Genomic DNA, 57,671 nt, shown 5'->3' on the forward strand with positions numbered 1-57,671 from the left:
TCACCCTGTCTTACAAATTCCCACAAACAAATTCTACATCAATACTGATCACAATTACCTACACAAACATTGGCCACGGTTTCAACCGTGGTGCACATATAGAGAAAATCATAATTAGAAAAACAAAGAGGACAACACAATTTCCCGCACCTTAAGAGATGTTTTTCAGGAGCTTATTCCAGCTATCACCTTTAGTCCTCAGTAAAAAAGCCGGTTTTCCAAGCCCAAAAAGGAGCTTCTAAAGTCGCTCTTTTTGGGCAGGAAAACCAGGCTTTTTTACCTCCGGGCTACCGGCTCTATCTGGGCTAGGGGTTTTAGGAAATAGTCAACTTCAGTAGATTTCATTTCAATTAAAGTTGATATCAACCAGAATTAATACACTAACTTTTTAGATTTATAATCCATAGCAATAGTACCGCAACGCTGCCGAGAGAACTTCACGAACACAGAAATTTGTGCTGCATAAGTCGAGCGTATATTATTGGATTAATAATTTCAGTGAACTATAAACCATAACGCGGCTGCTAATTAAAATGTAAATAGTATTAGTTGCATCACACCATAAACCTCTAGTCATTTATAGGAAAAATGGTGTCAGCCACTAAATGAGTAATAGATCCCGATGTGTAATTCCTTCCTGCGAGTCGTTTGGAACAATTCCCGATGCGTAATTCCTTCCTGCGAGTCGTTTGGAACAATTCCCGATGCGTAATTCCTTCCTGCGAGTCAGTTGGAGCAATTCCCGATACGTAATTCCTTCCTACGAGTCGTTTGGAACAATTCCCGATGCGTAATTCCTTCCTGCGAGTCGGTTGGAACAATTACCGATGCGTAATTTCTTCCTGCGAGTCAGTTGGAACAATTCCCGATGCGTAATTCCTTCCTGCGAGTCGTTTGGAACAATTCCCGATGCGTAATTCCTTCCTGCGAGTCGGTTGGAACAATTACCGATGCGTAATTTCTTCCTGCGAGTCAGTTGGAACAATTCCCGATGCGTAATTCCTTCCTGCGAGTCAGTTGGAGCAATTCCCGATACGTAATTCCTTCCTACGAGTCGTTTGGAACAATTCCCGATGCGTAATGCCTTCCTACGAATCGTTTGGAACAATTCCCGATGCGTAATTTCTTCCTGCGAGTCGTTTAGAACAATTACCGATACGTAATTTCTTCCTGCGAGTCAGTTGGAGCAATTCCCGATGCGTAATTCCTTCCTGCGAGTCAGTTGGAACAATTTAAGCTTCTGAATAAATTCCTTCTCTGCAGGAGGCGAAATTTACTTACATTAAATATCTATAGGTGTTACGGATGTAGATTAAATAGAATTTGAAGTAAATTTGAATCTCTCTATTTTGTTTAAATCTTCTCTGAAATCCTGTAATGCAGTTTATTTTATGAAACAGCAGTACCGTCAATTAAGATACTTTCGTTAATTATAAATTAAAGTAAAAGTCCCTTTGGTAAAAATACCAATAGCGATTAATAGTATTACCAAAATCTCCATTAGTAATAAAAGTAGAAACAGGACTAATTTAAAAACAGTTCTTCCTGCTAAATATTCTTTACGGAATGTTCGGTAGTAGTTAGCAATAAAATAAATTAAGATAGTGAGAGGAGTCAAGATGTAAAACATGCTGCTCAAGCCATCAATATAATTTAAGAAATCCGTAAAGTAAAGCAGTTCAAAAAGAAAATTTATAAAGATTACACCTAAAAAAATCATACCGGCGATTATTAAGTGTTCACTAAAATTTAGTTTTTTTCTTTTAAAAAGCAAGAAGCTATTAAAAGCGAAAAGTGGTACAAAAGCATAGATTATGAGCTTTGCGTAATCGCCAAGAAACTTATCGATGTTTTTTCCTTGAACAGATGTAGCACCTTCGTTTTTTATGTTGAAATAGTCAAACTGCATCTTGTCATAAAGGTTATTTACTAAAAGAGTTAACCCGATGATAACAAGAATTAGGTAAAACACATTGTAATATTTTATTCTTTTTCCACTTATATATTCCAAAGCAGCCGTTCCAGGTCTGATTAATGCTTGCTTAATGGTAAATAGGATTCCTTTTTCAATGTGCCAAACGCCATGAAGCAAATCATGCATAAAGAAATGTTTAGCAGTAATTCGATGGGTATCGGTTTTTTGTCCACAGTTCGAACAGAATTTACCTTCAGCAACTGTATCGCAGTTTAAACACGCAAGACTTTCCATAATTTTTTAATTTGACAAAGCTAAAATAGAAAAAGACTTTCATTATCTGAAAGCCTTTTCTTAATTATTTAAAAAATAAATAGTCTTTCTTTTCCTCAATCCATTTTCTAACATTCACAAAAGCTTCTAACGAAGGTGAAACATCATTTTCTGCATTTGAAAAGTTGAACTTAACTTCACCATGCAAATCCAAACACCTAAAGTGGTTTCTTCCAAAGTCGATAACAGCATCTGTTGTGGTTTTTTAATGGACAAGTTATTGTCTTTTTTCATTACATTTGAAAAGCAATAATGCGAAACAAACTTTTGGATATGCATCTTAAAATAGGTATGAAGGTGAAGGTTTGTTTTGGTTATATGCAAATTAGCAGCAAGCTTGCCAAAATTGTAAAAAAAAGTGAAAATTTATGAAGAAAAATATTTATTTAATTGTAATTGTATTAATATTATTTTCAGCAGGGTTTGTAAACTTTGTTAATATTCAAAATTCTATATTAGAAAATTTAAAAAACTATTCATTTGCTTATAATGAAATGAATACTCAACTTTTTGATTCTTTAAAATTTGGAATTCTTTGTGGAATAACTCCAATAGTATTAAATGTTTTATGGAATAAAACTAAAACTGAAAAGCTAAGACTGAAATTATTGTCAATGTTTGTTTTTATAACAGTTATTGGTAGTTATATTGTTATAAAAATATCAATATTAAATTCAAAAAACGATATTGAAAAATTAGAGATTAAAAATACATTAAGTATAGAATCGCTAAATTTAACTTTGCATTTCTTTTTAGCACAAATAATTGGTTTCTTTATAATGTATTTAATTTTTAGGAATAAATCAAAAACAGAGTAAAAATCCTACTGCTAACAAGCTAAGGTTTAGTTGCTTCCGAAGAATGAACAATGAAACCTGTGTTGAATAGCCTGTCCCGTTTTCTCGAAAAAACCGATTAAATGCCGTCAACACTTAAGAAGTTTTTGCTACAAACACCTTCACCCAAATTTGTCACTCCGTAGGAGTCTATTAATTACTACAAACAAAAAATGCTCTTCCATCGAAGAGCATTTTTTATATAAATATATAAGGAGTTATTTCTTTTCAATCCATTTTCTAGTATTCACAAAAGCTTCTAACCAAGGCGAAACCTCGTCTTTCTGTCCACGTTCTGGATAATTTGCCCAGTTCCAAGGGAAAGTAGAACGCTCAATGTGTGGCATCGTTACCAAGTGACGACCTGTTATATCCGTCATCATCGCCGTGTTATAATCCGAACCATTTGGATTGGCAGGATAACCTTCATAAGCATATTTCGCTAATTATTTGGTTAATTATATCTTGTAAGTTCAAATACCAATTGTTTTGTAAATTTTTTAGGCATATTTTTAATAACTTTTCGACATTGCAATTTAAATATCTCATTTATGTTATAATATTAATAATAATTTATGTAAATTGGTGGTTTACTTTTAAAACTCAAAATTTATTTATGTGAAAAATCCAATAACTTTAATTTGTGTGTTAGTTTTCTTCTTCTCTTGTCAGCATGAGAATTATGTTGATGAAATAAAGATTAACAAGAATAATAGCAATTGTATATTTTTATTAAAAACTCAAAATTTTATTAATACTACCACTCTTGAGAGTAAGAATATAAATATTTATCCGAGAGAAAATAATTTTAGCTTAACCTATAGTGAAAGTAATACAAAAGGCATTAAGACAGTTACTGATAAGTTCAAAATTTATCCTAAAAACGATGTGTCTTCTGTTATACTGTATTTTGAGAAAAATACTGACAATGTAAATGCAATAAGTTTGTTCGTCTATAATCAGCGTGATATGATAATTTATCACGAATTATTTAAATTTAATGGTGTAGAGTTTATGAATATTACTTCGTGGAATTTGAGTACATGTAATTCAATTTTGCCTGGTTATATTGAACTCTTGGGTAATATAATAGATCCTACGATTAACAAATCATGTTTAATTTTTAATGTTGATTCTAAAAATTATTTATTGCGGAAACCCCATGGTAATAATTTTGAGAAATTAATTTTAGATAAATCCAAATTTGGATTTAGATCTTCTGGTTGTACTATTGGAATGTGTAAACTTGATTTGGAAACAAAAAATTGTGGGGTACATCCAGAAGGAGGGTTGGATTGTGGCGTGCCGGGTTCTGATTCTGAAGATTGTCCTAAAGATGAGTTAGAGGAAGGGTTAGAAGAGCAGGAGGAAGTAATAGTCGACACCAGACGTACTGATTATGTTAAAACTAATACACAACTAGCTTATAATATAAAAGAGTATCTTAATTCTTTTGATAAAGGCACTAAATACGTTAATTATTATTATTTTATAGGTAAAATATTAATTGAAAATAATGTTATTAAAGAGAACCGGTTGACTTTTTTCGAAGCATTTGTTAGAGTAATTAATATTGGTAACAAATTATTAACTCAAAATGATACTAGTGTTTTAATCACAAATTCTGATTTTATTTTTTTCAATGATTTAATTGATTCATTGTTAGTAGGGCAATCTAATAACGCAGAATACATTAATATTTTAACAATAGTTAAGGACGATTTGATACATTTCAGAAACAAACCAACTAATGTTGTAAAGAATGAAATTGTTAATTAACTTACTGTACTGTTTTTTAATTTTTATAGTTTTAAATAATTTGGTTAGTAATTGTATTTCTTTTTTCTTAGGTTATAACTATATATATATTAATGGTGTAGTTTGTAAATCAGAAATTAATTATAACGGATGGATTGTGATTGTCTTTTTTATTATCTTTAAAGGTTTGCTCTTACTATCTTACCTTTTTTATAATGTACGATGGATCCGTTTTTATCTAATTATTGAAGTATTGATTATTGGAGTTTTGCTTCTTGACTTCGTTTTTAATTCATATTTAATTCAATATTTCTACTCAAATAGACCCATATTTGTTTTAAGCTTGTACTTGTTTGATAATTATTTAATTCAGGTTTTGATTAGTATTATTTCACTTATACTTTTGCGAAAAACTTTTTTTGATAGAATTAAAACTGTATCGGATAAAAAAGTTAATTTTTGAGGAGGTATTCATAAATTTGATTTATGATTTAATACTGTACGAAACAAAAAATGCTCTTCCATCGAAGAGCATTTTTTATATAACTCAATTAGGAGTTATTTGTTTTCAATCCATTTTCTAGCATTCACAAAAGCTTCTAACCAAGGCGAAACTTCATCTTTTTGTCCGCGTTCTGGATAATTTGCCCAGTTCCAAGGGAACGTAGAACGCTCAATATGCGGCATCGTTACCAAGTGACGACCTGTTGTATCCGTTAGCATTGCCGTATTGTAATCCGAACCATTTGGATTGGCAGGATAACCTTCATACCCATATTTGGCTACAATATTATAGTCGCTTTCCGCATTAGGTAATTTAAATTTTCCTTCGCCATGCGAAATCCAAACGCCTAAAGTGGTTCCTTCTAAAGTCGATAACATCACCGAATTGTTTTTCTGAACCTTCACCGATGTAAAGCCACTTTCGTGTTTCTGCGAAGTATTGTACGTCATTTTTCCGTGTGTGTCGTGTTCTGGATTCATCAATTCCAATTCCATGAACAATTGACAACCGTTGCAAATTCCCACAGAAAGTGTGTCTTCTCTTTTAAAGAAGTTTTTCAATGCTGTGTTTGCTTTTTCATTGTACAAAAATGCACCAGCCCAACCTTTCGCTGAACCTAAAACATCAGAGTTGGAAAATCCACCAACCGCTCCAATGAACTGAATGTCTTCTAAAGTCTCACGACCGGAAATCAAATCCGTCATGTGAACGTCTTTCACATCAAAACCTGCCAAGAACATTGCATTCGCCATTTCACGCTCGGAATTACTTCCTTTCTCACGAATAATCGCTGCTTTTGGACGAGTAGTTGTCGGCAATTGCGGTAATTTTCCATCAAAATGAGTTGGAAAAGTAAAGTCTAACGCCTGATTTTTATAATTCTCGAAACGCGCTTTCGCCATTCCATTTTTTGATTGTTTCTGGTCTAACAAATACGAAGTTTTAAACCAAGTATCTCTTAATTCTGAAACATTGAAATTGAACTTGTCATTGTTATTTACAATTGAAATTGTATTTCCTTCTACAACAGTTCCAATGTTGAAAATTTCAATTCCGTTATTTGTAAACGTTTCTTCAACCGAAGCATCCGCTTGAAAAACCACAGCGATATTTTCGTTGAAAAGTGTTTTTACAGAATCATCTTCGCCTAAAACACTCAAATCATAAGCTGCACCTAAATTCACATCAGCAAAACTCATTTCTAACAAAGTAGTAATCAATCCACCACTTCCGATGTCGTGACCCGCTTTAATTTTGCGTTCCTTAATTAAATCTTGCAACGTGTTGAATGCTTTTTTGAAGAAAGAAGCGTCTTTAATCGTAGGGACTGCCGTTCCAATTTTATTCAGAATTTGAGCAAAAGAACTTCCGCCCAATTTGAAAGTATCTTGAGATAAATTAAGATAGTAAATGTTGCCACCGTTTCGTTGCAGAACAGGTTCCACCACTTTCGTGATATTACTACAGTTTCCAGCCGCCGAAATAATAACCGTTCCCGGAGCGATTACTTCATCGCCTGGGTATTTTTGTTTCATCGAAAGCGAATCTTTTCCTGTTGGAATATTGATGCCCAATTCGATGGCAAAAGCAGCACAACTTTCAACAGCTTCATACAATCTTGCGTCTTCACCGGCGTTTTTACAAGCCCACATCCAATTCGCAGAAAGCGAAACCGAATACATTCCTTCTTTTAAAGGAGCCCAAACTAGATTAGAAAGTGCTTCACCAATTGCCGTTCTCGAACCTGCAGCTGCGTCAATCAATGCAGCGATAGGCGAGTGGCCAATGGATGTTGCCAATCCTTCTTTTCCTTTGAAATCTAAAGCCATAACACCCACGTTGTTCAAAGGCAATTGCAACGGTCCAACACATTGTTGTTTCGCGACTTTTCCTCCCACACAACGGTCCACTTTATTCGTCAACCAGTCTTTAGAACCCACAGCTTCTAGCTGCAATAATTCGTTTAAGTAGGTTGGAATTTCAGCCGTATCATAATTCAATTCCGCATAATTAGCAGGAATTGTAGTATCATTCATAATTGTTTTTGGCGAACTACCAAAGAAATCTTCCAATGCATAATCCATTGGTTTTTCACCTGTCGATTTGGATTCAAAAGTAAAACGGTGGTCGTTCGTAACTTCACCCACTTCATACATCGGCGAACGTTCTCTGTCGGCAATTCGTTGTAGAATTCCCATATCTTTTTCACCAATTACTAATCCCATTCGTTCTTGCGACTCGTTACCAATGATTTCCTTTGCAGAAAGCGTTGGGTCTCCAACTGGCAATTTGTCTAAATCAATCAATCCACCGGTTTCTTCCACCAATTCCGAAAGACAATTTAAATGTCCACCAGCACCGTGGTCGTGAATGGAAACAATTGGGTTATTATCACTTTCCACTAAACCACGAATGGCATTTGCGGCACGTTTTTGCATTTCAGGATTGGAACGTTGGATAGCGTTTAGCTCAATTCCAGTTCCAAAAGCACCTGTATCGGCAGAGGAAACTGCAGCTCCACCCATACCAATTCTATAATTTTCACCACCGAGAATGACAATTTTGTCTCCGGCAGTTGGTTTTTTCTTAATTGCTTGGTCTAATTTTCCGTAACCAATTCCACCCGCTTGCATGATTACTTTGTCGTAACCAATTTTACGTGCTTTCTGTTCTCCTCCTTCGGGGGAGTTAGAGGGTGCTTCTTGGTGTTCAAAAGTCAAAACCGAACCTGTAATCAACGGTTGCCCAAATTTATTTCCAAAATCAGACGCTCCATTGGAAGCTTTTATCAAAATATCCATTGGCGTTTGATACAACCAAGGACGTTCTGGCATGGCTTGTTCCCAATTTCTTTTGTCTTCCAAACGAGAATACGAAGTCATGTAAACCGCAGTTCCCGCCAAAGGCAATGAACCTTGTCCACCTGCTAATCGGTCGCGAATTTCTCCACCTGAACCCGTTGCTGCACCATTAAAAGGTTCAACAGTAGTTGGGAAATTATGTGTTTCTGCTTTCAATGAAAGAACAGAGTCGAAGTTTTTTTCTTCGTAAAAATCAGGTTTATCCGCACTTTTTGGGGCAAATTGAACGACAGTTGGTCCTTTTACAAAAGCTACATTATCTTTATAAGCAGAAACAATTGCGTTTGGATTTTCAGCAGAAGTTTTCTTAATCATTTTGAATAAAGAAGTTTCTTTTTCTTTTCCGTCAATAATGAAAGTTCCGTTGAAAATTTTATGTCGACAGTGTTCTGAATTGGCTTGTGAGAAAGCGAATATTTCAGAGTCAGTTAGTTTCCGTTCTAATTTAACCGATAAATCAGCCAAGTAAGTCACTTCTTCTGGACTCAAAGCCAAACCTTCCGATTGATTGTATCCTTCGATATCTTCAATGTCCAAAATAGCTTCTGGAGCGATATTAACATCAAAAATAGATTGATGAAGCTCCGTATATTTTTGCGAAAGCATCGGGTCAAAATCGGTGAAATCAGGGTTGACTTTTTCAAATTCTTCAATTCGAATGATTCCCGAAATGGCCATGTTTTGCGTAATTTCGACGGCATTGGTACTCCAAGGTGTAATCATAGCCGCACGTGGTCCAACAAAAAAATCCGTCAATACGGATTTTTCTATTTTATTTACGTCGCCAAAAAGCCAGTTTAATTTGCTGATGTCTTCTGCTGATAATTCGTTTTGCATTTGAACTGCAAAAACCTTTTTCGCTGGGTTTCCGAAGAAATGAATCATTGTATGTAGTTATTGTGTTGTGTGTTGCAAAAATAGTTTAAAAAACGACAATTTCCAATGCAAAAAATGTAAAATCGGCTATTTTGTTTAACGTGAAATTTCAATATCATAAGGTTAGAGATTAGCCAAGTTAATGTTCTATTTCTTTTGAAACATATTGATTTTCCTGCATTTGTAAGGATTGTTATTCTTCGAATAATGTCCAATTATAAGCACCCATATCAGAAGGATTGCTTCGTGTTAAACCTAAAACATCTGTGGTTCCACTTGAAAAGCCAAAATCTGCAGCTCCTCTTGCCACTGATTCAGCACCGATTTGTAATTTGTTTTCCGAAGCTTTTAAAAAGTCCGGTTTGAAGTCGAAATTGTTTCTTGCAATAAGACAGTTCTGATACAACGTTGCATCTTCAAAATTATAGAGCGGATTTGCGCTGAAAATCGGGTCGGAATTATTAAACTTTAGCAAGGTATTCGTGAGCTTGTAATTAAAGGATTGCGACTCATTTTTCCGCAATGACAATTGTCGACTATTGGAGCCATAAATGATGCAATTGGTAAAATTGGCAGCTGTTAAATCCCGTGGAACCTGATTTTGATTAGAATCCAATATATAATTTGCAATAATTACTGCAAATTGCGTTGAGCTTGAACTCTGATTGTTAAACGTGCAATGTGTAAAATTATATGTTCCTCCCGCGCGAATTTCCAAAGCGCCAATTCCTCGCGTCAAAGAATTAATGACTAAATTAAAACCATCAACTTTAGCGTAAACGGCTAAAATTCCTACGACAGACGAGTTGTAAATTTGTGTGTTTTCGATTTTTAAAGGTGTGCCAAGATTTTCTTGAACATAAATACCAACGGTAGCATTTTTTAATGTTAGGTGGTTGATCGAGTGTTCTTTACTACCACTTCGTAAGAAAATTGCTCCCCATTGACCTGGTGTTTCAGAAAACCCATTCTCAAGGCGATCGCCTTCAAAAATCACTTCATTTTCTAAATTTTCTGTAATTGAGGATTGTCCTGCAATATTTAATGTAGCGCCATTTTGAACAATTATTCCCGAATCTTTATGAAAATGGATTCGAGCGCCTGGATTTACAGTTAACGTTTTTCCGTCAGGAACGCCTGCATAACCGTATACAACATAAGGTTTGTTGTTTTTCCAAACGTATTCATTACCGTTATCAGGATGATTTTCCTGTAAGTTTCGACCTTTGATTTGAGTTGTGTTTCCATCTGCATCAAAGCCAAAATCAATTTCTTCGTAAACGCCTTCAGTTCTATTAGGGAAAATAAAGTAGGCATCCTGAATTAAGGTAACCAATTCTACTTTTTGTTGATTGGTTCCAGTGCCAAAAAGGATTTGGTCGGTATATAAAAAATCAGTTGGATTAGCATCAGCAACATTTACGGTTGTTTCGATAAAAATATACATACTGTCTTTTGCCAATAATTCGACATTTGAAAATGATTTGGTTGCGTTTTCAGTCATGCCATCCATAGTCATCCTGTATTTTGACGCGGCGCCTTTTGCAAATCCAATCGTTGGAATACTGATGTTTGAATCGGTCTTATTATACACTTTTAGCGTGTACGTGCTTGAGCCAATATCGGTAAAAACAGTATCTAAATATACGGTGTCTCTCGAAAAACGAAGTTCGCCCGTGCTTTCGGCAAAATCAAAGTCGGTACGGCATGAGCTCACTCCAAAAAATAAACCAAGGAAAACCAGTAAAACAAAATAGCGCATGGAAATTGAATTTTTGTAAAAATAATAAAATTTGTCTTACTACCGTTAGATTTTTAGTATATCGCAAAAAGCAGTACTATTATTGTACTTTTTAGGTTTTTTTTAAATTTTGCCAAAGTCAAAAACCTTATTTTTGTGAAAAATAGATTGTATGAGTTTTGATAAAGAACAAATTTTAAAATTGTGTCGTGATTTCTCTAAAAACACGTTGATGGAAACATTAGAAATTGAGTACATTGATGCTGGTCCCGACTTTCTAAAGGCTAAAATGCCTGTAAATTCAAGAGTGCATCAGCCAATGGGTTTGCTTCACGGTGGCGCAACTGTTGCTCTAGCGGAAAGTGTGGGAAGTGCTGCATCAATGATCTTTATCAATCCTGAAAAACAAGAAGTTCGTGGAATTGAAATTTCTGCCAACCACGTGAAGAGTAAAAGAAACGGAATTGTTTACGCAACAGCAAAAATAGTTCATGAAGGTCGAAGTATTCATTTGTGGGAAATCAGAATTACGGACGAAAGTGATAATTTGATTTCCTTGTGCAAATTGACCAATATGATTTTACCCAAACGAGTTAAAAATGCCTAATATTTTTGAGCAATCATTGGAATCATTTCAGAAGAATTTGCCGTTTGTGCTTTATAGCAAACCAGATTCAGAGCATTTAATTGGCTTTTTTCAGCAAGATCGTGCATTGCATAAAGCCACTACTTTTGCAGAAAAAGGATTTGTGTTTGCTGATTTTGAAGGAAATCAATCTGTATTATTTCCGGAAATGGCGTGTGAGATTCAAACCGAAAAATACAAGTTTGATTGCGAAAAGTCGAAAGATACATTTGTTTCTTCTTCAACAGACGGGAAGGAGGCTTTTGAGGTTTTAGTGGAAGAAGGGATAAAAGCGATTGATAAAGGGACGTTTCAAAAAGTAGTTTTATCGCGAAGTGAAGCAATTCAAGTAAACGATTTTAACTTTTTACAGGTTTTTAAAAAGATGCTTTCTGCTTATCCTACCGCATTTCGATATGTTTGGTTCCATCCTGAAATAGGCATGTGGTTGGGAGCGAGTCCGGAACAACTATTGAAGGTCAAAAGTTCAAAATTTAAAACTGTTGCCTTAGCGGGAACTCAAAAATATGAATCAGATGTAGAGGCGATTTGGCACGAAAAAGAAAAGCAAGAACAGCAATTTGTCGCCGATTTTATTATAGCAAGCTTAGATTCGGAAGTAAGTGCGATGGAAATATCGCAACCGTATACTTTTCAGGCCGGGAGTTTGGTTCATTTGAAAACCGATATTGAAGGCGTTTTCAAAAATGACTTTAATTTGATGAAAGTTGTACAAGTTTTGCATCCCACTCCAGCTGTTTGCGGACTTCCAAAGGAATCTTCGAAAGCATTTATTTTAGAAAATGAAGGTTATGATAGAAGGTTTTATGCAGGATTTCTGGGTGAATTGAATTGGGATGTTTTACCTGAGAGAACTTGTGATTCGGATTTTTTTGTTAATTTACGTTGCATGGAAATTCAGCAGAATCAAGTTCAATTGTATATAGGTTGTGGTATTACAAAGGATAGCAATCCAGAAAAAGAATATTTTGAAACCGCCAATAAAGCGATGACGATGAAAAAAATTTTAAATTGAAATTATGAAATTAGATATATTAGCCTTTGGAGCACATCCAGACGACGTAGAATTGGGTTGTGGTGGCACAATTGCCAAAGAAATACAATTAGGAAAGAAGGTGGGAATTGTTGATTTAACCCGTGGAGAATTAGGAACTCGCGGTTCAGCTGAAATTCGTGATGCCGAAGCAGCAAAAGCAGGTGAGATTTTAGGTGTTTCCGTAAGGGAAAACTTAAGAATGCGAGACGGTTTCTTTAAAAATGATGAAGCACATCAATTGCAAATCATTGAAATGATTCGGAAATACCGTCCAGAGATAGTTTTGTGTAATGCAATTGACGATAGGCACATTGATCACGGAAAAGGAAGTAGTTTAGTTTCGGATGCTTGTTTTTTATCGGGCTTGCGCAAAATTGAAACCCAACACAATGATGAAGCACAAGAAGCGTGGCGACCAAAATTAGTGTACCATTACATTCAGTGGAAAAATATTAAACCTGATTTTGTAGTGGATATTACAGGTTTTGAAAAAACCAAAGTGGATGCGATTATGGCTTACGATTCGCAATTTTTTAATGCCGATACGAAGGAGCCGGTAACGCCAATTGCTACAAAAAACTTTTTGGATAGCATTAATTATCGTGCTCAAGACCTTGGCAGGTTGATTGGAACGGATTATGCAGAAGGTTTTACTGTAGAAAGATATTTGGCGGTCAATAGTTTAGCAGATTTAATCTAATTTTTTTAAAAAAAGATTTGCAGTAATGAACTTTTGCTGTATATTTGCACCCGAATAAACATGGTGATTGTAGCTCAGTTGGTTAGAGCATCGGTTTGTGGTACCGAGGGTCGCGGGTTCGAGCCCCGTCTTTCACCCATTTTTTGAAGTCCTAGAGCAATCTAGGACTTTTTTTATGCTCCTACTTTTTTTACTTTTTCTTTGGAATTTAATTTTTGGTTCGGAATGTACAGCAGCACCAGAACCGCTGTGAAAGTAGCTCATCAATTCTGAAGTAATGCAACTTGAATTTCTAAAAGTGCAACAGCGGTGGTTTTACGTACTTAATCTTCTTTTGATGCAATAAAATTAATAGTATTGCATCTTTATTACGGTTTCCTGGGAAAGAAAATCACTTGTAATTGCAATAATTTACTGTTCAAATTTCTCGGTCTCTTTCGCGTCTTTTTTGTTAAATAATAGTCCCATCATCATGACTAAAGCAGTCAAAATAATGACTTGAATAATAAGCGAATTATTGACAATTGGAGAAACTAATTTCAAAGGAATGGACAAGAAAAGCAATATAGTAATCAATCCTCGCGGTGCGATGTACAGCAGTGGACTTATTTCAATTTTGAACAATTTGAGTAGTAAGTAACGTATCGCAAAAATACCGATCGTAATTCCTAAAGCCCAAACGATGGTATCCGTATTTATGATTTCTGCTGTTTCAATTAAGAAACCAAAAAGGATAAAGAACAAAGCACGAATGAGGAACGCCATTTCTGCTGTTAAGTCCTTGAATTTATGAACTTCATTGTTCAAGATGTCCGGTCGCAACCTTTGGATGAATTTAATGTGTTTTAACTCATCTAAATTCCCAAGAAAAATACCAAACAAGAGGATGAATACTAGAGCGGGTAAATTATAAATTTTAGAAATTTCATAAATTAATATGACTAGTAAGATGATCGGTGCAAATTTCACGGAATGCTTAATCTTGCTCAACAGGAATGCCAAACCTAATGTTGCAATGAAAGAAATGATGATGATTAAGACAATTTGCCCAAAAAACATGCTGACCGACTGAAAGGTAAAATAGTCGTTAAAAGTTACAAAATTGAAGAGAATTACACCGAAAATATCTGACATACTGCTTTCATAAGTAATGAACTCCTTGTTTTTAGAAATTAGATTTTGTGCACTCGGAATGGCTATCGAGCTGCTAATTACAGCTAAAGGAATCGCGTTGGAAAGTGCCGCTTTATAACTGATGCCGCTGTAATAATGGATGACATATGCCAATCCCAAACTGATAACGATAATAGGAATAAAGGCTACTAAAGCCGATTTTTTGACAAAAGGAATCTTGGATCTCGTGAGTTCTAATTCGAGCGAGCCTTCCAAGACTATTAAAATAAGTCCAATAGTTCCTAAAATAGGTAATACTGAAGTTAAATTCGGAATTTCAATGTCCAAAAGTGTGGCTGTTTGCTTGACGCCCCAACCTAAAAACAAGAGTAGGATGACCGATGGAATTTTAGTTCGAGATGAACTTAAATCAAAGATGTAGGCAAACAATAGTAGTAAAACTATAGAAACTATAATGGTTGTAGTCATATAAATCGCAATTGATGCATAAAAAAAGGCTTCGATAATTGGAAGCCTTTCTTAATCAATCGAAATATAAAACTTTTTTTTATCTTTTTAAAGAAAAATGTCCTTTAACCGTTCGACCATCTTCTAAATTAATTACGTACCAGTAATCATCGGCAGGTAATAATTGACCATTTAATGTACCATTCCAACCGTCATCTAATGCAAAAATTTTATGAATAAATTTGCCGTAACGGTCATATATAAAGGTAGTTGTAGTAGGGCTAAAGTACTGGCTAATGCCTTCAATTTTCCAAAAATCGTTGTATCCGTCGCCGTTTGGTGTGAAGTATTTGGGCGCGCCAACTATTGCAACTATTTCTTGAATTGTACCACAACCGTTTAAATCTTTGATGAAAATGGTATGAAAACCCATGGTTACATTCTCAAATACGTTTGATGTTTGATAAAATAAAGTTGCATCGTCTATTGCAAACACATAATCACCGATACTTTGCGCATCTAAGACAACGGTAATGCTATTTGGACCTGTGGTAGCATCTGTAACAATAGTTTCAGCTATAATAGCTTCACTCGAATTTTGTACTAAAATTTCCCTCGCCTTTGAACAACCATTCATATTGGTTACAACTACTTTGTAAAGGCCCGGACTGTTAACCGAAATACTATACGTGTTTTGTGGAAGTGTTACATTGTCTTTAAACCACTCGTAAGTAAAGTCTGCAGGATTGCCTTCTAACAGTCGTGCATCAAGAGGAATAAATTTAAGCGGTAAATTTTCGCATACAAAGTATTCTTTTTCTAGTGTTTTTAAAAGATTTGGCAGACGGTTTACAACTAAATCTATGGTGCCAATTCCGTTGCAACTGTTTTCTTCTTCTATCCGAAAGAAAATGGTTGAAGCGTATGCTGTTAAATTTGTATAATTTGTAGCATCTGAAATTTCATTTTGTTCCAACAATGCGTCTTCTAAAGTTTCATAATAACTGACGGTTTGCGTTGCCGTCAAAACCAAATCAGAAGTGTTCAAATTAAAAGGAGCAAAACCATCTTCAGTCGCTTCATCATCACAAACAGGTGCTATAGTTACGATTGGATTTACCAAATTCACGCTGAGTTCTACAAAACTTGTGCTTGAACATCCCGTTGTTTCATTAGTTACAAGGGCTTGAATTTGCTGCGGATTAGAAACGTTAGTATAACTGGAATTTAATTCAGTGCCATTAAAAAAGTACGCTACAGTTAAATTTACATCATCACTTGTCAAAGCGGACGTCGCTTCGTCTAAATTAAAAAGTGTAATTCCATCTGGAATGAATCCTGGATCACATTGTATCAACGTGGTATTTACTACCGCAGGAAGTGAGTTTACTTTTAAAGTAATCTCTTTTATCTTTGAGCAATTATCTGGATTCGTTGCCTTAATAAATACGGATTGTTCGTTTGGAGTTGTGTTGGTATATGGATTTGGAAGTGGGTTGATTCCAGCAATTGCATTGGCATTGGAAGCATAATAGCGAAACGTAAGATTTGAAATGTCTTGACCTTCCATTATAGTTGCGGAAACCGCATTTAAGTCAAATGCATTGATCCCATTTGCATCATTACCGTCTGAAGTGTCGTCGCAAATTGCAAAAGTTTCACCGGGAATAGTAACGGTATTGATTACATTAAGCGTAAATTCGGTAGTATTGAAGCATCCGGAAGTAGTATCTGTAATACGCGTAAAAATAGTTTGTGGGTTGGTAGAATTAATAAACGTTGCTGGATTTGGAATGGCATTCTCGGCAGTCAAAGCGTCATTGGAATTCAAGTGGTAGGAAACAGCTACATTTGTTTGTGTGCCAATAACAATTGGTGTGTTTTGAGCCAAATTAAATTCTGTTTTTTGATCGTCAACTGCATCACTATCGCATTCTTCCAAGTTGATTACACTGCCTGTTGGAATGTCAAAAACTGGAGGTTCTTTAAATGTTGCCGTTCCGGTCCAAGTCAAAGAAAAATTGCTGGAACCTATTGGTCTGTCAATCACAAGAAAATAGGTGTCATCAGTATTAACTGTTAACCATTGTAAAAAATTATTTCCACTGGCTCCCGGTCCTTCCGTTACATCTGTTTCAGTTGCATTCAACCCTGTGGTATTATTTGCAGATCCTGCCGCTTGGGGATTGGTGGTGCTGCATCGGATGGCCTGACCAATATTGCCACAAGTTACATTTGGACCGAATATAAAAAAATCAAAGTCAATTCCAATATTTGTACTTTCAGGAGTTAAAGTAAATCCCAAAGTTCCTCCTTGATCAATTGCAATTTTCAGCCAAATACTATTGTTTTCCTGACTGTCACAAGCGTTGTTTCCATTTAATTCTTGAATTCCAACTCCGGTAGCGTTAAGACCATTGAAGCCTGTGTTTCCGCAGACTACTAAAGCATCTGTACAATCATTTTGTGCATGCGTTTTGGCAAAAGAAATTAATAGTAATAAGGCGAATACGTAACGGAACTGCATCATTTTGTTATTTTTTTGTCAAATATATGCAAAGTTTTAGAAAATTTATCTTTTCAATGAAAAGTGTCCTCTTACAGTGCGATTGTTCTCTAAAATAACGACAAACCAATAATCAGATGAAGGAAGCGGATTTGAATTTAACGTACCATCCCAACCACTAGTATCGCCTGTGCCACTGAATACTAATTTTCCGTATCGGTCAAAGATGTGTACCTGTGCCAAACGATTTTGTTTTTGCAAATATTCAATTTTCCAAACATCATTATATCCGTCTCCGTTTGGGGTAAAAAATTTAGGATAGTCAAGTACAAAGATTTCTTTGACTTGTATTCCACATTTACCTCTCGCATAAACCGTATAAGCTCCAGAAGGTACGTTAAAAAATGTTGGGTCATCTTGATAATTGACGCCGTCAAGAGAAAAATCGTATACGCCTGAACCGGTAAATAAAACAGTAACCGAATTAGCTCCACCTGCAAAATCATTAATGGTGACACCTGTTATGGTAGCAATTTCTGATGCAATTACATTAAACGTTTTTGTGTCGCTGCAGCCATTTGCATCAGTTACTTTTACACTATATGTTCCCGCTGTAGAAATGGTAATGGAGTTGGAGGTGCTTGCAATAGCATCATTCCATAAATAAGTTTGGAAACCTGTAGGAACTGAAAGTTGGATTGTATTTAAACCTTCACAAAAAATTATATTTTCATCATCAAAATTTGGAACTTCTAAAAAATTGATAATTAAAGTAACGGGTATAATACTGTAGCAATCTGCACCGTTTGTAATTTTGGCCCAAATTATTTGTTGCGATGCTGTAGTATTAGAATATAAATTAGGTAGTGGGTTGGAAGTATTCAGAGCATTGGTTGCTGTTGAATAGTACGCTACATTTAATCCTGCAGGAAGTCCATTTATTACTTGTGGCGTAACTTCGGTATTTAAATTAAATGCGCGAAGTCCGTCTTTTATTGAATCTTCATCGCAAAAAGCAATTGGAGTAACTGTAGGATTTGTATTGGAAATGGTGAGAGTAATCGGAACAATCTTGGAACAATTACTGCCATTGGTAACTTTTGCATACACTGTTGCCGCTGGCGAATTGAAATTAGATGCATTAGGCACTTGAGTAGTAGCACTATTGTCTGTGTAATATTCAATTCCTACAACGGAAGCGTCTGATGCTAAAATAGCAACATTTGCTTGTGTTAAATTAAAATTGGTAACGCCGTCCATTTCTGGGTCACATTGCACAAGTGTAGTTCCTGTCGCAATTAGTGCAGCTGCATATTCAATTTTAATTTCACCTGTGGAAATACAACCAGAGTTGTTAATGTTGATTTCAACAGCATAATTACCACTTGTTGAAACTGTGAAAGTTGGGTTTGTAGCGCCAAAAATTGCAACACCATCTTTAAACCATTTATAACTGTTTGTTCCAGATTCTGTTGCGTCTAAAACAAGTGTTTCTCCAAAACAAAGAGGATTGGTGGTCGCTATCAAACGATCGGATCCCAGGTCTTTACCAATTTTGAAACTTCCGCCACCTAGAAAAATGGCAGAATCATATAAATTATTTCCTTGATCGGCAACTACCAATTTTATATGATATAAAACACCAGGTTGAACAGTGGACTTTGCGGTTAAAATTTTTGTTTGTCCGTTATAATTTGTCGGATGATTGGAACCGTTAAATGCATCAAAAAACTGTGGATTGGCTGGCGGACAAATAGATCCTGGTCCACGAACGGTATTGACACGAACGGGTATATTAGTATCTGGCACCACAGCTAAGTTGACGTAGCTTTCTGAAGTATTTGCTTTTTTTAGTAAGAAGACAAACCCATCGGTGAAATTACATTGGTTTTGCGTTCCATTCAATAAATATTGTTCAGACGAAAAAATGTAATCGAAACTAATTTTATCGGATAAAGGAAGAAAATCAAACTCTAAAACGGTAGCGTTTATGGAACTTGAACCAATGTTTAAGGCTTGCTCTAAGTCGGCATCGCCTTGCCACGTAGTAGGTCCGTCGCTCAAAATGGACGTATTGGGTCCAACTGCAGCACTTGCTCTTCCCGTAGTTAAAAGGACGCCATTAGCAAAAGGAAAAGTGCTTCCGCCAGATGTAAATCTTCCAAAACTTTTGCCATTTCCAAAATCCCAAGTGGATACAGAAACATTTGAAATATTGGCACAAGGGTTATTAATTAAAATATCTTGAACTAATTGTGTAGCAGTAAGAGTCTCATCTACTGTAATATTCTGTGCATTCGTTTTGGAGTAGAAACCCAATAATAGCAACAGAAAAAGCGTATTTTTTATTCCTTTCATAATGCGGCAAAGATACTGTAAAACTCATTTTGCTTAAAGATACATAAATGTTAAAATAATCTTAACAATCTCTATTTCAGACATCAAATGCAATGAGCTTAAAAGTTAAATTTATTTCAAAAAAAAGAATAAAATAAAACTACTAATTATGAAAAATTTTATAAAAAAGCACTGAATAGAACTAATATTAACACAATCTAAACAAACGAGAAAAACAAAAAATGCGCTCTCAAGTTGAAAACGCATTTAATTCCTAAAAAAGGAAATAACAATTAAAACAAAACAATTATGAAGTTTAACCAAAAAACTTTATAAATAACAAATCACCTCTAACAAGTGGACTTGTTTATTAATAGATGTAGAAATAAGGAAAGGGTTGCGTAAAAAAAAAAAAATTATGGGATATTTACAGTATCTGTAATGAAAGTGCCATTTCCTGTAGTGAACTTCAGCGTGTAAGTTCCCGGAATATTTTGATCAAAAATATAATTCGTTTCTAAAAGAGGCGCGTTTTGGGTACAAATACAACCTTCATACTTAGCTATAACTTTAATGGTAGTCACATTTTCTTCTGTATTTTCTTCAAATTTAAAAAAGCTACCACAACCATTTGTGACTCTAAATGCTATGTCAAAAGTTTTTCCGGTTGCATCGGTCGATAAATTAGGAACAGCTGTTTCAACGCCCGCCATGCTGTATTCAATACAATCATCCACATCACGATCAGAACTACAACTAAAGAGCAGAAAAACTAAAAAAGTACTGTAAATTAATTTCATAATAAAATAGGTTGGTTTCTATAAAGAGTTGAAAAAATGATAAAGGTTGCGCAAAAAAAATCCCCAATTTAAAATTGAGGATTAATAAAACATATAGTTTAGCTTTTCTGTTCTTTATTGAAATAAACAAGGTAGTAATACATTTGCTTTTCCTCGTCCCAACCTTTTTCTACATATTTTTCTGCACTTTCCGGGTTGATGAAATCCAATTTAATTTGAATATTGGTATCCAAATTAATTACGTTTTTCATCTTTCTTCGTGCGTCAGAAACGGCTGCATTTGCAATTGGAAAATTAGTCACATCTTCAATGCTGTATTTCTCCCCCTTATCTACCTTATAATTCTTAAATTCAGGAATCAAGTCTGGATTGTCTAAAACTTCGTTCAAGAAGTTGGTTTCTTCAAACTCATCATTCTTAGCAAAATAATTTACAGAACGGTTCATAAACATCACCTCTTCCTTCTTGTCTTCGGCAGGAAGAACCACGTCTTTTGCAAAATCTTGACAGAATTTCAAGTATTTCTTAGTAATGAAATTTTCATCTTGAAACGCATCCACATTTAAAAAATGCTCCAACCAGTATCGAGCGTCGTAACGGTTACTGTCAACGGTTAAAATTTTGTACCCTTCTTCTTTTTTATAATTGAAAATAATACAACCTTTATCCAACTTGCTTAAGTTGATACCGTGTTGCAAAATCATTTCCAAGTGCGTTCCTTTATCTTCAAACTGCAAGAAATCAGCTTGCAACTCACTTTTAAAGATACCAATAGCATCTACCACATTGTTGTCAATATTGATATTGGTCAAATGCGTTACATAAACTTCACCATTCTTAATGTGTGGATGATTGCTTTGTTCAAATAAATGTTGCGTTATTTTTTTTGAAACCGCGTGTACTGAACTCGGGTTGTCAAAAATTTCGCTGGCAAACATATACATGTCGTTGTAATCCAAATCAACTTCATGAGCAAACTGAAAATAATTTTCCTCCTTGTCTCTAAAAGGTTTAAAAAAGTACTCCTTAATTAAAGGAACAATTTCGTCACTTAAATTAAAGGTTTGTTCCGATAAAAAGATTTCTTCATTTCGGCTTTTATTTCCAACGCGGTGAATCGATAAAGATTCGATGTGGGTATTGAATAGGTTTATCATATTTTTTTTGTGGCTGAGTAGCTGAGAAAACAAGTGGCTAAGTCCTACAAATCTTTGCTTACTTTTTTAGCAAAAGATACGATCATAGCTTCAAGCTCTCGGCTATCTTGATATAAGTTATTAAATTCTTTTTCGGTTAAATAACGCACATTCTTTGATATTTCAATTTGTGTTTGAAATCCAAATAATGAACTTATGAAAATAGTGAGAAATCTCGAAAATTCATTGTTACCTTGTCTTCCATATCCTTCAGCAATGTTACTAGGAACTGAGACAGCGCATCTTCTAATTTGAGAAGTTAGCCTAAATATCTCTTCTTGGGGAAATTATCTTGTAAATTCATAGGTTTTTGTTACCAAAGCCATTGACTTTTGCCAAATAAGCAAATCTCTAAAAGGTCCTATAATTTCTAATTTTAAGTTGAACTCAAAACTAATGAAACTTTATTGAATTTCACTCAGTGCCTCAATATCTTAGACGCTCAGTAACTCAGATTAATTCCAGTTCTCCTCAAAACCATAATCCTCAAAATTATCGCCACCGTCCAGTTGGTCTAAATCATCTTCGTCATAATCATCATCATAATCGGAGTAAGGATTATTTGCTTCATCTGCTTCAAACATTTTTTCGCCCGCTTCATCAGGCATTTCGCCGTGTGAAAACAATAAAGCTGGATAGGATTCGCCCACTTGAGGCTCTTCAACAGAGGCAAGTTCTACAAGGAAAGTCCACATGGATATGAAGTCATAAACGTAAATAATCTTTGTATTCTGTTTGTCAAGCAAATCAGAAAGCACGTAATCAGACATGATTTTCTGTTCGCCCGGAATGTCTCCACCATCAAAAAGCGAAATTTCATCTTCCTGATTCCAAGTTTCATCACACGTATAAAACGAAGCCACTTCCATCCCATCAAAACCAAAGGCATTGAAAATAGCATTGTGAAAATCCTCCAACGTATCGTCCTCTTGAATCGCAATATCTCTAAAAATATCCTCTTCTGTATCAAGGATTACTCTAAATTTATATATCATAACTTGTAAATAGTATTGAGGGGTCAAAGGTAAAATTTATATTTTGTATTCATTAAAAAAGTAATCAACAATTGTGTTTTTATTTGGCATCAAGGTTTTCAAGTGTTGACATTCATTTTTAGTATTTGGAGCAAATGGCTTGGGCTGTCCATTGCGAGTTTCGAGGCAATCTTTTCCATATTCCCGCTCTCCTTCCAGATTTCCCGCAGATTGCTTTGTACTTCGCAATGAAATCGGGAGGATCTTCCCACCGATCGGGGCTAGGAATCTTCTTGCATTTATTTATAATTCCTTTGGCTAAAGCCAAAGGCAACTGAGGCAAGATGCAGAACTGTAAGTTGTATTGATAAAATCTTATTTTGATTAAAGTAAAAGATGATTGAGGCAGTTATTTGTAATGTAATTGTTGACTCAATTGCCTTGGGTTTTAGCCCAAAAATTTAAAAAATATTTTAATTTAATCAATTCCGACAGCGTTTCAAACGCTGTCGGAGTTGAGAAACCAGATTTTGAATTTCTGCTAAAATTTCAGAAAATCCTAAAATTCCTAGCCCAGACAGCAGCGGCATCCTTTTCTGCCGATGGTTTCGGCAGAAAAGATAAAGTGGATGGCTGGATTAAGCTCCTAAAAAAGCGAAACAAATTACAGATTAACAACTTTTTAGAAAGTAAATTATTTTTTCGTAAATTTGCACTCCAAAATAAAGGAATTGAACTATGTTAGATAGACTTCAGATAGTAAAGCAGCGTTTTGACGAGATTTCGGATTTGATTATTCAGCCGGAAGTCATCTCAGATCAGAAGCGCTATGTACAATTAAATAAAGAATACAAGGATTTAAAAGCCTTGGCTGAAAAGCGTGACGAATACGTTTTATTAATGGCAAACATTGATGAGGCAAACGAAATTATTGCCGACGGTAGTGATGCAGATATGACCGAAATGGCCAAAATGCAACTTGACGAAGCAAAAGGCCGCATTCCGGAACTGGAAGAGGAAATTAAATTTATGTTGATTCCTAAAGATGCCGAAGACGCGAAAAACGTTATGGTGGAGGTTCGTGCCGGAACGGGTGGAGACGAAGCAAGTATTTTTGCGGGTGATTTATTCCGTATGTACACCAAATATTGCGAAAGTAAAGGTTGGAGAACATCTGTGGTAGATATGAACGAAGGAACTTCGGGCGGATTTAAAGAGGTGATTTTTGAAGTATCAGGTGAGGATGTTTACGGAACTTTGAAGTTTGAAGCAGGTGTGCATCGTGTGCAACGTGTTCCTCAAACGGAAACACAAGGTAGGGTTCATACCTCTGCAGCAACAGTTATGGTTTTGCCAGAAGCGGAAGAGTTTGATGTGCAAATTGACATGAATGATGTTCGTGTGGATTTCTTTTGTTCGTCAGGACCTGGTGGACAATCGGTAAATACGACAAAGTCGGCGGTAAGATTGACGCACATTCCAACAGGATTGGTAGCGCAATGTCAGGATCAAAAATCGCAACACAAAAATAAAGATAAAGCATTTGGCGTTTTGCGTTCCCGTTTATACGAACAGGAATTAGCCAAGAAACAAGCCGAAGATGCTACAAAACGTACGTCTCAAGTAAGTTCGGGAGACCGTTCTGCAAAGATTAGAACCTACAACTATTCGCAAGGTCGTGTAACGGATCACCGAATTGGAATGGATATTTTTGACATGGATGGTGTGATGAACGGTAAGATTCAAAAATTAATTGACGAATTGCAGTTGGTTAATAATATGGAGAAATTGAAAGAGGCGAGTGAAGTTTTCTAAAATTTAAGATTTACGCAGTAAGATTTGTGACTTAAAATAAAACACTGGACATTGTTCGGTGTTTTTTTTTGGAAAGAATTTAAAATTACCAAATTGGATAAAAAGCACGTTTTAAATATTTGATGAATTTATAATTTATGAATAATATCGAAATTCTGGTATATATTAGATTTGCCATTGAAAATGTTTTCACGACCTTTGCCTAAACACAACTACAATGACTACACAACAATTAATAGAGCAAATCAGGCAGAAGAAATCCTTTCTTTGCATTGGTTTAGACGTCGATTTAACTAAGATTCCGTCCCATTTATTAGAAACCGAAGACCCAATTTTCGAATTTAATAAAGCTATTATTGACGCCACGCATGATTTGGCAGTTTCCTATAAACCCAATACGGCCTTTTATGAAGCATACGGAATTAAAGGGTGGCAATCTTTGCGAAAAACAATTGAATACATTAATAAAAATCATCCTGAAATATTCACGATTGCAGATGCAAAACGAGGCGATATTGGAAATACGTCTACGATGTATGCCAAAGCATTTTTGGAAGACTTGAATTTTGACTCGGTAACAGTCGCTCCTTATATGGGGAAAGATTCGGTAGAGCCATTTTTGGCATTCGAAAATAAACATACGATTCTTTTGGCTTTGACCTCTAATCAAGGTGCTTTTGATTTTCAAACCTTAACAGTGGATGAGAAACCTGTATATCAACACGTTTTGGAGACATCCAAAAACTGGAAAAACAGCGAGAACTTAATGTACGTTGTTGGTGCTACCAAAGCAGAATATTTTACAGAAATTAGAAAAATAGTTCCAGACAGTTTTCTACTGGTTCCCGGAGTTGGAGCTCAAGGCGGAAGCTTATCGGAAGTTTGTAAATATGGTATGAATACAAATGTAGGTTTGCTAATTAACTCCTCTCGCGGAATTATCTATGCTTCAAACGGAATGGATTTTGCCGAAAAGGCGAGGGAAGAAGCGTTAAAAATGCAACAGGAAATGAAATTAATTCTAGAAAATAAACTTAAATCGATCTAAAATTCAAATAATTATTTCGAAGAAATTTGTGATGACTTGTGAAATTTGTGGTAAAATTACTATCTCTATTAATTCTTCTCACGGAATTATCTATGCTGTGAAAAGAACTGATTTTGCCGCAAAGGCTATGGAAGAAGCATTAAGTATGAGGCAGGAACTGAAATTAATTTTAGAAAATAAACTTAAATCGATCTAAAATTCAAATAATTATTTCGAAGGAATTTGTGATAATTTGTGGTTAAATAGTTTTCTTCATTAATTCTTCACGCGAAATTATCTATACTTCAAACGGAACTAATTTTACCGAAAAGGCGAGAGAAGAATCGTTGAAAATGAAGCAAGAAACGGTTCTGATTGTAAATAATTGATAGAACCTAAGGCGTATGCGTTTTACGTTAATGTTAGTAAATACAACCTACAAACTTTGCTTTTTAACTATTGTTTGTTGAATTTTGGCAAACTAAATTAAACCAATGGAAACCACACATTATATAAGTTCAAGTACGTTAACGATTGAAGAAATTCACCACATCATTATTGAAAATAAACAATTGGCATTATCAGAAGAAGCCAAGGTCAATATTCAGAAATGCCGTGATTATTTAGATCAAAAAATGGTATCTCATGAAGCGCCAATTTATGGGATTAATACTGGTTTTGGATCTTTATGTAATATTAAAATATCAAACGAAAACCTTTCGCAACTGCAGGAAAACTTAGTGAAATCGCATGCGTGTGGTACGGGAGATGAAGTACCGCAGGACATTGTAAAAATCATGTTATTGCTTAAAATTCAATCCTTGAGTTACGGAAATTCAGGCGTACAGTTAGCAACAGCAGAACGTTTGATTGACTTTTACAACAATGATATTCTTCCGGTAATTTATACCCAAGGTTCACTTGGTGCTTCGGGCGATTTAGCTCCATTGGCTCATTTATCATTACCTCTTTTGGGTGAAGGTGAAGTGTATTTTGAAGGTAAGAAAGTAGCGTCGAAAGAAGTTTTAGCACAATTTGGCTGGTCGCCATTAGTTTTGCAATCTAAAGAAGGTTTGGCTTTATTGAATGGAACCCAATTCATGAGTGCTTACGGAGTTTATGTTTTGATAAAATCATGTAAATATTCGTATTTAGCAGATTTAATTGGAACCATTTCCCTAGAAGGTTTTGACGGAAGAAAAGAACCTTTTAATGAATTAATTCACTTTATCCGACCTCACAAAGGACAAATTATAACCGCTCAACGTGTCAACGGATTTTTGGAAGGAAGCGAAATTATCGACCAAGAAAAGCAACACGTTCAAGACCCGTATTCGTTTCGATGCATGCCGCAAGTGCACGGTGCTTCCAAAGATGCGATTGATTATGTGAAACGTGTTTTTAAAACCGAAATCAATTCTGTTACAGACAACCCAAATATTTTTATCGAAAGCGACCAAATCATATCTGGAGGTAACTTCCACGGTCAACCTTTGGCATTAGCCTTAGATTTCTTAGCAATTGCTTTATCTGAATTGGGAAGTATTTCTGAAAGAAGAACCTACCAACTGATTTCAGGATTACGCGGTTTACCTGCATTTTTAGTCGATAATCCGGGTTTAAATTCTGGATTTATGATTCCGCAATATACGGCTGCAAGTATCGCCAGTCAAAACAAACAATTAGCAACTCCAGCGAGTATTGACAGTATTGTTTCGTCAAACGGACAAGAAGACCACGTGAGTATGGGTGCGAATGCAGCGACGAAAGTCTTGCGAATTGTAGACAATATCGAACGTATTTTGGCCATCGAATTAATGAATGCGTCACAAGCTATAGCGTTTAGAAGTCCGTTGAAATCAAGTGATTTTATAGAAATGTTCCTGAAAAGCTACCGCGAAGAAGTGCCGTACGTTTCTGAAGATAGAATTTTGCATTACGAGATTATGAAGACGATTGCGTTTTTAGATAGTTTTCAGATTGAAGCGGAATTGTTTGATTAATTTAATAACTTTGTAAAAAATAACACTATGAAAGAAGGAGATAAAGCCTTAGTTGACCCAAAGTTAACTGGTTTGGATTCTTGGATTCAAGGTGAAGTAATTGATGTTGAAGTCAACCCATTTCGAGGGATTGTTATTGCGATAAAAGATAAACTCGGGCGAATATTTTTTGGCGAAGAAAAGTATTTTAAATTAGTATAATACTCTGCGAATATAATTTTAAATCCTGATTTACGAATCAGGATTTTTTTTTCATTGTCAACAACTATTGCTTTATAAGAATATTCTGTTGAACCAAAACATTTTTTAAGAGCTAAATGTTTACTTTTAATCCGAAAAAGACAATCGTATGAAAATAATTATATCTCCAGCAAAATCTCTTGATTATGAAACCGCTTTACCAACGGACCGTTTTACTTTAAGTGATTTTATGAAGCAAACACGGATTTTAAATAAAGTTATTAAAGAGAAATCGCCAAAAGACCTTTCGGAATTAATGCATATTTCGGATAAGTTAGCGGATTTAAATTGGAAACGAAATAAAGAATTTAAAACACCTTTCACACCAGAAAATGCACGTCCCGCTATTTACGCTTTCAATGGCGATGTTTATCATGGAATTGACGCTTATACTATTCCTGTTGATAAACTGGACAAATTACAAGACCAACTTCGGATTTTATCAGGATTGTACGGTTACTTAAAACCATTAGACTTGGTGCAACCGTATCGATTGGAAATGGGAACTTCGTTGCATTTTGAAGATTACAAAAACCTCTATGATTTTTGGAAACCAACATTGACTGAAAGTCTAAATAAAGAAATGAAAGAGGGCGAGTTACTGATTAATTTGGCAAGTAAAGAATACGCTTCGGCAATTGATTTCAAAAAATTAAAAGCAACAATTGTAACACCCGATTTCAAAGATTATAAAGACGGAAAACTAAAAATCATTAGTTTTTATGCCAAGAAGGCGAGGGGATTGATGGTTCGCTATATTTTAGATACTGATGCGAAAACCGTTGATGATTTAAAAGGTTTTGATTACGAAGGTTACAAACTGGATGGAAATCTTTCGAAAGGAGAAAATTTAGTTTTTACACGATAAAAAAAAGGATTTAAGTTCAGACTTAAATCCTTTTTCCTTTTAATCTCTCAATCTCTCAATCCTTCAATCCTTCAATCTTTCAATATATAAATCCTAAATCTAAAATCCTCAATACTAATGCATTGCATCCGCAGGATTAACGATATTCTTACTTTTCTTAATAAAAAAGATAATCGGAATACAAAGCAAAAACATAATCCCCAAATACATAAAAATATCCATATACGACATCACGGTACTTTGTTTGGTCACGGTAAAATCTAAAACTTGATACGCTTTCGCCAATGCTTCATTGGGAGTAAAACCTTTAGACATAAATCCCGCTTGCAATTGTTGAATTCTTGTTTGCAATTCCACTTTTGTAATATCTAAATGTGCAATCAAATTCACCCGATGTTCCTGCGAAAAACGGGTGATGAAAGTTGTAATCAAAGCAATACCAAACGAACCTCCCAGTTGACGCATCATTCCCGTAAAAGCTGCACCTTCGCCAATGTTTTTACCATTCAAAGTAGAAAGTGATAAAGTGGTAATGGGTACAAATAACAATCCCAAACCAACTCCGCGAAGTATCAAAGGCCAAAACATGTGTTCAGCACCTGTATCCGGAGTAATTATATTTCGCATCCAAAATGTAAACAAGAAAAATACAAAAAATCCTACAGCAACCATATAACCTTGCGGCACACCTCTCTGAATTAATTTACCAATAATCGGCATCATAAAAGCTGTAGTAATCGACCCTGGAATCAACAATAATCCCGCATCAGTTGCCGTCCAACCCAAAACCGATTGTGTATAGATCGGAATAATCAACGTCGAACCGTATAATCCAAATCCCAAAATAAATGTCATAATTGTTCCAATACGCAAGTTGGAATCCTTCAACACGCTTAAGTTTACTATAGGATATTTATAAGTCGATTCCCGCCAAATAAATGCCAATAAACCAAACACACTTACGGCACTTAAAAACACAATGAGATTATCGTTAAACCAGTCGTCTTGTTGACCGTGTTCCAAAACAAATTGTAACGAACCAATAAACGACGCCAGAAACACAATTCCCCACCAATCCACTTGATTGGCTTTCAGTTTCTCACCATATTTCGGACTTTTAACAAAAGTAATTGTCAAGAAAGTCGCGATAATTCCAAGCGGAATATTGATGTAAAAAATGTAAGGCCACGAAAAATTATCCACTAAATAACCTCCCAAAGGCGGCCCTAAAGTGGGTCCCACAATCACACCCATTCCGTAAATCGCTTGAGCCATTCCTCGTTTTGCCTTCGGATAACTTTCGGTAATAATCGTTTGAGCGGTTACTAATAATGCACCACCACCTAAACCTTGAATGAATCGGAAAGCGACTAATTCCCAAATATTATCAGCGTTTCCACACAAAAAGGACGAAACCGTAAATAAAATAATCGAAGCTGCAAAGTAGTTTTTACGCCCAAATTGCTGCGAAAGCCAGCTCGTCATCGGAATCACAATCACATTTGCAATCGCATACGCCGTAATTACCCACGCCACATCGGTCAGCGTCGCGCCAAGACTTCCACGCATATCCGTCAGCGCCACATTCACGATAGTTGTATCCACGATTTCAAGCAGAGCACACATCACAGCCGTAATTGTAATAATTACACGTCTAAAACCGTACTCAACTAAATCATCTTCTTGAACCATTTTCTGTATTTTATAAATTTATAAAATCTATTTTTTTATGCTGATAAGTAACATTTGGGCGTGACCCCGAAAAGGGGTCGGGCTGTACACTCCCGCTTTTTTTATTCCGATGAAAAATCGGAATAAAAAAGAGCTCCGCTGCCATCCCTCACGCAAAAGAAGTAAGGAAAAAACAACTTCTCTTTTGCAAAACTCAAAACTCAAAACTCAAAGTTTTCAAACTCCTAATCTGTGAAAATTTGTGCAATTTGTGGTCAAACTTCATCTCAAATCCTAAATCAAAAATCCCAAGTCAAAAATTGTTACTTCACATGCACATCTACATCCACATTCATTCCCGGACGTAAATTTTTCACTTTATCAGCATCATTATTTTCGTCAATCGTAATTTTTACAGGCAAACGCTGGATGGTTTTTACAAAATTTCCAGTAGCATTATCAGGAGGCAAAATCGAAAATCGTGAACCCGTTGCAGGAGAAAAAGAAGAAACAACACCTTCAAATTCCGTATCTGGATAAGCGTCTACCTTTAAAGTTACTTTTTGTCCAACAACCATTTTGCTCAATTGCGTTTCTTTGAAATTTGCAATCACCCAAACTTCGCGGTTATTAATCAAGTAAAACAAAGATTGTCCCGGTTGCACAAACTGTCCCGGTTGCGCATTGATTTTTGAAACTTGTCCATCTATAGAAGCCGTAACTGCCGTATAACTCATGTTCAATTCAGCTGCATCTAAAGCCGCTTTAGCACGATTGATATTTGCTTCGGCAACTTCAGTCTGTTTTCCAGAAACATTAGATTTTGCCGCCACAAATGATTTTTGATACTGACTCGCTTTTTGTTGCTGTTGTAAAACCTGCAACTGACTTTCCGCTTCTAGTTTTTTAGCTTCAGCTTGTTCAAACTGTTGCTTGGTAATCGAACGATTTTTGTACAGATTACTGTAACGCTCAAAATCGTTTTTAGCCAAATTCAATCTAATCTTTGCACTTTCAATTGTTCCAGATGTCGATTTAAAATTCGCATCCGAAACCGAAATATTCGCTTGTGAGCTTCCAATATCTGCTTTTGAAGCTGCATAAGTCGCTTCTGCTGCAACCAAAGCCGCTTTTGCATCCGCCAATTTTACAATGTAATCTTTATTGTCAATCGTAAATAAAGTGTCTCCTTTTTTTACTTCCTGATTGTCTTGTACATACACTTTAGTAATATAGCCGCCCACTCTAGGAATAATGGGGTTCATGTTTTTCTCAATTTGAGCGTCATCCGTTTCTTCGTGTGCCAAGGAATGCATGTATTTCACTACACCGTACGTACCACCAAGTAGAATTAAAGCACCGAAAATGAATATAAATTTCTTGTTTGTTTTTTTCTTTTCCATCGTATTTTAGTTGTTTGTGGTATTAAATGAGTTTGTAAGTTGTCCTGTCGCGTTTAATAATTCGTAGTATTTCAAAACTACATTTGCTTTTGCGTAAGCCTGATTGATTTGAGCTGTTAAATCTTGCAAATTGGCTTCTAATAAATCATTCGTATCCACCAATCCATTATCATATTTGTCTTTTACAATCCTGTAATTTTCAATAGTTTGAATTACCGATTGTTTGTATAATTGGTCTTGTTTGATGGCTAAAGCATAATTTTCTTCCGCTTCCACAATCTCTGTTTTGATATGGTCTGTCAAAGCAGCTTCCTGAAATTGCGTTTCTTCATAACGACTTTTAGCCGCTTTCACTTGTTTGGAATTTTTAAAAATAGCACTTAAGTCAAATGAAAGGCCTACGCCAAAATTCATTGCGTTTTCTACACGAACCACATTTTGTAAGTCCAAAGCCGTGTAACCACCCACCAAACTTACAGCTGGATAATAATCGCTTTGCGCCACTTTTATACCTGCTTCAATCGCTTTTTGTTGGTAATGCAAGGATTCCAAGTCCTTTCTGTTGGTTAACGCTTCATCTTTTGATGCAGTTTTAAAATTGAATAAGTTGGCGTCAACGTTTTCTGGACTTACTGTGATAACTGTTTTTGCATCTAATTTTAAAAGTGTAATTAATTTGTTGTTAATCAATTTCACGTTCTTTTGGGCTTCCGCCAAAGACAATTCAATTTGCGAACTCTGCAGTTGTGCTTTCAATAAATCATTTCGTGCCAATAAACCATTTTGCTCCATTGCTTCAAAATCCTTGACTTGCTGATTGCTGCTTACCAAATTTTCATTCAGCAGTTCCACAGACTTTTGCGCTTTATACAAACTCGCGTAATACTCAATTACTTGAAGTGCCACATTTTCTTTTGTGTACGCTGAATTTGCCATTTCTGCATTGTAACTGTTTTCAGAACGTATAATGCTATTGCGGATTTTAAATCCAGCAAATAGAGGCATAGTCAAATTCGCTTGACCTAAAATCAACTGATTTACTTTGGGAGAAGATGTGGTTGGAGCGTCTGGACTTGAACCTGCTTCTTGAGTCGAAATCAAATTAATATCCGCATTGGTCAATCGAAAATAGTTTCCAGAAATTTTCAAATCGGGATATTGACTCATTTTAGTGGATTGCAATTCGAATGATTTTGTGTTGACTTTAGTGTCGGCTAATTTGGATTCGTCACTTTTTGAAAGAGCAATTTTGACTGCTTCATTTAAAGATAGCACTGTTTTTTCTTGACCTCTTGCCGAAAATATTCCTAAAATAGAAAAGACAAAAAGCAATTGGGATTTACATTTCATAAAGTAATATCGCTTTAATGGTTTGTTGAATGTGTTTTTTTAAATCGGTTTTGACGTAAGTATCAAAGGCTTCGTCGGTGGTCAAATTGAGGATCTCTTCATAGTAAGGACGGTTCATTTGGAAGTGAAAAAAGGTGCCCAAAATAGTAGGAACTAGTAAATCAATATTGACCTCCGAATTGAAAATTCCGCGCATTTGACCTTCTGAAATAATCTGTTTCAAAAAGGCAGAATTTCGTTTTTTGACCTGATTAAAAGACTCAAAATTCATCACTCTTTTTTTAGAAGATAATTCAAAATGGATGATTTTATAGATGTCTTTATTTTGATTAATTCGGGTGAGATAGAGGTCAACTAAACGTCCGATTTTATGCAAAGGAGCGAGTGGTTCTTTGCTCAAGTTTTCAATTTGAATCGATAAATCATCCGTGCGAAATAACACCAAAGCTTCGAGCATTTTTTCTTTCGAACCAAAATAATAAGACACCATTGCAATGTTAATTTCAGCTGCTTTTGCGATGTCTCTTACGGTAGTTCCATCAAAGCCTTTTTCCGCAAAAAGCCGTTCGGCCACTTGCAAAATGCAGACTTGTTTTTCATTAAAATTATCCATTAATTAATTACGTTTAAAAGTGGTTACAAAATTAAACGATTGTTTAAATTAAACATTTGTTTAAATTACGTTTAACTTAATTTTAACAATTATGATTTTTTGTTGAATTTGCAGATTTTATGAACTGATTTACAAAATTTCCTTAAAGATTGGAGTTATTTTTGCTATAGATAAATTTTATAGCATGAGTTTATTAAATTAAAAATCAGTATATTTAGGTTGATTAATTAAACTTAATTATTGGTTAATTATTGATAATATATTTTATTCAATTACAACTGTATATCAGTAATTATTTATCAAATTCAAAATAGTATGAACAATAAAGTGTACAGTACTTTAGCTTCTTACCACTACATCTAAGGAGATAATTCATTAAACATTCTGTTTGGCAGGATTTGAAGAATCATATTGTTTCTTCAAATATACTACTTTTGGTTCATTTTAAAAGTAATTTTTTATTCCAGTTTTTTAATTTGTTATACATTTCAACTCAATGAAAATTAGTGATTTTTAACCGATTTAGTTTGGTGTTTTTATTCTGTTTCAGAGGATGGAATAAGTAGTTGCAATTCGAATTTTATTCGGAAAAGTTGAAAATTTTGCTTGACCATTTGTCACTACATTTTTCTAAATTCAAAAAAAAGGTTACTCTAATATTTAGTATTTTTTGTAGCTTTATTTTTCAAAAAATCAGTCATTTATTAGTACGGAATTACATTGGAAAAGCATTCGTATTTCTTGTAATTAATTGGAGCTAATGAACGTGTTTAGGGATCTAAATTGTAGAGTTATCAATAGCTATTGTTTCCTATTTTTCAATGATTATTTTGACTGCGCTTTAGTTTTTTTGTACTACTATAATTTATAATTCTATCAATTATTATACAAAAAAAAAGCACCTAATTTCTTGAAATTAGGTGCTACTTTCTCTTTAGATTTTTAGTTCAATTAGAACGTCAATTCCACAGCTAAGTCAAAATTGTCATAAATGACTTTGTCTCCTAGACTATCAAAAAAACTTCCAGAATTATATTTGATGTCATATTTAGTACGATCCACAACTAACGCGCTTGTTGCTTTTGATCCGTTTACAACCATGTCAAAAGTTACCGGTTTAGTAATTCCTTTCAACGTCAAATCTCCAGTTACTGTATACATTCCATTTTGCTTTGCAGCCACTTTTGTAAATACTAAAGTTCCTGTTGGAAACTTTTCCGTACCAAAAAAGTCTTCTGATTTTAAATGGCCTTCTAGTTTTTCTTTTCCCGCTCCTGATTTTAGATCCGTAACGTCGATACTTGCCATGTTAACAACAAAGTTCCCGCCAGTTAATTTAGTACCCTTAAATTCAAGAGCACCTTCCTTAAATTTGATGTTACCTTCGTGCGAACCGGTTACTTTTTTACCTACCCAAGTAATATTACTTTTTGAAGTGTCAATTTTTTTTGTTTGAGCCGATGCTAATGTTGTTGCTGTAAATGCTACAAAGGCAAGTGCAATAGTCTTAAAATTCTTCATTGTTAATTGTTTTAAAGTTATAGTGTAATAAATAATTCTTCGTTTGGTTTTCTTACTTTTTTCAGAAACTGGCTCGCATCGTTTTCATCGCGGTAGCCCAATGTTACTATTAATGTTGCCGAAAGTCCTTTTTCAGTAAGATTCAAGATTTGATTGACCGCATTCATCTCAAATCCTTCCATTGGTGTCGCATCAATTTTAAGTTCAGCAGCTGCAGAAAGCAATGTTCCTAAAGCAATATATGTTTGCTTGGCGGTCCAAACTTCTTTTGCCTCTGGTGTTAAAGTAGTCACAGCGTTGTTCATCATATCGGCAAAACCTTTCAAATTTGCCGCTGGAATGGCTCTAACAGAAGACATATTTTCAATGTAGCTTTCAACTTCCTTTAAACCAATAGCTGTCATATTAGCAAAAATCAATACGTCTGATGCTTCTGTAACTTGCGCTTGATTCCATGCTACCGCTTTTATCTGTGCACGCAAATCTTCATCTTCAAGCAAAATTACTTGGTATGGCTGCAAACCGTAAGCCGATGCACTCAATCGAATTGCTTCTTTCAGAATTTCTAAATCAGCTTTCGCAATTTTTTTCGTTGCGTCAAATTTTTTGGTGGCATACCTCCAATTGAGGTTTTCAATAATTGTGTGTTCCATTTTAGTGAATTCTTAATTTTTCTAATAAATCATTTAACGTTTCTAACTCTTCAGTACTCAACTGTCCCACCCATTTTGTTTCAAATTCTTCCACTTCAGGGTTGACTTTTTCAAGCAATTGAGCGCCTTTTTCAGTCAGCGATACTTCAATTTTTCTCCTGTTGTTCGGACAAACTTCCCTAGTGCATAATTCTTTCAGTAATAACTTGTCAACCAATCGCGTCGTATTGCTCGTTTTTGCTACCATGCGTTCTTGAATGACAGACATGTTTGCTGGATTCCCTTTTTGACCTTTCAATATGCGCAAAACATTGAATTGCTCCGCAGATAAATCATAGTTTTTCAATACTTCATTAAATCCTTCTGCCGTACAATTCTGCGTATACATTATATTCAGCAACGTTTTCTTTGCTAATGGTAGGGGCGATTTAGATTTTATAACTTCCTCAATTTTCATATTTTCTATTACAAAATTTGTAGGTACAAATGTAGTACTTGTTTTTAGTTGTATATACAAATTTTAAATAATGTTTTGTTAAATTTATTAATCAACCTTCCTCCAAACCATTGCCGCTTTTAATTGATTTTGTATTTTTGAAAAAAATCAAACCATGAATTTAACGCAACAAGAATGGGCCAGTCAGTTGGCCGAAGATAAAAACGCTATAATTTTAGATGTAAGAACGCCCGAAGAATGTGCCGAAGGAATCATCCCAAATGCCATCAATATTGATATTTTTAAGGGTCAAGGCTTTGTTTATGCTGTACAAGAGTTGGATGCTTCCAAGAATTTCTATGTGTACTGCAAAGCGGGCGGAAGAAGTGCACAAGCTTGCTCCATGATGAACGAGCTAGGCATTGAAAACGCCTACAATTTAATGGGTGGTTTTATGAACTGGGAAGGCGAGAAAACCGTCTAATTTTATTTTTGGGAGCGAATGGCTTGGGAATTGGTTCCATCCATTTTCCAGCTTTCCGCTCCAATCTTTTTCTTCCGAACCCCGGAAGAAAAAGGATTTCACTGCAATCTGGGCTAGTCTACAATCTTAAGGCTTCCTTTAAACGCTAGTGAATCTTATTGTTAGTTATGCGAAAATAGTTCCATAAAAAAAGGCTAACAATTTTTAAATTGTTAGCCTTTTTAATTTGTTCAAGTGCTATGAACAAACATTTATTTCTTCCAAATTCCTTTTGTTTCGAAGAGGATTGGTGAGCAAATTTTTATTTAACACTTATCGCAAAACCACCACTTGTTGCCATAGGCTGTTTTAATTTTGTTTTAGAAGTGACTTTCATTTTCTTAATTTCATACGATTGCGGATTTGTAATATAATCGGCATCTTTTCCATCTCCATAAATAACAGCTTCAAACGTTTTTCCTTTTGGTAAGAAACTAAAATCTACAGTTGCTGTTCGTTTGTTTTCGTCTGTAATTCCACCCACAAACCATTCGTTTTTCCCTTTCGCTTTCCGTGCAATAGTGATGTAATCGCCAGGTTCGGCTTCTAAAATGTAGCTTTCATCCCAATCAATTGCCACATCTTTGATGAATTGAAAGGCGTCTAAATGTTTGTTATAAGTTTCCGGTAAATCAGCAGCCATTTGCAATGGAGAATACATTGTTACATAAAGTGCCAATTGTTTCGCTAGAGTGGTATGAACAAAAGAGTTGTTGTCAGGATTGTATTTATTAATTTGTGTTTGAAAAATTCCTGGCGTATAATCCATCGGGCCACCCATTAATCTCGTGAAAGGTAGAATAGTGGTATGATCTGCATTATTTCCTCCAAAAGCCTCATATTCGGTTCCACGAGCACTCTCATTTCCAATTAAGTTGGGGTACGTTCTACTCAAACCCGTCGGTCGAACTGCTTCATGTGCATTAACCATGATTTTATATTCAGCTGCTTTTTTGATGGCATATAAATAATGATCGTTCATCCATTGGCCATTGTGGTACTCACCTCGCGGAATTATGTCTCCTACATAGCCACTTTTCACCGAATTATATCCGTTGTCCACCATAAATTGATACGCTTGATCCATGTGTCTTTCGTAATTTCGTACAGAACCTGAAGTCTCGTGGTGCATCATCATTTTTACATTTTTCGATGCCGCATAGTCGTGCAAGGCTTTCACATCAAAATCGGGATAAGGCGTTACAAAATCAAAAACAAAATCCTTCGATTTCCCAAACCAATCTTCCCAACCTTCATTCCAACCTTCCACTAAAACGGCATCAAAACCGTGTTCAGCAGCAAAATCAATGTGCTTTTTTACGTGATCTGTATTCGCGGCGTGTTTTGGATTCCGCTCCATTTTGGTATAATCGGTTTCGCCTAATTTTACACTAGGAACATCCGTGTAAGCCCAACTGCTTTTTCCAGTGATTAATTCCCACCAAACGCCAATGTATTTCACAGGTTTGATCCAAGAAACGTCTTCGTATTTGGTCGGTTCGTTTAAGTTTAATATTAATTTGGAAGCCAATATGTCGCGAGCATCATCACTTACTACAACTGTTCGCCAAGGCGTTTGGGTTGGCGCTTGCATGTATCCTTTATTGCCAACAGCATCAGGCGTTAAAAACGCGTTCAATACCATGTTTTTATCGTCTAATTCCAAATTCAAACAGGAATAATCAACTAATGCTGCTTCATGAATATTGATGTATAAACCGTTATCCGACTTCAGCATTAAAGGTGTTTGCAAACCTGTAGGCGAAAACGTTTGTTGCGAAGCATTTGGGGTAACAGCATCCTTCATTTTTCCTCTAACTTCTGATAATTTGGAAGTTACAGTGCTGTATTCTTGGGTGTCAAAATCACCTGGAAGCCAAAACGCTTTGTGATCTCCGGCTAATGCAAATTGCGTTTTTTCTTCCTTAATGATGAAATAATTCAACTTACTTTCCGCTGGAAATTCATATCTAAAGCCCAAACCATCATTGAATAAACGGAAACGAATGACAATGAATCTATTTTCAATTGATTTTTGTTCAATAGTAACCGCAAGTTCATTGTAGTTATTTCGAATGTTTTTCTGTTCGCCCCAAACGGGTTGCCAAGTTTCATTAAAACTTCTTGTTGCAGCATCTTTTACGGAAAAACCTTCTGTAAATGAAGCGATATCAGTAGTTTCAATTCCTAGTTTACTGGTTTTAATTACAGACTTATTCTTATAAGATAGCGTGTAAACTGGCGTTCCATTGTCGGTCAAACTAAAGGTCATCGATAGGTTTTTATCCGGCGACTGTAAGGTTTGTGCTTTAATAGAAAGTAGTCCTAAAAGTAAAAATAGCGAAGTAAATAGTTTTGTCATTTTGGTTTTAGATTAAAAATATTTAAGTCCGTAAATTTAAGAAATATCGTAAGGGAAGCCTTATTTAAAAGTGATTGTTACTAACAAAAAAACGCATTACAACGTTGTAGTAGAAGATTTTGTACCCTACACTTTTATAAATATCAATTTAAATTCTGTAATGCTTTTCCTCAAATACATTTTTAAATTTGAGAGAACTTAAAATTGAACGACATGAAAAATTACCACGATTACCAATCTTGTATAGAAGCATGTTTAAAATGTGCGGCACTTTGCAACCATTGTGCGTCTGAATGTTTGACTGAAGACGACATTAAGATGATGGCAAAATGCATCCAAAACGACATGGAATGTGCTGCAGTTTGTTATGCTGCAGCACAATTAATGAGTCTAGGTAGTGACAAAGCAAAAGATTTCTGCAAATTATGTGCAGAGATGTGCGAAAGATGCTACCAAGAATGCAGTCAACATGATATGAAACACTGCCAAGAATGTGCAGAAGCTTGTAAAAAGTGTGCCGAATTATGCAACCAAATGGCGGCTTAATTTATTCCGACATTACTTTATAACTTGGATCTTTCAAAATATTGACGTCGATAACCGCTTCGGCATTTTTTAGCAATTGAATACAATCGTTGCTTAAGTGCTTGAGATGTACGGTTTTTCCGGCGTCATTATACTTTTTAGTGATAGTATTCAATGCGTCAATGGCCGACATGTCATTTACACGACTTTCCTTAAAGTCAATAATAATTTCTGAAGGGTCTGTAGCAATGTCAAATTTATCCATAAAATTCATTGTTGAACCAAAGAAAAGTGGTCCGTAAATTTCATAATGCTTTACACCATTTTCATCAACATGCGTTCTTGCACGAATCCTTTTGGCACTTTCCCAGGCAAAAACTAATGCCGAAATAATAACTCCAATTAACACCGCAAGCGCTAAATTGTGTAAGACGATAGTAATTACAGCCACTAAAATGATGACGAAGATATCATGTCTTGGCATCTTATTTAAAATTCTAAAACTCGCCCATTCAAACGTTCCCACTGCTACCATAATCATAACGCCAACTAAAGCTGCCATTGGAAGTTTTCCAATTATTGGTGCGCCAAAAAGGATGATGATTAAGATGGTAAATGCTGCTATTATTCCTGAAAGTCGTGCACGTGATCCTGCAGATAAATTAACTAAAGTTTGCGCAATCATCGGACAACCACCCATTCCGTTAAAAAAACCATTCAGTATATTTGAGCTTCCTTGAGCGATACATTCTCTATTACTTTTTCCGCGTGTTCCTGTAATTTCGTCCACTAAATTTAAGGTTAAGAGACCTTCTGTTAAACCTACGGCTGCAAATATTAAGGAATAAGGAGCAATGAGTTTTAAGGTTTCAAAAGTCCACGGAATGTTTGGGATGTGAAAAGGAGGGAAGCCACCTTCTACTGAAGCAATATCTTGTACCGTTTTAGTATCAATTCCAAACACCAAAACCAATGCAAAAACCACGATTATGGCCACCAATGAAGACGGAACAGCTTTTGTGATTTTAGGAAGTAGTACTACGATGGCTATGGTTAAAGCCACCAATCCCAACATAATGTACAGACTTTCGCCTTGTAACCATGTAGATTCTCCGTTCACAACGGCTTTGAATTGATCAAGTTGCGACATGAATATAATGACGGCCAAACCGTTTACAAAACCATACATGACGGGTTGTGGAACGAGTCGGATGAATTTCCCGAGTTTAAATAATCCAACTAAAATTTGAATAATTCCAGCCAAAGCCACGGCTGCAAATACAAATTCGATTCCATCGGATTTCATCAAAGCAATAACTACTACTACGGTTGCACCAGCTCCACCAGAAACCATTCCTGGTCTTCCACCAAAAACAGCAGTTACTAAACCAGCAATAAATGCAGCGTATAATCCAACTAGAGGTGGAAATCCTGCCAAGATTGCAAATGATAACGATTCTGGAATCATGGTCATTGCAACGGTTAAGCCGGCTAGAATTTCGTTTTTGTAATTTACTTTTTGAGAAAAATCAAATAGATTCAGTACTTGTTTCATAAATAGAATTGGTATTTTCAAACTGGAAGATTTGAAAAATATAGTGTAAAATTAAAATTAAGGTTTGGAAATTAAGGCATTACAAGTTTTTTCCGTTTCCTTTTAAGCAGGTGCAAAAGTAGAAAAAATTGGCGAACATTCTATTTTATGTTGAAAAAGGTTTTATTTCAAGTCAAAACATAGGAAACCTAACAAGGCATTGAAATAAATACATTACACTTTGCTGCATAGCTTGACGGTAAGTTGATCCCTTCTGGAGTTTTTTCAAAACCGATATGAAATTAATGGGTGCTGAAAAAAAATGAGTTTAGGTAACAAAGCTATTTTGCGTGAGGGACGGAAGCGGAGCTCTTTATTGCTTTGTAGAAAGCAATAAAAGCGGGAGTGGACTGCCCGACCCCGATTTTTTCATCGGGGTCACGCCCAAATTTTAATAATTGTTAAATGCCTAGCAGTTGTGCATGTCATAAAATTGTTTGTCAATTGTTTCTTGACACGACGGATGCGCAATTTCGATCAACGCTTTTGCTCTTTGTGTCAACGATTTTCCGTATAAATCGGCGATTCCGTTTTCAGTAATGATGTATTGAACATGCGAACGAGTCGTGACCACACCCGCGCCTTGTTTTAGAAACGGGACAATTCTGCTTTGTCCGCATTTTGTGATTGAGGGTAAGGCGATAATTGCTTTTCCGCCGTCACTTAAGGAAGCGCCACGAATAAAATCCATCTGACCACCCACGCCCGAATACATTTTTGCTCCAATAGAATCGGCACAAACTTGTCCGGTTAAATCCACCTCAATAGCCGAATTTATGGCAACCATTTTTGGGTTTCTTCGAATGACGGCGGTATCGTTTACAAAACTGGATTCGCGCATTTCTACAAAAGGATTATTGTTTACAAAATCATAAAGACGTTGGGAACCGATTAAAAATGTAGCCAAAGCGCGGTTTTTGACTACACCTTTATATTTACAATTGATGACGCCACTTTCAATCAAATCAATAACACCGTCCGAAAACATTTCGGTATGCAACCCTAAATCTTTGTGATGGGTTAGATTAGCCAATGCAGCGTTTGGAATGGATCCAATGCCCATTTGCAACGTACTTCGATCGTCAATTAGTGATGCGACTAATGTTCCAATTTTCTGTTCGGTTTCTGATATTTCTGCGGTTCCGTGGCCGTAAATTGGCAGGTTACATTCCACTAAATAATCAATTTTTGAAACAGCGATCAGGCTGTCGCCAAAGGTTCGTGGCATTTGCTTATTGACTTGGGCAATTACAATTTTAGCATTTTCCATTGCTGCAACCGTGGCTTCTACAGAAGTTCCTAACGAGCAATAACCGTGTTGATCCGGCGGGGAAACGTGGATAAAAACAACGTCTAATAAAACTGCTTTTTTACGAAATAAGTTGGGCAATTCACTTAAAAACACCGGTGTATAAGAACCGTTTCCATTTTGAATGGTGTGTCGCACATTTTTTCCTATAAAAAAAGAATTGACGTGAAAACTGTCTCTAAATTCGGGGTTGGCATATCGCGCTTCTCCTTCGGTGTGGAGGTGGCAAATTTCTACATTTCTCAATTCCGAAGCTCGAGCTGTTAGCGCATTGGTTAATAAAGTAGGTGTTGCAGCAGCAGCTTGGACGTATACGCGGTTATTGGATTGAACTACTTTTACAGCTTCTTCGGCGGTTACATATCTGATCATGACTTTTTGTTTCAAAATTACAGTTATTAGCAAATGAATTCTATGATAATTGTCAATTTGTAATTTTATAAAGTTAGGCAATAGTGTGATGCGGAAAAAGACTTTAGTCTTCATGGGTAAATTTGTAGTTGCGATGAGAATTTTTTTGTAGCTTCAACTACTTTAAAAATAACATCAATTTATCTTTATATGTCGGCAACTTTTGGAGAAAAAGTAATAGCATTTAATAACGCGTTGGAATTTACGGACGCACTTCCAAATGATTTTCAAGTATTAAATCCTTTTTTGGAAAATCCTGAAACGAGCGTGGTGATGGAAAAGTTTTATAAAAATTTTTATAATGATTCTTTGGTGCGCAAATTTATTGTGGGCATCAATCCGAGTCGGCATGGTGCTGGAGTAACGGGAGTTCCGTTTACCGATACCAAAAGGTTGGAAAGTGTGTGCGGAATTGAAATGCATTCGGCTCATACGCACGAAATTTCATCCGTTTTTATGTACGATATGATTTCAGAATTTGGTGGAGCGATGGAATTTTACAAACAATTTTATGTCAATTCGCCATTTCCGTTAGCCATTGTAAGAAAAAATGCAGCAGGAAAATGGCTGAACGCCAATTATTATGACGATCCAGAATTGTTTAAAAGTGTCAAAGAGTACATGATTTTAACTTTAAGAAACCACATTAGCTTGGGACTGGACACTTCGGAAATATATGTTTTGGGTAAGAAAAATGCAAAGTTTATAAAGAAGTTGAATGATGAAGCCAACTTATTTGGACATTTAAAAGTACTAGAACATCCACGGTACATTCAGCAATATAAATCAAAAGAAAAACAACTTTACATTGATAAATATATTTTGACCTTAAATAATGAGATAGGAAATCCTTGAAAACTTGATTATATTTGATATTTAAAACGGATTTTACTACAAAACAATCTTCCATGAAAAAGACAGTTGCTATTTTAGCTTTTATGTTAATTTCGGCGATCGGATTCGCACAGGCGGATTTGAATGTTAGCAGCTTTGAGAAATTTAAAACAAATTATAATTCGAATTCTTACGAATTGATATTTGATCAATTTTCAAATGAGATGCAAACAGCATTGCCTTTAGGCAATACGAAACAGTTTTTCAGCGGACTTCAATCGAAAGCTGGGAATATTACCGACTTTGAAGTAATTGAAGTGCAATCTGAAAATACTTCCGTTTATAAAACTACTTTTGAACACGGTTTCTTTGCGATTCAGTTTTCCATTGATGCTGAAAATAAAATAGCGGGTTTAATGGTAAATCCTTTTGTCTCAAAATCAATTTCTACGGTAGAAAACAATTTGACTCAATATCCTGCAGCCATTGCAGATCTTATTTTTGCAAATGCCAAGGATTTTCCTGAGAACACACAACTGTCAATTGCAGTTTTGAAGAACGGAAAAGTCAGTTATTATGGAGTTCAACTACGCGACAATAAGTTGATTCCGATAGAAAATCAAGAAAGTGTTTTTGAGATTGGATCGTTGACAAAGGTTTTTACTTCGACTGTTTTGGCGAATTTGGTAGTGGAAGGCAAATTAAAATTGACTGACAAAATCAATTCTTATTATCCTTTTCTCTTTAAAAATAAAGCTACGATTACCTTTAAAAGTTTAGCAAATCATACTTCAGGGTTACCTCGATTGCCTCAAAATTTAGATGTATCAAATGCCGATAATCCTTACAAAAATTATGGTGTAAAAGAATTGGACACGTACTTGGCCCATCAGATGATTTTGGCGAAAGCCGACAATAATACCTACGATTATTCTAATTTGGGAGCGGGATTGTTGGGACATACGTTGGGACTTTCTCAAAAGAAACCATTCACAAAGTTGGTGCAAGACGTTTTTAAAAAATATCAAATGAACAACAGCTTTACAACTTCAGAAAATCTGGGAAGTGCTTTAGTCAAAGGTTTGGATGAGGATGGAAATGTGGTTTACAACTGGAATTTTGATGTTTTATTTGGCGGAGGAGGTATTTTATCTACTACTTCAGATTTAGTTCGGTTTGCGGAAGCACAATTTCAGGCGACCAATATAGCACTTGAGCTGACACGAAAAGAAACGGCAGTTGTTTCTGATGACATGAAAATTGGAATGGGTTGGCATTTATTGAAATCAGAAAAAGGGAACGATTTAATTTGGCACAATGGCGGAACAGGCGGCTATTCGTCCTCTATGGTTTTGGATGTAAAAAATAAAAACGGTGTTATTATTTTGTCTAATGTTTCAGGGCTTTCTTCGAAAAATGAGCATATTGACACCATCGGATTTGCTATTTTGGAAATATCGGAATAATTTCAAATCTACACTTGAATTTAGAATAGTAGCATAAAATTGAAGTTGTTATTAACTAGATTTTTATCTTAAATAGGTCAAATTTTTAAATAATAAGAAGTTCATTCCGTTGCGAAGGCGCAAAGACTATTGATTTGCAGTCACGCAACTATATTTAAAGAATAAAGTTAAATTAAGAGCAACCAAATAATTACAGCTAGTGCAATTTCAGTTGACCTAATTGTTGTAATTTTATCAACTAAATAAGATTTATGGATTCAGATATTTTAGTTCGAAATAATGTTCAGTCATTAGGAGAAGGCAAACAAGTTATTCTTTTTGCGCATGGATTTGGATGCGACCAAAATATGTGGCGTTACGTGACTCCAGCCTTTAAAGATAAGTACAGAATTGTGCTATTTGATTACGTGGGTTGTGGTAAATCTGACGTTAAAGCCTACAATGTAGAACGCTATGCTACTTTGCATGGTTATATGCAAGATGTGTTGGATATTTGTGAAGCTTTAAATTTAGCAGACATTATTTTTGTAGGTCATTCGGTAAGTTCTATGATCGGTTTACTTGCTGCAATTGAGCGTCCTGAATTATTTTCATCAATGATTTTTATTGGGCCATCGCCTCGTTATTTGGACGATATGGGATATAAAGGCGGCTTTTCTAGAGAAGATTTAGAAGGACTTTTGGAGGTAATGGATAATAATTTTATCGGCTGGGCCAATTTCCTCGCTCCTGTTATTATGAAAAATGAAGAGCGTCCAGAACTTTCAAAGGAACTCGAAGAAAGCTTTTGTTCTACAGATCCGATCAACACAAGGAAATTTGCAGAGGTTACATTTTTCTCCGATAACAGACATGATTTGTCTAAATTGACGATGCCTTGTTTGATACTTCAATGCACTGATGACGCAATTGCACCTGATGAAGTTGGAGATTATACCCACAAAATGATCAAAGGCAGTACTTTTGAAAAAATGAAAGCCACCGGACATTGTCCACACATGAGTCACCCAGATGAGACAATAGCACTTATTCAAAAATTCTTAAATCAAAAGGTTTATTAGCGCTCAAGAACAACAAGATGATGGCTGGTGTGATGTGTATAACCTCACTCCAAGCTTACTATTTTCATTTACAGCAAATGGAGTAGTTACTAGGATGAATCAAACAATGCAGTTGGAACTTGGAATAACTTTTTCCGAAAAAAGTCACCTTCGGATAGACGATTTTTTAACCGTAGGAAGTAGAATATTTTTTCAAACCCATTTTATTCCGCTGATAAAAATGCGAGGTTTTGCACAAGAAATTTATTTGAGTTTTAAATCTGCCAATGGATCACACATACCTGTATTATTGAATGTCAAAAGGCAAAATAATATGCATTTAGAAGAAATGCATTGTGGTGGTATGATTATTTCCAATAGAAATCGTTTTGAGAAAGAACTTTTACTCGCTAAAAATGCGGCGGAAGAAGCAGTTTCCAAAAATGTACAGCTTTTAAAAATTCGTTCTGAACTGGAACTCCATCAAAGGGAATTAGAAATGCAACTTGGAAAACTATCGGCTTTGCATAGGCAACATCAAAAAATTCTTAAAGTTATAGCACATGATTTACAAGAGCCACTTCGCAAATCTGTTTTTTTTGCAGATTTAATTAAAAGTCAGAATCCGGAATTACCAGACAACGTAAATGATAAACTGGATCGCATCATTCTTTTCAATAAACACATGCGTCAGATGGTGATCAGCTTGCAACGCATTGAAGAGCTAGAAAATAAAACACCCAATTTTCAAGATGTCGATTTAGAGTCGTTAATTGAAAAAGCAGTCACTATTTCGGAGGTTAAAAGGAGCAATAGTGATATTAATATTGAACTTTCAAGTCAATTTTTTCAAGGAGATGCCGAACTGTTAAAGAATATGTTTGTTGAATTATTTCTGAATTCGGTGCGGTTTATAAATCCTGAAAATGCCATTTTATTAATTCAAATATCATCTGTCACGGTGCAGCGAAATGTTTATGTGGAGTCGGCAGAGCGCTATTTATATGAAGATTTTATAAAAATAACCTTTTCCGATAATGGAATTGGATTCAATACCGATTCTTCTGTGGTTTTCAAAATCTTTCAGCGTGGAGAACAGTTTGATCGAATCAGTCCAGGTTTGGCCTACTGCCGAAGAATTGTTGAGTTGCATCACGGTTCAATAATTGCAAAATCAATTGGTGGAAAAGGCGCTGGTTTTACACTCTTCATTCCTGTAAAGCAAAAGTTGTTTTGATAAAAGGATGGTCGATTGGCTAATTTGTGAAATCCTTTAGGATTTTTTTTTAAAAAATAAAGGGCAAAATTGCTGCAACAAATTATGCAAAAGAACAATCGCCGTCGCCAAAATGCATTCGTACGTCGTTAAAATCCGTTGTATTAAAGGCTTTTGAAATGATCGAATGTTTGATTTTTTTGGTTTTGTACAAGAAAACGCTTGAAGCTTTTAAGTTTGCGCAAATGGCTTCGTCGTAGCAAATGATTTCTCGCGTGTTTTGGGCAATAGCCTGTAATTTAATGATATTTGCAATATCAATTACAGAATTTGAAGGATCATAATACGTAAAAAGGACTTTTAAAACATAATTTCGCTTTTGCAATACGACAAATCCAATGCAACTGTCTTCCTTTAATATCTTTAGGAAAGAAATTTCAAACGATTTGTCGTACATCGAAAATTCGTATTTGTCTTTTTGTGTGAAATTTAATAATGGTGCCGATTGAACCCAGTTGTACGTTTTTAACCATTCAAAAAAAGCAAAACCTTTGTGAGAAAGATCATTTTTATTGAAGCGATTGATTAATTTTAAAGTCTCTTGATCAGGTATTTGCAAATAATCTACCGAAATCCCTTGCAATTTATTTGCGATTGATTTCTTTTGAATGACTAATTTTAAGTTGACAAAAAAGTTAATAAAATGATCTGAAATTTTAAATATGGACTCAAATTTTTTCAAATTCGGATAAATTGTTGGAATAACAAAAGTCAAATTACTTCGTAAAACGGCTTTAATACCCACGTTTTCTTTTAAAGTGGTAAAGTAGCCGGATTTGTCGTACACTCTTTTTGCACTTGGCGTAAACTGCGAAATTCCTATTTTTCCATTTAATTCCGCATACATGCCATTCAAAATTTCACGACCGATTCCGCTACCTTTGGTTTTGGGATGAACCCACCAAGTGGATAGCCAACCGATTTTATTCTGAATGCTGTCAATAGTTATTGTATCTGTAAAAACGCCCATGTAGCCCACTAATTCTGCATTCAAATACGAAAGTAGCAGGACAATATCATCGTCTTTTAAGTTTGGATTTTTAAAATGTGCATAAAGTCGGTGCTTGCTAATGGACAAAAAAGAGTGCTTCCAGAACATTTCATCTGCAAGCAAATCAAGTATGTCTTTTTTTAATATTTTCTTTAATTCAATCACGTTCTTTTGATATTATAGGTTCCAATCAGTTTGTTAAACGACTTGTAAAGGTTTTCGGTTACAATTTGTCTTTCAGTGTCTTTATGTGGATTTTCCAATGAAAAACGTTGAATGATCCGCTGGTCTATATCTTTTTTTAATCCAGAATTTCCAAATACCTTCAGATCTTTATCGAATTCAAAAAGTTCTTGCAGCAGTTTTTTAGAAATTAATTTATCTGAAAAGGGAAATGCAAAAAACGAATATTTTATCCCGAAATTTTGCTTCAGCCATTGGATCGAATCAATAATTTCTTTCTTTTGTTCCTCATGCGAAAGTTGGTGCAGCGGTGGATGATCCATAGTATGTCCGCCAAAATAAAATCCAGCATCCATCATTTCTTGAATTTGACTTTTGGAAATATAAGGCTTTTCAGTTTGCAAATACATTTCGATATCCAAGTTCAGGTAGTCCAAAACTTCGTTGACTTTTTCACGATCTGCATATTTGATGCTGATGATTTTCTTTTTGAAATCCGCGGTCGAATCAAAAGTAAAGTTTAAAATGCTGCTAATTTGCCTTAAAGTTTCGATCGGAAAATGGTTCTTCTTCAAATGCGTAATGATGATACTGATGTAATGTTTGTACAAACCCACGGTGTTGTCCACAAAATTTGGATTTATAAAAAACACAGCACTGATGTTTTTTTGTTTTAAAATCGGAAAGATAACACTGTAAATTTCTTCCAATCCATCATCAAAAGTAAGTAAAAAGGTATTGATTGATTTCTGATTTTCAATTAAATCTTTGGGATGCATGGCTTTATAATTGCCCACTAAAATTTCTAAATCATGGGAAAATTGCTGTGTGTTTTTAAATTCATATAAATGTTCAATATGTGCAACAGATTTGTCTTTTACCAAATGATAATAAGGGAAAATGCTTTGGTTTTTAAAAGCACTTAGAAAACTTTTACTCGCAGATTTGTATAAAATATTTTTTACTATTCCCATAAATTATCTTTTCAATGAAAAGTGTGATTTAATTATTTGTTCATATAAATAACGGTAATAACGATAATACGAGACTTGTACTTTGTACCAAATAGTTTGTAAAAATAGTTTTTTAAATTTAGTTAGACATTCTCAAATTTCACTTTGCCACAAGCATCATAATAGAATTATTGTGGCAACTATCTTTCAAATCTAATTATCCTCGAAACAGAAAGAAATCATCTTTCATATCCTCGATCAATCCGTCTTCATAAGTTACTATATAATCAATTGCCTTTGACGTAAACGTTTCACCTTTTTTAGTTAGGGAAACTATATTGTTATCAATGCGAATCATATTGTTTTTTAAGGCTAAATTAAGTACCGTTTTACTGCGTACTTTTTGCCAATTGATATGCTCATTTAAATGATTGACATGGCGTTCATTTTCTTCACTGTGATTTTTGAGATGCAATAAAAAGGTGATGAGGTAGACTTCAATACGTTGTTGTTTTTCCCGATACAACACCGCAATTAACCCTTTGCTTGGCGCGAATAAATACACTGCAAGAAATACAATTCCCAACATAGTGGTCATACTTCCCGCGATAGATGCGTCTAAAAAATGCGCAATCCAATAGCCTGAAATGGCGCTAAAAACGCCAAATGTTGCGGCAAGAGCAATCATTTTCTTTAAATCAGTAGTCAAAAGATAAGCAGAAGCGGCAGGAGCAATCATCAAGGCCACTACCAAAATAGCACCAACAGCATCAAACGCGCCAACAGTAGTTACAGAAGCAACGCTCATCAAACCGTAATGCAAAATGATTGGTGAAAAACCTAAAGAAGTAGCAAGTCCTGCGTCAAAAGTGCTCAATTTTAATTCTTTAAAGAAGGCAAGTAGCAGTAAAATAGTTACAAATAATATGACGCCAATGACCAAAAGGGCTTTCGGACCCAAATCCATTCCATCGTAATAAATGCGGTCAAACGGTGTAAAAGCCAATTCTCCCAACAGCACGGCGTCAATATCAAGATGAACATCGTTAGCAAATTTTGCAATTAATATTACTCCAATGCTAAAAAGTGCGGGAAAAACCAATCCGATCGCTGTATCTTCTTTTACTAATTTTGTCTGCTGGATTTTCTCTACCAGCACAACAGTTAGAACTCCAGTTGCCGCAGCCAATAAGATCAGCCAAGGCGAATTTAAATCTTGCGTCAAGAAAAATCCCAAAACAATTCCTGGTAAAATGGAATGACTTATGGCATCGCTGATCATTGCCATTTTTCGCAACACCAGAAAAGTTCCCGGAATCGCACAAGCTATGGCTACTAAGCTTGCAATGAGTTGTATTTCAAATTGGGCACTAGTCATTTTTCTGATTTTGATTGTATAAATTTTCAGCTGTTTCAAAGCCCTCTGGTGTCAAGCTCCACATTTCTCCGTCCAGTTTAACGTAGTTTTTTTCGACTAAATCGCGAAGCCCTTTTTTGCTAAAACCTTGAAAATTATTTAAAATTTTAATGGCATGAGGATGTGAATTGTTTTCATGATCCTCAACAATATTGTACATAAAGGCGAGCGTTTTCTGCAGTTCCAGATCGTTTCTATTTTTGATCAACCGAATTTGTCTAAACAATAAACCACGATTTGGTGAGAAGATGAACGAGAAAAGCACAAAAACAGAAGCAACCAAAACAATCACAGGTCCTGTAGATAAATTGTTTTGGGTAGCACTAATTGCCGTACCTAAAACACCGGCACTTGCTCCAAAAATAGCTGCGATAAAAACCATGACTCCCAAACTATTCGTCCATTGTCTCGCTGCAGCGGCTGGAGCCAGAAGCATCGCACTCATAAGTACCACTCCGACGGTTTGTAGTCCCAAAACAATGGCAAGAACAATAAAGCTGGTAATCAAGATGTCTATAAATTTGGTATTGAACCCCAAAGTCAATGCATAATCTTTGTCAAAAAGAAGAATTTTAAATTCTTTCCAAAACAATAATAGTACAATCAGGCAAAGTCCAGTTACAATGGTCATTAACCATACATCACTTTCCACTAAAGTAGCCGCTTGGCCAAAAAGATATTTGTCTAATCCTGCTTGGTTGGCATTTGGCTGTTTTTGAATAAAAGTCAGCAACAACATTCCAAAACCAAAAAAAACGGATAAAATCAAACCCAATGCGGTATCTGATTTTAAATGGGTTTTAGTGGTAATTCCGCGTATCCAAAATGTACCTAGCAGTCCGCTAATTAAGGCACCAATTAATAATACGTTGGTATCTTTTGAACCTGTTATTAGAAAAGCCAACGCAATTCCAGGTAACGCGGCATGAGAAATAGCATCGCCAAGCAGACTTTGCTTTCGTAAAACGGCAAAACTACCCAACATTCCAGTTACCGCTCCAAGAACTGCCGTTCCTAAAGTAATAGTGCGAAGTGTGTAATCGCTTGAAATTAATTTTATATATTCTAAAACGTCCATATTTTATTTTTGAATACTTACTTTATAATTGATTCCGTACGTTTTAGTCAAATTTTCGTCATTGAAAATATCCTTCACTGGACCAGTGGCAATTTTTTTTACATTTAAAAAAGTCACCCAATCAAAGTACTCAGGAACTGTTTGCAAATCATGATGTACCACCACAACCGTTTTTCCTGCTTTGCGTAATTCTTTTAAAATATTGATAATAGCCACTTCCGTTGTAGCATCCACACCTTGAAAAGGTTCGTCCATGAAGTAAATGGAAGCGTCTTGAACCAAGGCTCTTGCCAAGAAAATACGCTGTTGTTGACCGCCGGAAAGTTGACTAATTTGCCGACTTTTAAAAGACAACATTCCTACTTTTTCAAGTGCTTCCAAAGCGCGTTTTTTCTCATTCGCTCCAGGACGTTTGATCCATCCCAAACTTCCGTAAGTACCCATCATTACTACATCTAACGCAGTGGTGGGAAAATCCCAATCTACACTTCCTTTTTGAGGAACATAGGCTACTTTTTTTCGTTGCGAATCATAGGGTTTACCAAAAATTGTAACACTTCCCGCAATGGGTTTTAGTATTCCGAGAATTGACTTTATCAATGTCGATTTTCCTGCACCATTTGGGCCAACAATTGCCATTAAAACGCCTTCGGGAATTTGTAAATCAATATCCCAAAGTACCGGTTTGTAATTGTAAGCTACGGTAAGATCATCTACTTTTACTGCTATTTTTTCCATTATTTTAAAGCTGCTACAATGGTGTGGACATTGAATTTTAACATTCCGATATAAGTTCCTTCGGGTTTCCCTGGATCTCCAAGCGCGTCTGAAAATAAAGTACCGCCAATGACTACGTTGTGATTTTTTGAATTCACAGCTGCTTGTAACGCTTCAATGGTACGTCTTGGAACAGAACTTTCAATAAAAACCGCTTTCACTTTGTGCTCTATAATATAGGAAGCAGTTTTTTGAACATCTTGAACTCCTGCTTCAGTTGCGGTTGACAAACCTTGTAATCCAACTACGTCAAATTCAAATGCTTTTCCAAAATAGTTAAATGCATCGTGAGCGGTAACTAGTCTTCTTTTATCAACTGGAAGCGTAGCAATTTCGGCATCTAATTCAACTTTTAATTGTTCCAATTCCTTCACATATTTTTTGGCATTAGCCATAAAATAAGCTTTATGTTCCGGTTGGGCTTCTGAAAGTTTGTTGGCAAAGTAAACGGTAATTTGTTTCCAGTATTCTACGTTGAACCAAATGTGAGGATCGTAATTAGATGCAAAAAGTGCAGAACTAATCAATTCTTTTTTATCTAAAGCGTCTGCAATGGCAACAGTATTAATCTGCTGTCGTTCCATATTTTCAAAAACTTCTACTAATTTTCCTTCTAAGTGCAATCCATTATAAACAATCATGTCTGCATTGGAAAGCTTCGAGACGTCACCTTCACTCGCTTTATACAAGTGCGGATCCACTCCAGCACCCATTAAACCTTGCACATCTACTTTATCTCCACCAATATGCTGTACTAAATCAGTTATCATTGACGTAGTAGTTACAATCCTGAACTTCCCGTTTTTAGGTTTGGTGTCATTACAACTGAAAAGTACGCCACAAATTAATATTACAAAACCTATTTTTTTCATTTGTCTAAATATATTTTACGAAGTTACTAAAATTAATTTCCACTGATAAGATTTTAAGATTTTATATAGTGAATTTTTGATACACTCTAGCAATACGATTACTTTCTACTCAAATTGTATCTATATAATTGAAGTATTCGGAGTTTAAATTTTTGCTTGTGCAAAATATAAAGGATCAATTGAATTTAAAAGGGGTGCTGAATTTTGATGTACTATTTTTAAATTTGGGATAAGAAGCCTCACTTTAGGTAGGGAAGTAGACGCTGGTATAATAAACGGATAGATTACGAGCTCTATTTCGCTATGGCAAAAAATAGCTGTACTACGTTTGTTTATAAAAAATTTGCAATATTAATTTAAATTATTGATTTATATGTGATTAAGTTTTTTTATTAGGTAGACAAAAGTTAAAATCGTACTAAAAGCAATCAATTAAGGAAGAATTGTTCTACTTTTGACCCGTAATAAAAAACACAATTATGTCAAATCAAGTACATCATCATTTTCATTCTGGCTCTCAAGCGAGGTGATTTTGATATGTAGTACACTATAATTTCTAATCCCGTTTGAGTAAATCAAACGGGATTTTTTTTTATAATCTTTCTCTTCCGATTTACTCCAACAAATATTTAAAAACAAAAATGAGTAAATTAAAAATTGCAATCCAAAAAAGTGGTCGTTTAAGCGAAAATTCTCTGAATCTTTTAAAAGAGTGTGGTATTAAATTCCCCAACGGTGGCGGAAAATTAATCACAGAATCAACTAACTTTCCAATAGAAATTCTTTTTCTTCGTGACGATGACATTCCGCAGTATGTGGAACAAAAAGTAGCTGACATTGGAATTATCGGCGAAAATGTTTTTGTGGAGAGTGCCAAACAAATTGATGTTATTGAAAAACTAGGATTTTCTTCATGCCGTTTAAGTTTGGCCGTGCCAAAAGAAACTGAATATTCTGACTTGAGTTATTTCAATGGCAAAAAAGTAGCAACTTCATATCCCGTTATTTTAGAGAATTATTTTCAACAAAACAACATTTCCTCCATTATCGAATTCATTTCGGGAAGTGTTGAAATTGCCCCAGGAATCGGACTTGCCGATGGAATTTGCGACATCGTAAGTAGTGGTAGCACGTTGCGTTCCAATGGTTTGAAAGAAGTGGAAAATGTAATGAACAGTCAGGCTGTTTTAGTTGCTTCGGAAGATTTGGACGCCGACAAAAATGAAATTCTACAGAAATTATTGTTCCGCATCCGTTCGGTTCAAAAAGCGAAAGAAAACAAATATATTTTGCTGAACGCTCCAAATGATAAGTTGGATGAAATCATCAAAATTCTACCAGGAATGAACAGTCCAACGATTTTGCCTTTGGCTGTAGAAGGATGGAGTAGTTTGCATTCAGTTATCGGCGAAGATCAATTTTGGGACGTTATTTACGAACTGAAAAATGCTGGTGCAGAAGGAATTTTAGTTGTACCAATTGAAAAAATGATTGTCTAATTTACAGTAAATCGATATATGAAAACCTATATAAATCCCCCGTCAAGCGAATGGAATTCGTTAATCGAAAGACCTAATTTTCCTGCTGAAAATTTAGACGAAAAAGTCCGCGGCATTATCGCTAAAGTTAAAACCGAAGGCGATGCGGCTCTACGCCAATTTTCCAAAGCGTTTGACAAAGTGGAATTGACGGAATTAAAAGTCACCGAAGCGGAAATCGAATTTGCAGTTAGTCAAATTTCAGACGAATTAAAAGATGCCATTGCCGTTGCCGCAAAAAATATCCGAACCTTTCACGAATCACAAAAAAGTGCAGAGGCTGAAGTTGAAACCATGCCAGGAATTACGTGTTGGCGTCAAAGTGTTGCCATTGAAAATGTGGGTTTATACATTCCTGGAGGAACGGCTCCTTTGTTTTCTACGATTTTGATGTTGGCTATTCCAGCACAAATCGCAGGTTGCAAACGACTGGTTTTATGTACACCACCGGACAAAAACGGTAATATCAATCCAGCGATTTTGTACACGGCTTCGTATTTAGGAATCAGTGAAATTTACAAGGTGGGCGGAGCTCAAGCTATTGCTGCTTTGGCTTTTGGAACGGAAAGTATTGCAAACGTGAATAAAATTTTCGGTCCTGGAAATCAATTTGTAACTAAAGCGAAAGAATTGGTGCAGCAAAATGGTGTCGCTATTGATATGCCGGCGGGTCCAAGCGAAGTTTTGATTATTGCGGATGAAAATGCCGATGCTGATTTTGTGGCTTCGGATTTACTTTCACAAGCGGAACACGGAGTGGACAGCCAAGTAGTTTTGGTTACCAATGATGCAGATTTAATTGAAAAAGTAGAAATTGCTTTGCAACAACAATTGCAACAATTACCGCGAATGGAATTTGCCAAAAAAGCATTGGAAAACAGCTTTTCAGTAGTTTTGGATACGATGTACGATTGTATTGATTTCAGCAATCTATACGCTCCAGAACATTTGATTTTTGCAGTAAAAAACAGCATAAGTTACGTGGGTGAAATTCAAAATGCAGGTTCGGTTTTCCTTGGTAATTATTCTTGCGAAAGTGCTGGAGATTACGCAAGCGGAACCAATCACACGTTGCCAACCAATGGTTATGCTCGAAGTTACAGCGGGGTTTCATTAGATAGTTTTGTAAAGAAAATTACGTTTCAAAAAATCACTAAAATGGGATTGCAAAATATTGGAAAAACAATTGAAGTGATGGCAGAAGCAGAACAATTATTTGCACATAAAAACGCTGTTTCCATCCGATTAAAAAAGATTCAAGATGAAATGAGCATTACTGAAAAGTCCTTTCAAAATAGATGAATTTATGCGAATTGCACAAGACTATTAAAAATCAATAAATATATACGCGTGAAAAATAATGAGCGAAAATTAGTTCGGAAAAATATTCTAAATCTTGCTCCATATTCAAGTGCGAGAGATGAATACGAAGGAACAGAAGGTGTTTTTCTGGATGCCAATGAAAATCCGTTTGGAACGTACAACCGTTATCCGGATCCACAACAGAATAAGTTGAAAATACGTTTAGCAGAAATTAAAAACGTGAAATCAAATCAAATTTTCCTTGGAAACGGAAGTGATGAAGTGATCGATTTAGCTTTCCGAATTTTCTGTGAACCCAACATCGACAAAGCATTGACGTTTACGCCAACCTATGGAATGTATGAAGTTTCGGCAAATATCAATTCAGTCGATTTGATTAAAGTTCCCTTAAATAAGGAGTTTCAAATTGACAGAAATAGTGTTCAGTCTTACTTTTCGGATGCAAATTTAAAATTAATTTTTATTTGTTCGCCCAATAATCCTTCGGGAAATTTGATTCAATCGGAAGATATTGAATTCATTTTAGAAAATTTCCAAGGAATTGTAATCATTGATGAAGCGTATGTTGACTTTTGTCCAGATGCAACTTTTGCTGCTAAATTAATACAATATCCAAATTTAATTATCAGCCAGACGTTGAGTAAAGCGTGGGGTTTAGCAGGACTTCGATTGGGAATTGCGTTGATGAATGAAGAAATTTTAAGTTTTTATAACAAAGTTAAAGCACCTTACAATATCAGTTCGGTGAATCAAAAAATAGCTTTAGAAACTTTAAATAATAGAGAAGAATTTCAAGAAAATGTAAAGGCGATTTTAACTGAAAAAGAAATACTCATTCAAGAGTTGCAAAAGATTAAAATGGTTAAGAAAATTTATCCGTCTGACGCCAATTTTTTGTTGATTGAAGTCGAAAATGCGAATCAAATTTATGCACAATTGATTGCAAAACAAATCATTATTAGAAATAGAAATTCAGTTGTTGAGAATTGTGTCCGGAT

46 protein-coding genes, 1 tRNA gene and 2 pseudogenes (1 of these 49 running past the window's edge) are annotated in these 57,671 nt (G+C 35.4%); 20 read left to right on the plus strand and 29 right to left on the minus strand.

The annotated features are described in order from the left end of the window. Positions 1-760 precede the first annotated feature (760 nt). The 3 genes from H602_RS19875 to H602_RS19880 all read right to left on the minus strand — a co-directional run bounded on the left by H602_RS19875 (position 761) and on the right by H602_RS19880 (position 2,482). Entirely contained in the window at positions 761-1,108 is a 348-nt protein-coding gene (locus H602_RS19875; RefSeq protein WP_157504972.1) for a hypothetical protein, read from the minus strand. A 318-nt stretch (positions 1,109-1,426) separates the two neighbouring features. Further along, positions 1,427-2,209 (minus strand): DUF3667 domain-containing protein, encoded by a 783-nt coding sequence (locus H602_RS19325; protein ID WP_051224270.1) that lies wholly within the window; start codon positions 2,207-2,209, stop codon positions 1,427-1,429. A 126-nt stretch (positions 2,210-2,335) separates the two neighbouring features. Continuing rightward, a complete protein-coding gene (locus H602_RS19880) occupies positions 2,336-2,482 on the minus strand; it encodes a hypothetical protein (protein ID WP_157504974.1) in 147 nt (48 codons plus the stop codon). A 134-nt stretch (positions 2,483-2,616) separates the two neighbouring features. On the opposite strand from H602_RS19880, the gene H602_RS0107650 reads away from it, so the two are divergent. Continuing rightward, positions 2,617-3,066, plus strand: coding sequence for a hypothetical protein (locus H602_RS0107650; protein WP_026977485.1), 450 nt, complete (start codon positions 2,617-2,619; stop codon positions 3,064-3,066). Between the two features lie 236 nt (positions 3,067-3,302). Here H602_RS0107650 and H602_RS19610 read toward each other — a convergent pair. After that, positions 3,303-3,530, minus strand: a pseudogene (locus H602_RS19610) (phosphoribosylformylglycinamidine synthase subunit PurQ); the annotation flags it as partial. 172 nt (positions 3,531-3,702) lie between these two features. Between H602_RS19610 and H602_RS0107660 the strand changes: the two are divergent. Continuing rightward, on the plus strand, positions 3,703-4,863 hold the full coding sequence (locus tag H602_RS0107660) for a hypothetical protein (protein ID WP_026977486.1): 1,161 nt from the start codon (positions 3,703-3,705) through the stop codon (positions 4,861-4,863). A 537-nt stretch (positions 4,864-5,400) separates the two neighbouring features. Here H602_RS0107660 and purL read toward each other — a convergent pair. Next, positions 5,401-9,093 carry a phosphoribosylformylglycinamidine synthase gene (gene purL / locus H602_RS0107670; RefSeq protein ID WP_026977488.1) on the minus strand — a complete coding sequence of 1,231 codons (3,693 nt, stop codon included), beginning with the start codon at positions 9,091-9,093 and terminating at the stop codon, positions 5,401-5,403. A 184-nt stretch (positions 9,094-9,277) separates the two neighbouring features. Then, positions 9,278-10,846, minus strand: coding sequence for a hypothetical protein (locus tag H602_RS0107675; RefSeq protein ID WP_026977489.1), 1,569 nt, complete (start codon positions 10,844-10,846; stop codon positions 9,278-9,280). 151 nt (positions 10,847-10,997) lie between these two features. Between H602_RS0107675 and H602_RS0107680 the strand changes: the two genes are divergently transcribed. The 4 genes from H602_RS0107680 to H602_RS0107695 all read left to right on the plus strand — a co-directional run bounded on the left by H602_RS0107680 (position 10,998) and on the right by H602_RS0107695 (position 13,345). Continuing rightward, on the plus strand, positions 10,998-11,432 hold the full coding sequence (locus H602_RS0107680; protein WP_026977490.1) for a PaaI family thioesterase: 435 nt from the start codon (positions 10,998-11,000) through the stop codon (positions 11,430-11,432). Beyond that, positions 11,425-12,486, plus strand: a complete 1,062-nt coding sequence (locus H602_RS0107685; RefSeq protein ID WP_026977491.1) for an isochorismate synthase — start codon at positions 11,425-11,427, stop codon at positions 12,484-12,486. The genes H602_RS0107680 and H602_RS0107685 overlap by 8 nt, the downstream gene beginning before the upstream one ends. Before the next feature lie 4 nt (positions 12,487-12,490). After that, the gene (gene bshB1, locus H602_RS0107690; protein WP_026977492.1) at positions 12,491-13,207 is read left to right on the plus strand and encodes a bacillithiol biosynthesis deacetylase BshB1; all 717 of its coding nucleotides are present in this window, start codon (positions 12,491-12,493) and stop codon (positions 13,205-13,207) included. Between the two features lie 62 nt (positions 13,208-13,269). Next, a tRNA-His gene (locus H602_RS0107695) sits at positions 13,270-13,345 on the plus strand. A gap of 273 nt (positions 13,346-13,618) precedes the next feature. Here the strand turns inward: H602_RS0107695 and H602_RS18380 are convergent. From H602_RS18380 to H602_RS0107725, 7 genes and pseudogenes are all read right to left on the minus strand, one after another. Beyond that, on the minus strand, positions 13,619-14,809 hold the full coding sequence (locus H602_RS18380; RefSeq protein ID WP_035759158.1) for a cation:proton antiporter: 1,191 nt from the start codon (positions 14,807-14,809) through the stop codon (positions 13,619-13,621). Between the two features lie 79 nt (positions 14,810-14,888). Continuing rightward, on the minus strand, positions 14,889-17,318 hold the full coding sequence (locus H602_RS0107705; protein WP_026977493.1) for a T9SS type B sorting domain-containing protein: 2,430 nt from the start codon (positions 17,316-17,318) through the stop codon (positions 14,889-14,891). A gap of 42 nt (positions 17,319-17,360) precedes the next feature. Next, a complete protein-coding gene (locus H602_RS0107710; RefSeq protein ID WP_035759160.1) occupies positions 17,361-19,652 on the minus strand; it encodes a T9SS type B sorting domain-containing protein in 2,292 nt (763 codons plus the stop codon). 395 nt (positions 19,653-20,047) lie between these two features. Then, complete coding sequence (locus H602_RS0107715; protein ID WP_026977495.1) at positions 20,048-20,431, minus strand: hypothetical protein; 384 nt, start codon at positions 20,429-20,431, stop codon at positions 20,048-20,050. 98 nt (positions 20,432-20,529) lie between these two features. Then, entirely contained in the window at positions 20,530-21,588 is a 1,059-nt protein-coding gene (locus H602_RS0107720; protein ID WP_026977496.1) for a nucleoid-associated protein, read from the minus strand. A 44-nt stretch (positions 21,589-21,632) separates the two neighbouring features. Continuing rightward, a pseudogene (locus H602_RS19615) lies at positions 21,633-21,902 on the minus strand (four helix bundle protein); the annotation flags it as partial. 180 nt (positions 21,903-22,082) lie between these two features. Next, positions 22,083-22,622, minus strand: a complete 540-nt coding sequence (locus H602_RS0107725) for an IS1096 element passenger TnpR family protein (RefSeq protein WP_026977497.1) — start codon at positions 22,620-22,622, stop codon at positions 22,083-22,085. Between the two features lie 717 nt (positions 22,623-23,339). On the opposite strand from H602_RS0107725, the gene prfA reads away from it, so the two are divergent. The 5 genes from prfA (at position 23,340) to yaaA (ending at position 28,554) form a co-directional block, all read left to right on the plus strand. Continuing rightward, positions 23,340-24,416 carry a peptide chain release factor 1 gene (gene prfA, locus H602_RS0107740; protein WP_026977500.1) on the plus strand — a complete coding sequence of 359 codons (1,077 nt, stop codon included), beginning with the start codon at positions 23,340-23,342 and terminating at the stop codon, positions 24,414-24,416. 217 nt (positions 24,417-24,633) lie between these two features. After that, positions 24,634-25,464, plus strand: coding sequence for an orotidine-5'-phosphate decarboxylase (pyrF, locus tag H602_RS0107745; RefSeq protein WP_026977501.1), 831 nt, complete (start codon positions 24,634-24,636; stop codon positions 25,462-25,464). Between the two features lie 473 nt (positions 25,465-25,937). Further along, positions 25,938-27,446 carry a histidine ammonia-lyase gene (hutH, locus tag H602_RS0107755; protein ID WP_026977502.1) on the plus strand — a complete coding sequence of 503 codons (1,509 nt, stop codon included), beginning with the start codon at positions 25,938-25,940 and terminating at the stop codon, positions 27,444-27,446. A gap of 27 nt (positions 27,447-27,473) precedes the next feature. Continuing rightward, a complete protein-coding gene (locus tag H602_RS20090; protein WP_169516026.1) occupies positions 27,474-27,647 on the plus strand; it encodes a hypothetical protein in 174 nt (57 codons plus the stop codon). A gap of 148 nt (positions 27,648-27,795) precedes the next feature. After that, the gene (gene yaaA / locus H602_RS0107765) at positions 27,796-28,554 is read left to right on the plus strand and encodes a peroxide stress protein YaaA (RefSeq protein ID WP_026977503.1); all 759 of its coding nucleotides are present in this window, start codon (positions 27,796-27,798) and stop codon (positions 28,552-28,554) included. 114 nt (positions 28,555-28,668) lie between these two features. Here the strand turns inward: yaaA and H602_RS0107770 are convergent, their stop codons facing one another. From H602_RS0107770 to H602_RS0107800, 7 genes are all read right to left on the minus strand, one after another. Then, positions 28,669-30,246 (minus strand): MDR family MFS transporter, encoded by a 1,578-nt coding sequence (locus tag H602_RS0107770; RefSeq protein ID WP_026977504.1) that lies wholly within the window; start codon positions 30,244-30,246, stop codon positions 28,669-28,671. Positions 30,247-30,548: 302 nt separating this feature from the next. After that, positions 30,549-31,628 carry an HlyD family secretion protein gene (locus H602_RS19885; protein WP_026977505.1) on the minus strand — a complete coding sequence of 360 codons (1,080 nt, stop codon included), beginning with the start codon at positions 31,626-31,628 and terminating at the stop codon, positions 30,549-30,551. A gap of 6 nt (positions 31,629-31,634) precedes the next feature. Beyond that, positions 31,635-32,978 (minus strand): TolC family protein, encoded by a 1,344-nt coding sequence (locus H602_RS19890; RefSeq protein WP_026977506.1) that lies wholly within the window; start codon positions 32,976-32,978, stop codon positions 31,635-31,637. Further along, complete coding sequence (locus tag H602_RS0107785; RefSeq protein ID WP_026977507.1) at positions 32,968-33,591, minus strand: TetR/AcrR family transcriptional regulator; 624 nt, start codon at positions 33,589-33,591, stop codon at positions 32,968-32,970. Before H602_RS0107785 ends, H602_RS19890 begins: the two co-directional genes overlap by 11 nt. Positions 33,592-34,542: 951 nt before the next feature. After that, on the minus strand, positions 34,543-35,112 hold the full coding sequence (locus tag H602_RS0107790) for a YceI family protein (RefSeq protein WP_026977508.1): 570 nt from the start codon (positions 35,110-35,112) through the stop codon (positions 34,543-34,545). Positions 35,113-35,129: 17 nt separating this feature from the next. Then, on the minus strand, positions 35,130-35,765 hold the full coding sequence (locus H602_RS0107795) for an NAD(P)H-dependent oxidoreductase (RefSeq protein WP_026977509.1): 636 nt from the start codon (positions 35,763-35,765) through the stop codon (positions 35,130-35,132). 1 nt (position 35,766) lies between these two features. Beyond that, the gene (locus H602_RS0107800; protein ID WP_026977510.1) at positions 35,767-36,222 is read right to left on the minus strand and encodes a MarR family winged helix-turn-helix transcriptional regulator; all 456 of its coding nucleotides are present in this window, start codon (positions 36,220-36,222) and stop codon (positions 35,767-35,769) included. 154 nt (positions 36,223-36,376) lie between these two features. Here H602_RS0107800 and H602_RS0107805 point away from each other — a divergent pair, with 154 nt between their 5' ends. Further along, positions 36,377-36,685: a rhodanese-like domain-containing protein gene (locus H602_RS0107805; protein ID WP_026977511.1), complete on the plus strand. Its 309-nt coding sequence runs from the start codon at positions 36,377-36,379 to the stop codon at positions 36,683-36,685. 301 nt (positions 36,686-36,986) lie between these two features. On the opposite strand, the gene H602_RS0107810 is transcribed toward H602_RS0107805, so the two are convergent. Next, positions 36,987-39,086 (minus strand): glycoside hydrolase family 97 protein, encoded by a 2,100-nt coding sequence (locus tag H602_RS0107810; RefSeq protein ID WP_026977512.1) that lies wholly within the window; start codon positions 39,084-39,086, stop codon positions 36,987-36,989. Between the two features lie 213 nt (positions 39,087-39,299). On the opposite strand from H602_RS0107810, the gene H602_RS0107815 reads away from it, so the two are divergent. After that, positions 39,300-39,632, plus strand: coding sequence for a four-helix bundle copper-binding protein (locus H602_RS0107815; RefSeq protein ID WP_026977513.1), 333 nt, complete (start codon positions 39,300-39,302; stop codon positions 39,630-39,632). Between the two features lies 1 nt (position 39,633). Here the strand turns inward: H602_RS0107815 and H602_RS0107820 are convergent, their stop codons facing one another. Further along, positions 39,634-41,166, minus strand: a complete 1,533-nt coding sequence (locus H602_RS0107820) for a SulP family inorganic anion transporter (RefSeq protein ID WP_026977514.1) — start codon at positions 41,164-41,166, stop codon at positions 39,634-39,636. A gap of 448 nt (positions 41,167-41,614) precedes the next feature. Then, positions 41,615-42,886, minus strand: coding sequence for an acetyl-CoA hydrolase/transferase family protein (locus tag H602_RS0107825; RefSeq protein WP_157504976.1), 1,272 nt, complete (start codon positions 42,884-42,886; stop codon positions 41,615-41,617). A gap of 189 nt (positions 42,887-43,075) precedes the next feature. Between H602_RS0107825 and H602_RS0107830 the strand changes: the two genes are divergently transcribed. From H602_RS0107830 to H602_RS0107845, 4 genes are all read left to right on the plus strand, one after another. Next, the gene (locus H602_RS0107830; protein WP_026977516.1) at positions 43,076-43,780 is read left to right on the plus strand and encodes an SMUG2 DNA glycosylase family protein; all 705 of its coding nucleotides are present in this window, start codon (positions 43,076-43,078) and stop codon (positions 43,778-43,780) included. Between the two features lie 53 nt (positions 43,781-43,833). Continuing rightward, positions 43,834-45,225 carry a serine hydrolase domain-containing protein gene (locus H602_RS18385; RefSeq protein ID WP_026977517.1) on the plus strand — a complete coding sequence of 464 codons (1,392 nt, stop codon included), beginning with the start codon at positions 43,834-43,836 and terminating at the stop codon, positions 45,223-45,225. A gap of 251 nt (positions 45,226-45,476) precedes the next feature. Then, positions 45,477-46,286, plus strand: coding sequence for an alpha/beta fold hydrolase (locus H602_RS0107840; protein ID WP_026977518.1), 810 nt, complete (start codon positions 45,477-45,479; stop codon positions 46,284-46,286). A 94-nt stretch (positions 46,287-46,380) separates the two neighbouring features. Then, complete coding sequence (locus tag H602_RS0107845) at positions 46,381-47,502, plus strand: sensor histidine kinase (RefSeq protein ID WP_026977519.1); 1,122 nt, start codon at positions 46,381-46,383, stop codon at positions 47,500-47,502. An 82-nt stretch (positions 47,503-47,584) separates the two neighbouring features. Here the strand turns inward: H602_RS0107845 and H602_RS0107850 are convergent, their stop codons facing one another. From H602_RS0107850 to H602_RS0107875, 6 genes are all read right to left on the minus strand, one after another. Continuing rightward, entirely contained in the window at positions 47,585-48,697 is a 1,113-nt protein-coding gene (locus tag H602_RS0107850; protein ID WP_026977520.1) for a GNAT family N-acetyltransferase, read from the minus strand. After that, positions 48,694-49,689 (minus strand): polysaccharide deacetylase family protein, encoded by a 996-nt coding sequence (locus H602_RS0107855; protein WP_026977521.1) that lies wholly within the window; start codon positions 49,687-49,689, stop codon positions 48,694-48,696. Before H602_RS0107855 ends, H602_RS0107850 begins: the two co-directional genes overlap by 4 nt. Before the next feature lie 196 nt (positions 49,690-49,885). Further along, the gene (locus H602_RS0107860) at positions 49,886-51,046 is read right to left on the minus strand and encodes a metal ABC transporter permease (RefSeq protein ID WP_026977522.1); all 1,161 of its coding nucleotides are present in this window, start codon (positions 51,044-51,046) and stop codon (positions 49,886-49,888) included. Then, on the minus strand, positions 51,039-52,163 hold the full coding sequence (locus H602_RS0107865) for a metal ABC transporter permease (protein WP_026977523.1): 1,125 nt from the start codon (positions 52,161-52,163) through the stop codon (positions 51,039-51,041). Before H602_RS0107865 ends, H602_RS0107860 begins: the two co-directional genes overlap by 8 nt. 3 nt (positions 52,164-52,166) lie before the next feature. Continuing rightward, on the minus strand, positions 52,167-52,901 hold the full coding sequence (locus H602_RS0107870) for a metal ABC transporter ATP-binding protein (RefSeq protein WP_035759166.1): 735 nt from the start codon (positions 52,899-52,901) through the stop codon (positions 52,167-52,169). Beyond that, on the minus strand, positions 52,901-53,812 hold the full coding sequence (locus H602_RS0107875; RefSeq protein WP_026977525.1) for a metal ABC transporter solute-binding protein, Zn/Mn family: 912 nt from the start codon (positions 53,810-53,812) through the stop codon (positions 52,901-52,903). Before H602_RS0107875 ends, H602_RS0107870 begins: the two co-directional genes overlap by 1 nt. Positions 53,813-54,453: 641 nt before the next feature. On the opposite strand from H602_RS0107875, the gene hisG reads away from it, so the two are divergent. The 3 genes in view from hisG to hisC are tightly spaced (at most 48 nt apart) and all read left to right on the plus strand, a layout consistent with a single transcriptional unit that may run on beyond the window. Beyond that, positions 54,454-55,311 (plus strand): ATP phosphoribosyltransferase, encoded by an 858-nt coding sequence (gene hisG, locus H602_RS0107880; RefSeq protein ID WP_026977526.1) that lies wholly within the window; start codon positions 54,454-54,456, stop codon positions 55,309-55,311. 18 nt (positions 55,312-55,329) lie between these two features. Continuing rightward, positions 55,330-56,652, plus strand: coding sequence for a histidinol dehydrogenase (gene hisD, locus H602_RS0107885; RefSeq protein ID WP_026977527.1), 1,323 nt, complete (start codon positions 55,330-55,332; stop codon positions 56,650-56,652). A 48-nt stretch (positions 56,653-56,700) separates the two neighbouring features. Further along, positions 56,701-57,671, plus strand: partial view of a histidinol-phosphate transaminase gene (gene hisC, locus H602_RS0107890; protein ID WP_026977528.1) — the 5' portion only. It continues 67 nt past the right edge of the window; the window shows 971 of its 1,038 coding nt (coding positions 1-971); the start codon lies at positions 56,701-56,703; its stop codon lies beyond the right edge, outside the window.

The sequence above is a fragment of the Flavobacterium tegetincola DSM 22377 genome, from assembly GCF_000425485.1.
Classification (GTDB): Bacteria; Bacteroidota; Bacteroidia; order Flavobacteriales; family Flavobacteriaceae; genus Flavobacterium; species Flavobacterium tegetincola.

Coding starts and splice junctions, on each gene's coding strand:
- H602_RS19325 (WP_051224270.1), bottom strand. CDS start 2,209: ATGGAAAGTCTTGCGTGTTTAAACTGCGATACAGTTGCTGAAGGTAAA.
- H602_RS19880 (WP_157504974.1), bottom strand. CDS start 2,482: ATGAAAAAAGACAATAACTTGTCCATTAAAAAACCACAACAGATGCTG.
- H602_RS0107650 (WP_026977485.1), top strand. CDS start 2,617: ATGAAGAAAAATATTTATTTAATTGTAATTGTATTAATATTATTTTCA.
- purL (WP_026977488.1), bottom strand. CDS start 9,093: ATGATTCATTTCTTCGGAAACCCAGCGAAAAAGGTTTTTGCAGTTCAA.
- H602_RS0107675 (WP_026977489.1), bottom strand. CDS start 10,846: ATGCGCTATTTTGTTTTACTGGTTTTCCTTGGTTTATTTTTTGGAGTG.
- H602_RS0107680 (WP_026977490.1), top strand. CDS start 10,998: ATGAGTTTTGATAAAGAACAAATTTTAAAATTGTGTCGTGATTTCTCT.
- H602_RS0107685 (WP_026977491.1), top strand. CDS start 11,425: ATGCCTAATATTTTTGAGCAATCATTGGAATCATTTCAGAAGAATTTG.
- bshB1 (WP_026977492.1), top strand. CDS start 12,491: ATGAAATTAGATATATTAGCCTTTGGAGCACATCCAGACGACGTAGAA.
- H602_RS18380 (WP_035759158.1), bottom strand. CDS start 14,809: ATGACTACAACCATTATAGTTTCTATAGTTTTACTACTATTGTTTGCC.
- H602_RS0107705 (WP_026977493.1), bottom strand. CDS start 17,318: ATGATGCAGTTCCGTTACGTATTCGCCTTATTACTATTAATTTCTTTT.
- H602_RS0107710 (WP_035759160.1), bottom strand. CDS start 19,652: ATGAAAGGAATAAAAAATACGCTTTTTCTGTTGCTATTATTGGGTTTC.
- H602_RS0107715 (WP_026977495.1), bottom strand. CDS start 20,431: ATGAAATTAATTTACAGTACTTTTTTAGTTTTTCTGCTCTTTAGTTGT.
- H602_RS0107720 (WP_026977496.1), bottom strand. CDS start 21,588: ATGATAAACCTATTCAATACCCACATCGAATCTTTATCGATTCACCGC.
- H602_RS0107725 (WP_026977497.1), bottom strand. CDS start 22,622: ATGATATATAAATTTAGAGTAATCCTTGATACAGAAGAGGATATTTTT.
- prfA (WP_026977500.1), top strand. CDS start 23,340: ATGTTAGATAGACTTCAGATAGTAAAGCAGCGTTTTGACGAGATTTCG.
- pyrF (WP_026977501.1), top strand. CDS start 24,634: ATGACTACACAACAATTAATAGAGCAAATCAGGCAGAAGAAATCCTTT.
- hutH (WP_026977502.1), top strand. CDS start 25,938: ATGGAAACCACACATTATATAAGTTCAAGTACGTTAACGATTGAAGAA.
- H602_RS20090 (WP_169516026.1), top strand. CDS start 27,474: ATGAAAGAAGGAGATAAAGCCTTAGTTGACCCAAAGTTAACTGGTTTG.
- yaaA (WP_026977503.1), top strand. CDS start 27,796: ATGAAAATAATTATATCTCCAGCAAAATCTCTTGATTATGAAACCGCT.
- H602_RS0107770 (WP_026977504.1), bottom strand. CDS start 30,246: ATGGTTCAAGAAGATGATTTAGTTGAGTACGGTTTTAGACGTGTAATT.
- H602_RS19885 (WP_026977505.1), bottom strand. CDS start 31,628: ATGGAAAAGAAAAAAACAAACAAGAAATTTATATTCATTTTCGGTGCT.
- H602_RS19890 (WP_026977506.1), bottom strand. CDS start 32,978: ATGAAATGTAAATCCCAATTGCTTTTTGTCTTTTCTATTTTAGGAATA.
- H602_RS0107785 (WP_026977507.1), bottom strand. CDS start 33,591: ATGGATAATTTTAATGAAAAACAAGTCTGCATTTTGCAAGTGGCCGAA.
- H602_RS0107790 (WP_026977508.1), bottom strand. CDS start 35,112: ATGAAGAATTTTAAGACTATTGCACTTGCCTTTGTAGCATTTACAGCA.
- H602_RS0107795 (WP_026977509.1), bottom strand. CDS start 35,765: ATGGAACACACAATTATTGAAAACCTCAATTGGAGGTATGCCACCAAA.
- H602_RS0107800 (WP_026977510.1), bottom strand. CDS start 36,222: ATGAAAATTGAGGAAGTTATAAAATCTAAATCGCCCCTACCATTAGCA.
- H602_RS0107805 (WP_026977511.1), top strand. CDS start 36,377: ATGAATTTAACGCAACAAGAATGGGCCAGTCAGTTGGCCGAAGATAAA.
- H602_RS0107810 (WP_026977512.1), bottom strand. CDS start 39,086: ATGACAAAACTATTTACTTCGCTATTTTTACTTTTAGGACTACTTTCT.
- H602_RS0107815 (WP_026977513.1), top strand. CDS start 39,300: ATGAAAAATTACCACGATTACCAATCTTGTATAGAAGCATGTTTAAAA.
- H602_RS0107820 (WP_026977514.1), bottom strand. CDS start 41,166: ATGAAACAAGTACTGAATCTATTTGATTTTTCTCAAAAAGTAAATTAC.
- H602_RS0107825 (WP_157504976.1), bottom strand. CDS start 42,886: ATGATCAGATATGTAACCGCCGAAGAAGCTGTAAAAGTAGTTCAATCC.
- H602_RS0107830 (WP_026977516.1), top strand. CDS start 43,076: ATGTCGGCAACTTTTGGAGAAAAAGTAATAGCATTTAATAACGCGTTG.
- H602_RS18385 (WP_026977517.1), top strand. CDS start 43,834: ATGAAAAAGACAGTTGCTATTTTAGCTTTTATGTTAATTTCGGCGATC.
- H602_RS0107840 (WP_026977518.1), top strand. CDS start 45,477: ATGGATTCAGATATTTTAGTTCGAAATAATGTTCAGTCATTAGGAGAA.
- H602_RS0107845 (WP_026977519.1), top strand. CDS start 46,381: ATGAATCAAACAATGCAGTTGGAACTTGGAATAACTTTTTCCGAAAAA.
- H602_RS0107855 (WP_026977521.1), bottom strand. CDS start 49,689: ATGGGAATAGTAAAAAATATTTTATACAAATCTGCGAGTAAAAGTTTT.
- H602_RS0107860 (WP_026977522.1), bottom strand. CDS start 51,046: ATGACTAGTGCCCAATTTGAAATACAACTCATTGCAAGCTTAGTAGCC.
- H602_RS0107865 (WP_026977523.1), bottom strand. CDS start 52,163: ATGGACGTTTTAGAATATATAAAATTAATTTCAAGCGATTACACACTT.
- H602_RS0107870 (WP_035759166.1), bottom strand. CDS start 52,901: ATGGAAAAAATAGCAGTAAAAGTAGATGATCTTACCGTAGCTTACAAT.
- H602_RS0107875 (WP_026977525.1), bottom strand. CDS start 53,812: ATGAAAAAAATAGGTTTTGTAATATTAATTTGTGGCGTACTTTTCAGT.
- hisG (WP_026977526.1), top strand. CDS start 54,454: ATGAGTAAATTAAAAATTGCAATCCAAAAAAGTGGTCGTTTAAGCGAA.
- hisD (WP_026977527.1), top strand. CDS start 55,330: ATGAAAACCTATATAAATCCCCCGTCAAGCGAATGGAATTCGTTAATC.